Raw genomic sequence first — 56,536 nt, forward strand, 5'->3', positions numbered from 1 at the left:
CAGCGTGCGTTTCGGCGACGCCACGGCCATCCCGGTGGTCGACGGCCTCGACCTGTCCGTGGAAAAGGGCGAAGTGCTGGCGATTGTCGGTGAATCCGGCTCGGGCAAATCGGTGACCATGATGGCGCTGATGGGGCTGATCGACGCGCCCGGCATCGTCAGTGCCGACGGCCTGCAATTCGATGGCACCGACATGCTGAGGCTTAAAGGCCGCCAGCGCCGGCATATCGTCGGCAAGGACCTGTCGATGGTCTTTCAGGACCCGATGACCGCCCTCAACCCGAGCTTTACCGTGGGTTTCCAGATTGAGGAAGTGCTGCGCCAGCACCTGAATCTCAAAGGCCAGGCCGCGCGGCAACGCGCGCTGCAACTGCTGGAGCGGGTGGAAATCCCTGCCGCCGCCAGCCGCCTGAATGCCTACCCGCACCAGCTGTCTGGCGGCATGAGCCAACGGGTGGCGATTGCCATGGCGATTGCCGCCGAGCCCAAACTGCTGATCGCCGACGAGCCGACCACGGCGCTGGATGTGACCATTCAGGCGCAGATCATGGACCTGCTGGTGGGCCTGCAACGCGAGCAGAACATGGGCCTGGTGCTGATCACCCACGACCTGGCCGTGGTCGCCGAAACCGCACAACGGGTTTGCGTGATGTATGCCGGGCAAGCGGTGGAGATCGGCAGCGTGCCGCAGTTGTTCGACGCGCCAACGCACCCCTATACCGAAGCACTGCTCAAGGCGATCCCGGAGCACAGCCAGGGCCAGCGCCGCCTGGCCACCCTGCCCGGTATCGTACCGGGCCGGTATGACCGTCCGGTAGGCTGCCTGCTGTCGCCACGCTGCCCCTACGCCCAGGCCCATTGCCGTGAACAACGGCCAAGCCTGGATGCCCATGACCGCGGCGCGGTGCGCTGCTTCTACCCGCTCAATCTGACTGCGGAGGTGGCCTGATGAGCGCCGTCCTGACTGCTCGCGACCTCACCCGTCACTACGAAATATCCCGAGGCCTGTTTAAACCCAACGCTCAAGTGCAGGCGCTGAATGGCGTGTCCTTTGACTTACAGGCGGGCAAGACCCTGGCGGTGGTCGGCGAGTCCGGCTGCGGTAAATCCACCCTGGCCCGCGCCCTGACCCTGATTGAAGAGCCCAGCTCGGGCTCGCTGCAGATCGCCGGACAGGAAGTGACTGGCGCCAACAAAGCGCAGCGCAAACAGCTGCGCCGTGATGTGCAGATGGTTTTTCAAAACCCCTATGCCTCGCTCAATCCACGGCAGAAGGTCGGTGATCAACTGGGCGAACCGCTGCTGATCAATACCGCGTTGTCACGCCTGGAACGGCGTGAGCGGGTGCAGGCGATGATGCAACAGGTCGGCCTGCGCCCCGAGCATTACCAGCGCTACCCGCATATGTTTTCCGGTGGCCAGCGCCAACGTATCGCCCTAGCGCGGGCGATGATGCTGCAACCCAAAGTGCTGGTGGCCGACGAGCCGACCTCGGCGCTGGACGTGTCGATCCAGGCCCAGGTGCTCAACCTGTTTATGGACCTGCAGGAGCAGTTCAATACCGGCTATGTATTTATCTCGCACAACCTCTCGGTGGTACGCCACGTGGCCGACGACGTGCTGGTGATGTACCTCGGCCGCCCGGTGGAAATAGGCCCTAGCCAGCAAATCTATAGCCGCCCACTGCACCCCTATACCCAGGCGCTGCTGTCGGCGACGCCGACCATTCATCCCGACCCGAGCAAACCAAAGATCAAGATCAGTGGCGAGCTGCCCAACCCGCTATCGCCACCCAGCGGCTGCGCCTTCCATCAACGCTGCCCGCATGCCAGCGAACGCTGCCAGGTTGAACAGCCTCCACTGCGCCTGCTCGATGCCAGGCAAGTGGCTTGCCACCACGCTGAGCAGGTCAATAACTAAATGATGTGGCCCGGCTTAGCGGGGCTTACTCCTGCGCCGAGCCTCGGTAGAACAGCCGATAACCCAGCAGGCCAACGGCCTCGTTAAGCAGCAAACCGTTCTGCCAGACTGCCTTGCTTTCCGGCAGCCAGCCGCCAGCAGGTCGGCCATTGGGCGTACCGAGAAAGCCCATCGGCGCGCTGATTACCTGCAAACCCGCCTGTTCGAAACTCCAGCGCGACCTGGGCATGTGCCAGGCCTGGGTCACCAGCACCACGCGGGTAATTCCCGCCTCCTTCAGCAGCTCTGCGCTATGAGTCGCGTTCTCCCAGGTGGTGCGGCTTAAGCCCTCCTGCCAACGCACCGGCAAGCCGTAATCACGCGCCAGCACGTCAGCCATCAACGCCGCTTCACTGGGCGGTGCGCCAAAGTGCAACCCGCCACTGGTGAGCAGCGGCAAACCCGAGGCCTTGGCCAAGCGTGCGGCAAAACGCACCCGTTCCAACGCCAGCAGGCTGGGCTGATCCGCGCCCCAGCCGGGATCAGCCAATTCACGGCCGCCACCCAGCACGACAATCACATCCGCCTGCTGAGCCAGACCAGACCATTGCCGCTCATTCAATGCCGGCTCGCTTTCCAGCACGCGCGCCGAGTATTCGACCAGTACCGGCAAACTAAACAGCCACATACCGCCCAGCCCGACCACCAGACACCCCGCCGCCACACGCGGAAAACGCCGCCGCAGCCACCAGGCGGCCAGCAGCAAGAGCAGGAACAGGCCTGGCGGTAGAAAGAACTGTTTGAGGATGTAGCGAATCGGCATTGAGCACCTCCCTAGGTGCGCGCAGCCTAGCGATGATTACTCGCCCGAAACAACTGCGAACCACAAGCCTTGCAGGCCTGCACGCCATTGCCGGACTGCCAGCCGGCCACGGTGCCGCACAGTGCGCAACACAGCTGCAAGCGCCGTTTAAGCAGGGGTTTTACCTTGCCAGGCAGCGCTGCCGTGGCTTTGTGGCCGCAGCGGCCGACCTTGCGCGAGCTCGGCAGCTGCTCGATCTGCGCCATTTCCTGCGCTGCCGCATGCCAGCCACGCAGCCAGTCCAGGTCGCGGTTGAGGTAAGCGCGGATCAACTCCATTTCCGCCGCTGTCAGGCCACGCAGCTCAAGTTCCACCGGCGGCTGCGCGGTCAATGCACTGAGATTGTCCGCTTCGTCAAGGGCCATGGCCAGGCGCTGCAGCAGTCGCTCATAGAGCCCGCCAGCCGGTCCGCCACGCCTTAACTCTGCCATCCATCACCTCGCCCAGGAGCACAATGCCGCTCCCTACTGCAAGCTTAGCGTTCGCCCTCTGGCCAGCAGCCCCTCGCGACAAACGGCGAACGCAGGCCAGCCCGTGGCTGGCGGCGGCGCAATCAGGGTTTCCCTGAATAAGCGGGGCTCATGTATGCTACGGCGTTTCCCGCAAGCCCTTATTCCCAGCGCCGGTAGCCATGCAAGAACAGTATTCGCCCCGTGAAATCGAAGCCGCCGCGCAATCCCATTGGGATGCGCAGAAATCCTTTGTAGTGAGTGAACAGCCGGGCAAGGAGACCTTCTATTGCCTGTCGATGTTCCCCTACCCGAGCGGCAAGCTGCACATGGGCCATGTGCGCAACTACACCATCGGTGACGTGATAGCCCGCTACCAGCGCATGCAAGGCAAGAACGTGCTGCAACCGATGGGCTGGGACGCCTTCGGCATGCCGGCGGAAAACGCCGCAATGAAGAACAAGGTCGCACCGGCCAAGTGGACCTACGAGAACATCGAATACATGAAGAGCCAGCTGAAATCGCTGGGTCTGGCAGTGGACTGGACCCGCGAGGTCACCACCTGCAAGCCGGACTACTACCGCTGGGAGCAGTGGCTGTTCACCCGCCTGTTCGAGAAGGGCGTGATTTACCGCAAGAACGGCACCGTCAACTGGGACCCGGTGGACCAGACCGTACTGGCCAACGAACAAGTTATCGACGGCCGTGGCTGGCGTTCGGGCGCGCTGATCGAGAAGCGCGAAATCCCGATGTACTACTTCAAGATCACCGCTTACGCCGAAGAGCTGCTGAGCAGCCTGGATGAGCTGGATGGCTGGCCGGAACAGGTCAAGACCATGCAGCGCAACTGGATCGGCAAGAGCTTCGGTGCTGACATCGTGTTCGACTACGACGTCGCTAGCATCGGTATCGACGGCCAACTGAAGGTCTACTCGACTCGCCCCGACACCCTGATGGGCGCAACCTACGTCGCCGTGGCCGCCGAGCATCCGCTGGCGCAGCGCGCTGCCGAATCCAATCCGGCCATCGCCGCCTTTATCGCCGAGTGCAAGGCCGGCTCCGTGGCCGAGGCCGATATGGCCACCATGGAGAAGAAGGGCGTGGCCACCGGCCAGTTCGTCATCCATCCGCTGACCGGCGACAAGCTGCCGGTATTCGTCGCCAACTACGTGCTGTGGGGCTACGGCGAAGGCGCGGTGATGGCCGTGCCGGCACATGACGAGCGTGACTTCGAATTTGCCAACAAGTACGACTTGCCGATCAAGCAGGTCTACTTCGATGAAGGCAAGGACTACGACGCCAGCCAATGGCAGGACTGGTACGGCGACAAGGCCGGCCTGACCACCATCAACTCCGGCAAGTACGACGGCCTGGACTTCACCGCCGCCTTCGACGCCATCGTCGCCGACCTGGAAGCCAGCGCCCACGGCGCGCGCAAGACCCAGTTCCGCCTGCGCGACTGGGGCATCAGCCGCCAGCGCTACTGGGGCTGCCCGATCCCGATCATCCACTGCGACGCCTGCGGCGACGTGCCGGTGCCGGAAGACCAGTTGCCGGTGGTGCTGCCCGAAGACGTGGTGCCGGACGGTGCCGGTTCGCCGCTGGCCAAGATGCCCGAGTTCTACGAGTGCAGCTGCCCGAAATGCGGCGCACCGGCCAAGCGCGAAACCGACACCATGGACACCTTTGTCGAGTCGTCCTGGTATTACGCGCGCTACGCCTCACCGCATTACACCGGCGGCATGGTCGATCCGGAAGCGGCCAACCACTGGCTGCCGGTTGATCAGTACATTGGCGGTATTGAACACGCCATCCTGCACCTCTTGTACGCGCGCTTCTTCCATAAGCTGATGCGTGACGAGGGGCTGGTGTCCTCCAACGAGCCATTCAAGAATCTGCTGACCCAGGGCATGGTGGTGGCCGACACCTACTACCGCACCCTGGAAAACGGCGGCAAGGACTGGTTCAACCCGGCGGACGTTGTGCTGGAGCGCGACAGCAAGGCCAAGGTCATTAGCGCCAAACTGAAAGCCGACGGCCTGCCGGTGGAAATCGGCGGCACCGAGAAGATGTCCAAGTCGAAAAACAACGGCGTCGACCCACAGTCGATGATCGATCAGTTCGGCGCTGACACCTGCCGCTTGTTCATGATGTTCGCCTCGCCGCCCGACATGAGCTGCGAATGGTCGGACGCTGGCGTTGAAGGCGCCAACCGCTTCCTGCGCCGCGTCTGGCGTCTGGCGCAACAGCACGTCAATCTGGGCGTTGCCGGTGCGCTGGATGTCACCAGCCTGGATGACGAGCAGAAAGCCGTGCGCCGCGCGATTCACCTGGCGATCAAACAGTCGAGTTTCGATATTGGCCAGCACCACAAATTCAACACCGCCATCGCCCAGGTGATGACCCTGATGAATGTGCTGGAGAAGGCCGCACACGCCACCGCGCAAGATCGTGCCCTGCTCCAGGAAGGCCTGGAAGCGGTAGCCCTGCTGCTGGCGCCAATCACTCCGCATATCAGCCACCAGCTGTGGCAGGAACTGGGCCATGAAGAAGCGATCATCGACGCTGCCTGGCCACAGGTGGATGAGAGCGCTCTGGTGCAGGACAGTCTAACCCTGGTTATTCAGGTCAACGGCAAGCTGCGCGGCGAAATCATCGTTGCCGCCAGTGCCAGCCGCGAAGAGGTCGAGGCGGCGGCCCGCGCCAACGAGAACGTGCAACGCTTCACCGAAGGCGTGACCATCCGCAAGGTCATCGTGGTACCGGGCAAGCTGGTCAACATCGTCGCCAACTGATTAAGCTCGGCGCCATGCCTGCATGGCGCCGTGACTCTCCAAGGGGATACAAGAGAATGATGAAACGGAATCTGATGGTAATCGGCCTGGCTGTACTACTCAGCGCATGCGGCTTCCAGCTGCGTGGCACGGGTGACGTGCAGTTTGCGCTCAAGGAACTCGACGTCAGCGCACGCAACGCCTATGGCGAAACCGTCAAAGATGTACGCAAAGCCCTAGAGTACAATGATGTACGCGTATATCCCGGCGCGCCCTATCGCCTGATATTGACGGATGAACGTGAGGAACGTCGTAGCGCTAGCTTCACAAGCTCGGCACGAACGGCTGAGTATGAGCTGACCATTAGCCTCGACTACGAGATTCGCGGTAGTAAAGACCTGCTGCTGATGCGCAATAAGCTAGAGACTCAAGGGTATTACAACCAAGATGGCAACAACCTGATCGGCGGCGACCAAGAAGCCGTGCAAATACGCAAGGAAATGCGTCGCGAACTGATCCAGCAACTGGTTCAGCGCCTGCAACAGGTCAGCCCGGACCAACTCGACCAGCTGCAACAGGCCGCAGAAGCCAAGGCTAAAGCCGAAGCTGACGCTCTGGAAGCCGCTCGCCAACAACAGGCCGCGCAACCGCAGCAATCGCCGATCCAGCTGCCCGTTCCGGCCCAGTAAGCTTGCCGGGCCGCACCTGCGGCCCAGCCCTGCGCCCCATGAAGCTCAATTCCGCACAACTCGGCAAACACCTGCAGGGCAACCTGAGCCCGGTCTACGTAATCAGCGGTGATGAACCGCTGCTCTGCCAGGAAGCCGCCGATGCCATTCGCGCCGCCACCCGCCAACAGGGGTTCAGCGAGCGCCAGGTGTTCAACGCCGACAACAACTTCGACTGGGGAAACCTGCTGCAGGCCGGTGCCAGCCTGTCGCTGTTCGCCGACAAACGCCTGCTGGAACTGCGCCTACCCAACGGCAAGCCCGGCGACAAGGGCGCAGCCGCGCTGCTGGAATACCTCGCCCGCCCCGCCGAAGACACCGTGCTGCTGATCAGCCTGCCCAAGCTCGATGGCAGCGCACAGAAGACCAAATGGGGCAAGGCGCTGATCGAAGGCGCGCAGACGCAGTTCGTCCAAATCTGGCCGGTCGAGGCCAGCCAGCTGCCGCAATGGATTCGCCAGCGCCTGGCGCAATCAGGCCTCAGTGCCAGCGCCGAAGCCGTGGACATGATTGCCGTACGCGTGGAAGGCAACCTGCTCGCCGCCGCCCAGGAAATCGAGAAACTCAAGCTGCTGGCCGAAGGCACGCAGATCGACGTCGACACCGTACACGCCTCGGTCGCCGACAGCGCACGCTTCGATGTATTCGGCCTGATCGACGCGGCCCTCAATGGCGAAGCCGCCCACGCCCTGCGCATGCTCGAAGGCCTGCGCGGCGAAGGCGTCGAGCCACCGGTGATTCTCTGGGCCCTGGCCCGCGAAATCCGCCTGCTGGCAACCATCGCCCAGCAGTACGCCCAGGGCATGCCCCTGGAAAAAGCCTTCAGCTCGGCCCGCCCCCCCGTCTGGGACAAGCGCCGTCCGCTAGTCAGCAAAGCCCTGCAACGCCTGTCCGCCTCACGCTGGGCAGCCTTGCTGCAGGACGCTCAACAGATCGACGCACAGATCAAGGGGCAAGCGCCAGGCGATGCCTGGAGCGGCCTGGGCCTGCTGACTTTGAACATCTGCGGCCAGCGCCTGGGCCTGAACCGCTAGACTTCGGCATCTGGACATTTGCCAGAGTGCGGCGCATGCTGCGCGCGCCTGCAGCGTGCAGGTCACGCCCCGAGGAATGAACATGGCGAAGAACCGCAAACACCGGCCGAACAAGGCCAAATCCCTGATCGCCCAACCGCTGTTTCGCTCACGCCAGGAAACACCCGGCAAAGGCAAAGGCAGCTACCGCCGCGAAGCCTCCCAGCAAAACTGGGAGGCTTCATACGTTCTGGCCGCCTGAAAAGCCCGCCGCAGCCCGCATCATGCCCCAATCATGCTAAGGTTACGGCCTGCGAAACGTGCCGAGACCACCATGCCTTACCTGTTTCTTCGTGGCCTGTCCCATAGCGCCACCGCCTGCATCCTGCTGCTCCTGACTGCCTGCGCAGAAGCACCTGCACAGCCACTCGCCGCCGCAGTGAGCACGCCGCCGTCAGCAACCGTCAGCCAACCTGCGCCTGCTGCTATTAGCGCCACACCACTGCTCAGTTTTGATGAGTGGCGCATACTCCTGCGCAGTGATGCGATTGCTGCTGGGATTGATGCCGATCTGTTTGATCGCACCTTCACTGGCATCACCCTGGACCCCAAGGTTATCGCCGCAGACAACAGCCAACCGGAATTCACCCGCCCGGTCTGGGAATACATCGATGGCGCCGTCTCGGTCTCGCGCATCGCCCAGGGCCGCCTGCTCAAGGCGCAACACCGCCCAACCCTGAAAGCCATCCGCAGCACCTACGCCGTAGACCATGAAGTGCTGATCGCCATCTGGGGCATGGAAAGCAACTACGGCAGTAACATCGGCAGTCATAACGTTATCCGCTCGCTGGCCACCCTGGCCTACGACGGCCGCCGCCAAGTGTTCTGGCGCAGCCAGTTGCTGGCCGCGCTGCAGATCCTGCAAGCCGGGGATGGCCCGCAGCAGGGCCTGATCGGCTCGTGGGCCGGCGCCATGGGGCAAACCCAGTTCATGCCCACCACCTTCAATCAGCACGCCGTGGACTTCGACGGTGACGGCCACCGCGACCTGTGGCGTTCAGCACCCGATGCGCTGGCCTCGGCCGCGCACTACCTGCAAGCATCCGGCTGGCAGAACGGACAGCCCTGGGGCTTTGAAGTCAGTCTCCCGCAGGGCTTTGATTACGCCCAGGCCGACCCGGAAGTACGCCTCAGCCTGGCGCAATGGCGCGCACAAGGGGTCAACCCGCTGCGTACAGTGGATGCCAACGAACAGAGCCCAGCCTCGCTGTTTCTTCCCGCCGGCCACCGTGGCCCGGCATTTCTGGTGCTGAACAACTTCCGCAGCATTCTCAAGTACAACAACTCCACCGCCTACGCCCTGGCCATCGGCCTGCTCAGCGATGCCCTGGATGGCAACCCCGGCGTACAGGCCACCTGGCCGCGCAACGACCGCCAACTGGGACGCAGCGAGCGCATCGAACTGCAGGAATTGCTGAGCAGCAAGGGCTATGAGCCAGGCCCGGCTGACGGCATCATCGGGGCAAACACGCGCAAGGCCGTACGCGCCTTTCAGCAGAGTCTGGGCCTGCCCGCTGACGGCTACCCCAGCCACGAGTTATTGCAAAAGCTGCGGTAAGAAACGGACGCAACCTGGGCAAAAGCGCAAGATCGCCAAGCACGAACGGGCAGAACCGCACGGCGCACAACGGACTGAACAGTCAGCTTCTGTGATAGACTGCGCGGCGGCCACAAGCCGCCTCGTCCACGGAGCCCGATAGCCGATGTCCGATACTCCCTCGCCCAAAACCGTTGCCAGCGGCGACAAATTCCGCACTGCTCAAGGCATCACCGCGATCAAGGACGGACAAAAGCGCCGCGCCTCCAGCGAACCTCAGGTATTCGAACCCAAGCCGAAGTGGCTGCGGGTCAAAGCCCCCGGCGGCAGCCGCTTCGAAGCGGTCAAACGCAACGTCAGCGAACATCGCCTGAGCACCGTATGCCAAGAATCCCACTGCCCGAATATGGGCGAATGCTGGTCCAACGGCACCGCTACCATCATGCTGATGGGCTCGGTGTGCACCCGCGCCTGCCGCTTCTGCGCAGTTGACACCGGCAACCCCAATGGCTGGCTGGACCTGGAAGAGCCGCAGAACACCGCCAAATCGGTGGAGCTAATGGCCCTGCGCTATATCGTGCTGACCTCGGTGGACCGCGACGATCTGGATGATGGCGGTGCCAGTCACTACGCGGCCTGTGTACGAGCGATCAAGAACAACACCCCACAGGTGGTGGTAGAAGCCCTGACCCCGGACTTCGACGGCGACCTAGCGGCCATCAAACGGGTAGTGGATTCCGGCCTCGAAGTGTTCGCGCAGAACGTCGAGACGGTCAAACGCCTCACTCACGTGGTACGTGATCCACGCGCTGGCTATGAAAAGACCCTGAATGTGCTGGCCCACGCCAAGAAGCATCGTCCGGACGTGCTGACCAAGACCAGCCTGATGCTGGGGCTGGGCGAGACCGATGAAGAGATCATCCAGACCATGGATGACTTGCGTGCTATCAACGTCGACATCCTCACCCTCGGCCAGTACCTGCAACCCACGCGCAATCACCTGAAGGTGCAGCGCTGGGTCAGCCCGGAAGAGTTCAATCGTTTCCGCGAGATCGGTCTGGAAAAAGGCTTTATGGAAGTTGCCGCCGGCCCGCTAGTGCGCTCCAGCTACCGCGCCGACAAGGTGTTCGAGAAGAACAACCTGGGTCTGGCCGCGCCAGTGCCCGTACCGGGTCAAGAACTCGACAGCAGCCTGATTCCTGCCCTCAATCTGAACTGATTGAGCCACGCAGCGCCTGACCTGGGGCTTTGCCTGAGGTCAGGCGTTTGTGTATCCGCCCAACCCCGCTTAACAGTCGATTGCGCCCGCCAGACTCTGCTGCTGCGCGTAGTCGAGATGCTTGACCAGCTGCTCACGCAGTCGCGCGCTGACATCGGAAATATCAACCGGCTCAGCCACCTGATCAGCGAGCTGAGTCATGGCCATGCCGGCATAACCGCAAGGGTTGATGCGCTGGAACGGCTGCAGGTCCATATCCACATTCAGCGCCAGACCATGGAAGCTGCGCCCGTTGCGAATACGCAGACCGAGCGAGGCGATCTTTGCGCCATCCACATACACACCCGGCGCATCCGGCTTGGCGTTGGCGCTGACGCCATAACTGGCCAGCAGGTCGATCAGGCTACGCTCGATACGACTCACCAGTTCACGCACACCAATACCACTGCGACGCACGTCCAACAGCAGGTAGGCGACCAGTTGACCCGGCCCGTGGTAAGTCACCTGACCACCGCGATCGACCTGCACCACCGGAATATCCCCTGGAAACAGCACATGCTCGGCTTTGCCGGCCTGGCCCTGGGTAAATACAGGGGAATGCTCAAGCAGCCAGATTTCGTCAGGCGTATCCACGCCGCGCGTATCGGTGAAGCGCTGCATCGCATGCCAGGTAGGTTGATAGTCGACCTGGCCCAGCTCACGAAAGCCGAGCGGCAGGTCCATCACAGCACCATGTGCACGATACCGGTCGCACGCAGGGCGCTGTTGATATCGCGTAGCTGATCTTCGCTGGTGGCTTCGATATGCAGCTGCACGGTGGTGTACTTGCCGTTGCTGCTCTGGCGTTCGGCCAGGGTGCTGAGATCGACCTTGGCGTGCTGGCTAAGGATCTCGATCACCGTACTCTTGTAGTTGGCGCCACTGTCACCGACCACCTTGATCGGGTAGTCCGCGCAGGGGAATTCGATTTTGTGCGATTTGACGTCGGTCATGGCAGTAACGGCCTCGTAAGCCGTGGCAACAACAGCGCCCCTGCAGGTCGGCAAGGGCGCGCTGGTCACGCTATCAGTTGAACAATCCAAAGAAGAACAGGCTGATGCTATCCCACAGGCGACGGAAGAAGCTGCCTTCCTCAACGGCCTCAAGAGCAATCAGATCGGCGCTGTGCACCACTTCTTCACCCAGTTTTACCTCGACCTTGCCGATCACATCGCCTTGGGCAATGGGCGCGGTGAGCTGCGGGTTGAGGGTCATGCCGGCCTGCAGTTTATCCAGCTGGCCTTTCGGCAGAGTCAGGCTCAGGTCAGTGGCCAGACCGGCCTTGACCTGACGTACAGTGCCCTTCCACACCTGTGCCTGAGCCAGCTCTTGGCCTTTCTTGTAGAAGGTCCGGGTTTCGAAGAAGCGGAAACCATAGGTCAGCAGCTTCTGAGTTTCGGCGGCGCGGGCAGACTCGCTGACAGTGCCAAACACCGAAGTGATCATGCGCGCGCCATCGCGCACAGCCGAGGCGACCAGGCAATAGCCGGCTTCCTGGGTGTGGCCGGTTTTCAGACCATCCACGGTCTTGTCACGCCACAGCAACAGGTTACGGTTGCCCTGCTTGATGTTGTTCCAGAGGAACTCTTTCTGCGCGTAGATGGCGTAGTGTTCCTGGTCTTCATTGATGATTGCACGGGCCAGAATGGCCATATCGTGGGCACTGGAGTAGTGCTCCGGGTGCGGCAGGCCGGTGGCATTCATGAAGTGGCTATTGGTCATGCCCAGACGTGCAGCGGTCTCGTTCATCATGTCGGCGAAGGCATCTTCGCTGCCGGCAATGTATTCGGCCAGGGCGATACTGGCGTCGTTGCCCGACTGGATGATCACACCGTGCAGCAGGTCATCGACTTTCACCTGACTGTTCAAGGGCAGGAACATGGTCGAACCGCCGGATGCAGCACCACCGGTACGCCAGGCGTGCTCGCTGATCGGCACCAGGTCCTGCTCGCCGATCTTGCCCTTGCGAATTTCCAGGGTAGCGATGTAGGCCGTCATCAGCTTGGTCAGGCTAGCCGGCGGCAAACGCTGGTCGCCATTGTTCTCCACCAGCACCTTGCCGCTGGCGGCATCGAGCAGCACATAGGATTTTGCTGCGAGCTGTGGGGCAGAAGGAATCACTTGCTGATTAGCCCAGACAGTCGGTGCGCTGAGCAGGAACAGTGACAGGAAAACGCGTTGCGCAAAGCTGGTGATATTCATCCGTCTCTCTAGATTGCTGATGGTGGAACAGCCCCGCAGGGCATAGTCAGTACCGCACCTGATCAGTCGTAACCGAGCAGGGTGGTTGTTTAGTCCCGCGGGAAAACAATAAGTGCCGTGTCAATCCGCCTTGACCAGGGCTGGCTCGCCAAGGTTGGCCAGGCGCACGCTGCTTTGCAGCTGCTCAGCCTCGCTTTGACTGCTCACCGGCCCCAGGCGCACGCGGTGCAAGATCTGCTGGTTGCGCACCACTGAGCTGACGAACACCGGCGCAGCCACCGTCTCGCTCAGCTTCGCCCGGAGTAGCTCCGCAGCGTCCGGATTGGCGAAGGCGGCCACTTGGAGATACAGGCCAGAGGCTCCGACTGAAGCGTTTTTTTTTGCGTCAATCTGCACGGGGAGCACCGCGGCGGCATGCTGCTGCGGCGGTGGCGAATACTGTTCAACCGGCTGTGCGACAGGCTGTGCAATCGGTTGAGCCTTTGCCACTTGCTGCGGTGCAGCCAGCACCATCGGCACCGGACGGCCCTGTTGAGCCCACCATTCGTGCGGATCGATGCCTTCGACCTTGACCCGCGCGGTGCCGCTTTCGGCGTAACCGAGCTTCTTCGCTGCTGCAAAGGACAGGTCGATGATACGGTCGGAATAGAACGGGCCACGGTCATTGACCCGCAGGATCGCCGACTTGCCGTTCTCCAGATTGGTCACCCGCACGTAGCTCGGCAGCGGCAGGGTCTTGTGCGCGGCGGTCATGCCGTACAGGTCGTAGGTTTCACCATTGGCAGTGGCTTGGCCATGGAATTTGGTGCCATACCAGGACGCCGGACCGACTGCCTGATAACGGCGGGCATCGGGAATCGGGTAATACTGTTTGCCGAATACGGTGTAAGGGCTGGCCTTGACCGGGCCGTAATGCGGCATGGGCACGGCATCAGGAATCCGCGAGACATCGACATCCCACCAGGGCGCGCCATCCTTGTGCGGACGGTTGAAGTCCCCCGGGCCGGAAATCGCCCCGCCCGAGTGTATCGGCGCCACAGGCTGCGGCGCACGGGTGGACGAGCAACTGGCCAGAGCCAGCGCGAGGCTGCCATACAACGCCAATTTGAAAGGCAAACGCGACATCAGTTCTTACCCCGTGCATCAACCAGCAACTCGGCCAGCTGATTGACCGCCATGGCATACATAACACTGCGATTGTAGCGGGTGATCACAAAGAAGTTAGGCAAGCCTAGCCAGTACTCGTCGCCCTCAGCACCTTCCAGACGGAAGGCCGTCACCGGCAGGTCGTCGCTCAGTGCGTCGGCACTCGACCAGCCCAGCGCACGCAACTCGCCGACATTTTTCACCGGGTCCAGGCCCACAGTCAGGCCTTGTTCGGCCTGTGCGCCTTTGACTCGAGCAACGCTGGCAACAGGCTGGCCGGGCTGCCAACCATGGCGTTTGAAGTAGCTGGCTACACTGCCGATGGCATCGGCCGGGTTGTTCCAGATATTGATATGGCCGTCGCCATCAAAATCCACCGCATAGGCGCGGAAGCTGCTCGGCATAAATTGCGGCAGGCCCATGGCACCAGCGTAGGAGCCGGTCATGCTCAGCGGCTCGACCTGTTCTTCACGGGTCAGCAGGAGAAACTCGCGCAGTTCCTTACGGAAGAATGGCGCACGCGGCGGGTAGTCAAAGGCCAGGGTCGACAGCGCGTCCATCACCCGCCAGCTACCGGTATTGCCACCGTAGAAGGTTTCCACGCCGATGATCGCGACGATCACCTGCGCCGGCACTCCGTATTCGGCTTCGGCACGGGCCAGGGTCGCCTCATGCTGTTTCCAGAACTCGACACCCTTACTGATGCGCTTGTCGGTGATAAAGATCGGCCGGTAGTCCTTCCACGGCTTGGCCTTTTCAGCAGGGCGCGAAATGGCATCGAGAATCGCCTGCTTACGCTCGACCTGAGCAAACAGCTCGACCAGTTGCTCGCCGGCAAAGCCGTAGTCACGGGTCATTTCGGCAACAAATTCGGCCACCTGAGGTGACTGCTGATAATCGCCGGCAACAGCCGTCTGGGCTACCCCGAACACCCCAGCCAGAGCTAGCCAAGGTGCAGTTCGTACCATCCAGCCACGCGCGTTTTGCATTGAATTCATAATCCCAATCAAGCCTGCGTCATCCACTTACGATGGGTGTGGATCGACATCAAAATTCCAAATCCTGCCAACAGGGTGATCAGCGAGGTGCCGCCATAGCTGATGAAGGGCAACGGCACCCCCACCACTGGCAACAGGCCGCTGACCATCCCGATATTGACGAAGACATACACGAAGAAAGTCATGGTCAGCGCGCCGGCGAGCAGCTTACCGAACAGCGTCTGCGCTTGCACGGTAATCACCAGGCCGCGCGCGATCAACAGCAAGTACACCAGCAGTAACAAACACACCCCGACCAGGCCGAATTCCTCAGCCAGCACCGCGATGATGAAGTCGGTGTGACTTTCCGGGAGAAAATCCAGGTGCGACTGGGTGCCCTGCAACCAGCCCTTGCCGAGCACGCCGCCGGAGCCGATGGCGGCCTTGGACTGGATGATGTTCCAGCCGCTGCCCAGCGGATCGCTTTCCGGGTTGAGGAAGGTCAGCACCCGCTGCTTCTGGTACTGGTGCATGACAAAGAACCACATGCCGACGGCGATCGGCACCACTGCTGCCACTGCGCTGATCACCCAACGCCATTGCAGCCCGGCGATAAACAGCACGAAGCCACCCGAAGCGAGGATCAGCAGCGAGGTGCCCAGGTCAGGCTGCATCAGAATCAACACGAAAGGCACGATGATCATCGCCAGGCTGATGCAGATGTGTTTCAGACGTGGCGGCAGGCTGCGATTGGACAGATACCAGGCGATGCTGGCCGGCATGATGATCTTCATGAACTCAGACGGCTGGAAGCGGATCACCCCGGGAATATTGATCCAGCGCGTAGCGCCCATGGCGTTGTGGCCCATGACATCCACCACCACCAGCAGGGCCACACCGCCCACGTAGGCCAGCGGCACCCAGCGCTCCATAAAGCGCGGTTCGAACTGGGCGATGATGAACATGCCGACCATACCGAGGCCAAAGGAACTGGCCTGCTTCATCAACAGATCGACGTTCTTGCCACTGGCGGAATAGAGAATCATCAGGCTACCGCAGGCCAGCACCAGCAAGAGCAGCAACAGAATGCCGTCGATATGCAGGCGCTGCAGCAGCGTCGCCCGACGGCGCAGCAGGTCTTCGGTGGACAGGTTACGGTCGAAACTACTGTTCATGGTGCAGCGACCTCGGCCGCCACAGGCGGAGCAAATTCGGCTTTCAACTGACCGTTCTCATCCAGCAACCAGGCGTCCATCACCTGCTTGACCACTGGCGCAGCCACACCAGAGCCGGACTCACCATTCTCGACCATCACCGACACGGCGATCTGCGGGTTGTCCGCCGGCGCGAAGGCGACGAACAGTGCATGGTCGCGGTGACGCTCCTGAACCTTGCTGCGGTCGTACTTCTCGCCCTGCTTGATCGCCACCACCTGGGCGGTACCGCTCTTGCCGGCAATCCGGTAGACCGACGTGTCGCCCACCTTGCGCGCCGTACCGCGCGCGCCGTGCATGACCTGCTCCATGCCGTGGCGGCCGTTATCCCAGAACTTGGGATCACGCAGCACGATATCCGGCAGCGGATTGGGGTCCACCGGCACACGGCCCTGAATGGTCTTGGCCAGATGCGGGCGAATCCACTTGCCGCGCGTGGCCATCAGCGCCGTGGCCTGGGCCAGCTGCAGCGGTGTGGTCTGCATATAGCCCTGACCGATCCCGAGAATCAGGGTTTCACCCGGATACCAGGCCTGGCGATAGCGCGCCCGCTTCCACTCCCGCGACGGCATCAAGCCGGCGGTTTCTTCGAACATGTCCAGCGCCACACGCTGACCCAAGCCGAAACGGGTCATGTAGTCATGCATGCGGTCGATGCCCATCTTGTGCGCCAGCGAATAGAAGTAGGTGTCGTTGGAGCGGGCAATGGCCAGGTCCATATCCACCCAACCGTCACCGGTGCGGTTCCAGTTGCGGTATTTATGGCTATGCCCCTGCAGCTGATAGAAGCCCGGATCATGCACCCGCGTTTGCGGGGTCACCACGCCAGCATCCAGCCCGGCCACTGCGACCATCGGTTTGATCGTCGAGCCCGGCGGGTAGAGGCCACGCAGCACCCGGTTATACAGCGGCCGATCAATCGAATCGCGCAAATCGGCATAGGCTTTAAAGCCAATACCCGTGACAAAGGGGTTGGGGTCGAAACTCGGCTGGCTGACCATCGCCAGCACTTCACCGGTTTGTGGCTGGATCGCCACAATGGCCCCGCGACGGCCAGCCAGAGCGGCTTCAGCAGCCTCCTGCAGGCGCACATCGAGGCTCAGGACGATGTCCTTACCGGGCGTCGGATCGGTGCGCTTGAGCACCCGCAATACGCGCCCCCGGGCGTTGGTTTCGACCTCTTCGTAACCCACGTCACCATGCAGCTCGTCTTCATAGAAGCGCTCGATACCGGTCTTGCCGATATGGTGCGTGCCGCTGTAAGCCACCGGATCAAGCTCTTTCAGCTCTTTCTCGTTGATCCGTCCGACATAGCCCACCGAGTGGGCAAAGTGTTCGCCCAGCGGATAGTGCCGCACCAGCTGCGCCGCCACTTCAACCCCCGGCAGGCGGAACTGGTTGATGGCGATAAGGGCAATCTGCTCCTCACTCAGCTCAAACAACACCGGCACCGGCTCGAATGGCCGCCGCCCCTGACGCACCCGGCGCTCGAATAGCGCGCGTTCATCCGGCCCCAGCTTCAGCACTTCGACAATCACATCGAGCACCTGCGGCCAATCGCCGGCGCGCTCGCGGGTCAGAGTCAGGCTGAAACTTGGCCGGTTATCCGCGATGATCACCCCGTTGCGGTCGAAGATCAGCCCACGGTTCGGCGGAATCGGCTGTACATGGATGCGGTTATTTTCCGCCAGGGTGGTGTGGTACTCGTACTGCACCACCTGCAGGTAGTAAAGGCGCACAAGCAACACCGAGGTCAGCAGCAACACCACCACAGCCCCCACCACCGCGCGCTTGCGGATCAGGCGACTGTCTTTTTCGTGGTCTTTGAGGCGTATGGGCTGCGGCATCGGTGGCGGCTGGCTACTGGCTGATTATTTGTGATACGGATGACCGGACAACACGGTCCAGGCTCGGTACATCTGTTCGCCGATCAGAATGCGCACCAGCGGATGCGGCAGGGTCAACGGCGACAGCGACCAGCGCTGTTCACTGCGTGCCTGCACCTCAGGCGCCAGCCCTTCCGGGCCGCCGACCATAAGGTTGACCGTGCGGGCATCCAGGCGCCATTTATCCAGTTCAACCGCCAGTTGTTCGGTGCTCCAGGGTCGCCCTTCGACTTCCAGGGTGACGATGCGTTCCCCAGGTTGCACCTTGCTCAGCATGGCCTCGCCCTCCTGGCGGATCATGCGCGCCACATCGGCATTTTTGCCGCGGGTGGTCAGCGGAATCTCCACCAGTTCCAGCGACAGTTCGCTGGGCATCCGTTTGGCATATTCCTGCCAACCGTCTTCAACCCAGCGCGGCATGCGCGACCCCACGGCGATCAACTTGATGCGCACAGCTTGGCGTCCTTATTCCTGCTCAGAACCCGGCTCAGCACTGAACTGCGCACGTGTCTGCTCGGCACCCTGCCACAGGCGCTCAAGGTCGTAGAACTGGCGAGCCGTCGGCAGCATCACGTGCACCACGATGTCGCCGAGGTCGAGCAGTGCCCACTCACCACTGTCCAGGCCTTCGCTGCCCAGCGGACGCACGCCCTGCTCCTTGGCTTTCTCCAGCACGTTGTCGACCAGCGACTTGACGTGACGGCTGGAGGTGCCGCTGGCGATCAGCATGAAGTCAGTGATGCTGGTCTTGCCACGCACATCGATGGTGGTGATGTCCTGGGCCTTGATCTCTTCCAGGGCGGCGACGGCCAGCTTGACCAGCGCTTCGCTCTGCATTTTTGCATTTGTCATAAATAACTCGTTTGCCTCATGTTCAATTCGCGCCACGGTACAGTCCGTGGGCATGGATATAGGCCAGTACCGCGTCGGGCACCAGAAAACGTGCCGACTTTCCGCTCGCCAGCAGCGCGCGGACCTGGGTAGCCGACACCGCCAGGGGTGTCTGCCAGATAAAAGCAATCTGCCCACTCGGCCCGTCCAGCGCCGAAGGGTCACTCACACTGCGTGCCGCCAGCAGATCGCGCAGCGCCTCGGGCGCTTCGCTGTCGGCATCCGGCCGCTGCAACACCAGAATATGGCAGTGCTGCAACAGCTCATCCCAGCGCTGCCAACTGGGCAAACCGCAGAAGGCATCCCAGCCCAACAGCAGAAACAGCTGATCATGCGCTGCCAACTCGCTGCGCAACGACTCCAGCGTGTCGATGCTGTAGGACGGCTTGTCGCGTTGCAGTTCGCGATCATCCACCTGCAGCACATCAGCGTCCGCCACCGCCAGCCGCACCATGGCCAGGCGATCCTCGGCACTGACCTCTGGCGCACTGCGATGCGGCGGCCGCGCACTGGGAATCAGGCGCAGCTCATCGAGTTGCAGCGCCTCGGCGACTTCCACGGCACTGCGCAGATGGCCGATATGCACCGGGTTAAAGGTGCCACCCAGTATCCCGATGCGCCGGGCGCCGGTGTGTCGGTCCATCAGGTGCGGATGTGTCCGTCGCCGAACACCACATACTTCTCGCTGGTCAGGCCTTCCAGACCAACCGGGCCACGGGCGTGCAGCTTATCGGTGGAAATGCCGATTTCCGCGCCCAGGCCGTACTCGAAACCGTCAGCAAAACGGGTCGAGGCATTGACCATCACCGAAGCGGAATCCACCTCGGTGAGGAAGCGCCGCGCATCCGTGAAGTTCTCGGTGATGAGCGCGTCGGTGTGCTTGGAGCCGTACTGATTGATGTGCTCAATGGCGGCATCCAGCGACTCGACAATGCGAATTGCCAGAATCGGCGCGTTGTACTCGGCGTACCAGTCGTCTTCGCTGGCTTCCAGTACGTCGCTGCCGAGCAGCTTACGGGTCGCAGCATCACCACGCAGCTCAACACCTTTGTCACGGTAGATCGCAGCCAGCGGCGGCAGCACCTTGCCCGCCACGGCAGCGTGCACCAGCAGGGTTTCCATGGCGTTGCACGGCGAATAACGCTGGGTCTTGGCGTTGTCGGCAACGCGAATCGCCTTGTCCAGATCAGCGGCGACGTCGATATAGACGTGGCAAACGCCATCCAGGTGCTTGATCACCGGCACCTTGGCATCGCGACTGATGCGTTCGATCAGGCCCTTGCCGCCGCGCGGCACAATCACATCGACGAACTCGGGCATGGTGATCAGCGCACCAACGGCGGCGCGATCAGTAGTTTCCACCACTTGCACGGCACTGGCCGGCAAATCGGCCTCGGCCAACCCCTGCTGGATGCAGCGAGCAATCGCCTGGTTGGAATGGATCGCTTCGGAGCCGCCACGCAAAATGGTCGCGTTGCCGGACTTCAGACACAGGCTGGCGGCGTCGATGGTCACGTTCGGGCGCGACTCGTAGATGATGCCGATCACGCCCAGCGGCACGCGCATCTTGCCAACCTGAATACCCGACGGCAGGTAACGCATGTCACGGATCTCGCCAATCGGATCAGGCAGCGTAGCAACTTGACGCAGGCCTTCGATCATCGAATCGATCACTACCGGGGTCAGCGCCAGACGGTCGACCATGGCTGGCTCCAGGCCGTTGGCGCGGGCGGCGGCCAGGTCCAGCTGGTTGGCGGCGGTCAACTCGGCGCGAGCGGCGTCGAGAGCATTGGCAGCGGCCTGCAAAGCGCGATTCTTCTGCGCGGTGCTGGCGCGGGCGAGCACCCGCGAGGCTTCGCGCGCGGCGCGGCCCAGGCGGGTCATATAGTCGAGCACGGACTCAGTCATGGTCTTGGCAGGTCTGGCGGTTGAAAAAAGTCGCTGAGTATAACGGGCGCGCCGCCTCACGCCCAGCGCTGTGCGGCGGACGGTAAACAGCGCGTTCGCCCCAACCCACGGTAACGCCGCCAGGCCCCAGCCCGCAGGCCACTCTGAGAAACAGTGACACCAGCCCCGCGCTGCCGCCCGAAGGTTAGGTAAACAAAAACCGCCTAAATGTTTACCGTGCACTTGAAAGAAAAACAGGCGGCCGACCGCCGGGGTGGGATCAGCATGCATTACCGTACCGACTACTGCGCTGCACAACTCAACGACGCCCCCCAGGTGCTGCACCTCGGCGAGCTACGCCTGCATTACCAGGCTTACGCCCAGCGCAGCCATGACCCACGCCCGCCGGTACTGATGCTGGGCGGCGCCTTCCAGAGTTTTCGCTCGTTTGCCGCTGAAGTCCGCGAACTGCTCAGCGAACACCCAGTAATCCTGCTCGACCTGCCCAGCCAGGGCAGCAACCTGCAACTGGTGCCCGACCTGAGCCTGGAACAACTGGCCGACCTGATCGCCGACTTTGCCGAGGAACTCGACCTGCCGCCGCTGATGCCCATCGGCCTGTCCTACGGCTCGGCCCTGGCCGCGCTGTTTGCTGCCCGCCACCCGAGCCGCTGTGCCCGCGTGCTGCTGGCCGGGATCACCGCCTTTGGCCGCCCCGGTGCCCGCCTGTTACTGCAAGAAGGCCTGGCGCTGCTGGCTGAAGGGCGCAGCGAAGCCTTTGCTCACGGCGCGCTAACCGGTCTGCTCAACCCACTGCGCCTGGAACAGACTGGAGTCGCGCCGGTATTTCGCAAGGCCTTGCTGCGGCAGATTCAGCGCCTGTCAGCCGCCGACATCGAGCGCTACCGGCAGAACAGTCAGCGTCTGCTGGACTTTCAGGGCTTCCAACAACACCCAAGCTGCCCAACGCTGGTGCTGGCCGGCGAATACGACCACTTCACCCAACCCTGGGAGCATGCTCACTTTGCCGCTGCCTGCGCCCAAGCCAGCTGCGCGCTGATCCACAATGCCGACCACCTGGCCCAGTTCGAACAACGCGACGCCTGCTCCAGTCTGTACAGCCCGTTCCTACGCGGTGAAGCCCTACCAAGCCGCAGCCCGGGCAGCAGCCTGCTGAGCAACCCGCAACTGCTGCAACTGGAAAAACGCCATGAACCACGCCTGCCGCCCAGCCAGCGTCAGGCACGCCTGCAGCATGTCGATGGTGGTGAATGGGTGGTGGACATCAACGAATTGGGCTTCTTCGGCGGACTACTACAAGCCGATCTACCCACCCTTCGCGGTACACGCGGCTGGCAACTGCTGTGCAAGGACCTACCCGCCCAGCCCCTGCTGCCCCTGCGCCAGGACTCAAACGGCTTGGCCTTCGTCTTCCCGCACAGTGATCAGCTTGCCAGCCAGGAACTGGCGACGCAGTTTCAGCTGCAGCCGCTACCGGCAGCCGCCTGCGCTTAAACCCGCGCCTCAATAACCCGCACCAACCCTGCATTGTGAGAGGGCGCCATGCCCAGCGCCTGAGCTGTGCGGCTCGGGTCGAAGACCTCGACCTGGTTAAAACCGCAGCGCTGAAAACCCTGCACAATCGCCTGGTCGTTGCGGTAATGCAGCGGGTAGTTGCCACGGGTCAGCCGGCCAATCAGGCCGACGCCCCAACGCAACTGGCGGTAACGTGGATGCTCACGCAGATCTGGATACAACTCGGTCAGGTAGGTGGCCTGGGGAAACTGGCACAGTTGCTCAGCCAGGCGTGTCCAGAACGACTCGATCAGTTCTAGCTCAAAGTAGTTCACCAGCCCCTCGGTAATCACCACCACGGGCTTGCTGTGATCCAGCTCGGCGAACAGCGCGGCCAGGCTTTTGCCGCCCTCCTCGGCAAGAATATCCACCGCGCGTACCTGATGCTGGCTGCCCAGCCAACCTTCGGCATTGAGCAACAGGCGTTTGCGTGCGGCCATCACCGGCAGATCAGCCTCAACGTAGCGCACATGCGGGTAACGCGAGGTGAAACGACGACCGCGCGGCGACAGACCACAAGCAATTTCCACCACCTGGCACACACCACCCTGCTCAATGGCCGCCGTGAGCTGCGCATCAATCTGCAGGTGGCGCTGCAACAGGAACTGCTCGATATCCAGGCCGAAACCAACCCGCGCGCCCCAGGTAATAGGGCTGAGCAGGCCATGCACAAAACGTCCGAAGCCGGTGGCGAAAGCCGCATCCGCCAGTTGATGGCGATACCAGACATAACCGGTGTAGTGGGCACTGGGGCTGATATGGGCGCTGCTGGCACGGGCACGTTCAGGCATGATTCAGACTCTTATTGTTATGATCACGGCGCCCTCTGTGACACTTGGCTAAGCGTCCAGGACGGCAACAGCCTCAGCCTATGCCCTGCCGAGTAAGCACAACACAGCATGTCAGCCGATCCCAACCTTAGTTTGCCCTGGCCCGAAGGGCGTGCCCTGCCGGCCGGATTCTTCGACCGCGATGCCCGCCAACTGGCTCGCGACCTGCTCGGCAAGGTGATTCGCCATCGCCAGGGCGAGCACTGGCTAAGTGCACGCATTATCGAAACCGAAGCCTATTACCTGAGCGAGAAAGGCAGCCACGCCTCGCTTGGTTATACCCACAAACGCCGGGCGCTGTTTATGGATGGCGGGCACATTTACATGTACTACGCCCGCGGCGGTGACTCGCTGAATTTCAGCGCCCAGGGGCCGGGCAATGCGGTGCTGATCAAGTCTGCCTACCCCTGGCAGGACGCTCGCAGCGGCGCTGCCGCTCTGGCGCAGATGCAACGTAACAACCCGGACGCACAAGGCCGTGCCCGCGCCCTGGACAAGCTGTGCAACGGCCAAACCCAGCTGTGCAAGGCACTGGGCCTGAAAGTGCCGGCCTGGGACGCGCAGCCCTTCGATGAGCAACGCCTGTTTGTCGAAGACCTCGGCGAGCGCCCGCAGCAGATCGTGCAATGCGCGCGCCTGGGCATCCCCCATGGGCGTGACGAGCAGCTGCCGTACCGTTTTGTCGACGCCGCCTTTGCCCGCCACTGCACACGCAACCCATTACGCCGAGGTCAGCAGACCGGCAGCGACTTTCACTTACTTCACCCTGAGGATGACCACCGATGAGTCAGTGGTTCGACAGCTTGACCCTGTGGCTGAGCGCCAACCCCGAATGGCTGGGCCTGGCGATTTTTCTGATCGCCTGTGTCGAATGCCTGGCGATTGCCGGCATCATCGTGCCGGGCACCATTCTGCTGTTTGCCGTGGCTGCACTGGCCGGTAACGGTGCGCTGACATTGTGGGAAACCCTGCTGCTGGCCTACCTCGGTGGTGTACTCGGTGACGCCTTGTCCTATGGCATCGGCCGCTACTTCCACCAGGATATTCGCCGCCTGCCGCTGTTGCGCAGCCATCCACAGTGGTTAAGTTCGGCAGAGGTTTATTTCCAGCGCTATGGCGTCGCCAGCCTGTTGGTCGGTCGTTATATCGGTCCATTGCGGCCGATGCTGCCGATGGTCGCCGGCATGCTGAACATGCCGCTCCCACGCTTTATCGTCGTCAGCCTGCTGGCAGCCGCTGGCTGGGCCATCGCTTATATGCTGCCGGGCTGGGCCACCGGTGCCGCCTTGCGCCTGCCATTGCCGGATGGCTTCTGGCCACAGGCCGGCGCCGTGGCAGCTGGCGTAGCCATCGTGGTTGGCCTGAGCATTCAAGGCAGCATGCGCGGGCAACGGCACGCCAGCCTGCTGGCGGCTGGGGCCTGTCTGGCACTGCTGGTCGGTTTGATGATTAGCTGGCCACAGCTCAGCCAACTGGACCAGGGGCTGCTGACCCTGATACAGGAGCAACGCAGCGCCAGTCTCGACACCCTGATGGTGCTGATCACCCGCCTCGGCGACATGCACACCCAGGTGGCCGCCGCCACTTTGCTGTGCCTGATTCTGCTGATCACCCGGCAATGGCGCACGCTGTGTCTGGCCATCGGTGCCACACTCGGCACGGCGCTGGCCAATGGCACCCTGAAAGCCCTGTTCGCCCGCAGCCGTCCGGATGTGCTGCTGGAGCCGCTGGGCAGTTTCAGCTTCCCCAGCGGCCACAGTTCGGCAGCCTTTGCCTTTTTCCTGCTGCTCGGCCTGCTTGCCGGCCGTGGTCAGCCGCCACGTATGCGCCTGACCTGGCTGTTACTGGCCAGTCTGCCGGCTGCGGCCATTGCCATCTCGCGGGTGTACCTGGGCGTGCACTGGCCCAGCGACATCATTGCCGGGGCCATGCTGGCGGGCTGTTTCTGCGCCCTGAGCCTGGCACTGGTGCAATGGCGCACGCCGCTGCCAGCCCTGTCGGCAAGAGTCTGGTGGTTGTTGCTGCCGGCGATTCTGGCGCTACTGGGCGGCATCGCCACCTGGCAGTTGTCCGCAGGCCTGCTGCTGTACCGCTATTGATGGCCGCCTTGTAGCAGTTCCAGCAACTGCTGCAGCAACTCAAGACGCAGCTCGGCACTTGGCGTGTCGAGTAGTTGCAGCTTCTGCTCACTGTCCAGCGGCAGCAGGTAGGCCAGCTGATTGGCCAACGCCTCCTGGCCTGCCGGCTCGCTTGGCATGCCCAGGGCAGCAACCATCGGGTGAGCACTCAACGCGCCCAGCAGCGCGGCAAGATCGGCATGTTCGTCACGCAAAGGCTGCTCAGAAGCCTCCTCAAACCATTCAACCTCGGCCAGGGTCAGCTGATCAGGCAAGACCTGCGCACGCTGCACGCGAAAACGCCGGCCACCCTCAACCCGAATACCCAGCAAGCCGTTGGGCAGCTGCTGGAAATCACGAATCAGCGCCTCGCAGCCAATCGCCGCAAACAGCCCGGCGGCCGCACCGACTTCCGTGCCTTCAAGGATGCAAACCACGCCAAAACCTTCGCCCTGCTTCATGCAGCGGCTGATCATGTCCAGGTAGCGTGCCTCGAAAATCTGCAAATCCAGCATGCAACCGGGGAACAACACGGTATTGAGCGGAAACAAGGGCAAGGTCACGGTCAACTCCTCACAGCCAGAGCAGGATGGCCAATGGCAACAGCACGGCGGTGAATACCCCCATCAGGCTCATCGCCAGGGCAGAAAACGCACCGCACTCCTCACCTTCCTGCAACGCCCGCGCGGTGCCCACCGCATGCGCCGTCATGCCCAGAGCCATACCCAGCGCAGCGGGGTGCTGTACGCCAAAACGCTTGAGCAACGATGGTCCGACAATCGCGCCGATGATCCCGGTGATCATCACAAATACCGCCGCCAGGGCAGAAATCCCGCCAATCTGATTAGCCACCAGCATGGCAATCGGCGAAGTCACCGATTTCGGCGCCATGCTCATCAGCATGATCTGCTCGGCACCAAAGGCCCAGGCCAGGCTAATACCTAGCACCGTAGCGACCACACCAGCCACCAGCAGGGTAATCAGGGTCGGCCAGAACAGCTGGCGGATGCGTCGCAGATTGAGGAACAACGGCACCGCCAGCGCCACCGTAGTCGGCCCGAGGAACAGCGTCAGCGCCGCCGCGCTGTCGCGGTATTCCGCAAAGGTCAGGCCGCAGGCCAGGAGAATGCCGATTACCGCGAGCATCGACACCAGCACCGGCTGCAAAAATACCCAGCGGGTTTTCTCGTAGGCGGCAATCGCCAGTTGATAGGCCCCAAGGGTGATGCCCACGCCAAACAACGGGTGATGAATCAGCGCTTGCCAGGCGGCGTGCCATTCCAGATTCATGCACCCTCCCGGCGTTGCTGGCGGTCGATCAGCTTCTGCATCAGCCAGCCGGCAAACACGATCGAAATCAGCAGCGACAACAGCAGCGCACCGGCAATCGCCCAGAAATCGGCAAAGATATCCTCGGCATAGGCCATCACTCCTACCGCAGGCGGTACCAGCAGCAACGGCAGGTATTTCAGCAGGCTGCCAGAGGCTTGCTGCAACGGCTCGCCCACCTCACCACGCAACAGCAGAAAGCCGAACAACAGCAACATGCCGATGATCGGGCCCGGCAGAATCGGGATCAGCAGGACGTTCAGCGCAGTGCCGAGCAACTGGCACAGCACCAGCCAGGAAAGGCCGCGTAGCAGCATGATGGGTAATCTCCGAATCGTATGATCCCAGTCGCAATGCTGCGCATTATAAGCAGAAGCGCCCGGCAACGGCCGGTTTACAGCGGTTGCGCCAGGATTGCGGCGACAGCAACAGCCGGCCATCAAGCACTTGACCCTGCGGCAAACCCATGATGATCTTAGGGCAGAAGGATTTACGCCCGAAAAAAAACAACACTTGCGTCTTCAAGGAGAAACCATGACATCAGTACCCGCCGCCGAATTGTCCAGCTACGTCGGTAAGGAACTCGGCCGTTCCGACTGGCTGACCATCGACCAGGAACGCATCAACCAGTTCGCTGAGTGCACCGGCGACCACCAGTTCATCCACGTCGACCCGGAAAAAGCCAAACTTACCCCGTTTGGCAGCACCATCGCCCACGGTTTCCTCTCGCTGTCGCTGGTGCCCAAGCTGATGGAAGGCATCATGATCATGCCCAAGGGCTTGAAGATGGCCGTCAACTATGGCCTGGACAGCGTGCGTTTTATCCAGCCGGTGAAAGTCAACTCCAAGGTGCGCCTGGTCGTCACCCTGACCGATGCCACCGAAAAAAACCCTGGCCAGTGGCTGCTCAAGGCCAAGGTCGTACTGGAAATCGAAGGCTCGGAAAAACCGGCCTACATCGCTGAACCGCTGACGCTCTGCTTCGTCTGATCGCAGCCCGCAGTCCGAGGCGCACAGGTGCAGGCTTGTGCGCCTTTTTTATGGCGCGTTCAGCGCGCTCTATCACGGCATGCCAGGCAGTTTAAGGCATACTCGGCAACGTCCTTCCGGTGTGGATTTTCTGCATGCATCCTCTGATCCGTCTGGCTCCACTGAGCCTCGCCCTGTTGCTGGTCGCCTGTGGCGATGGCGAACCCTTGCTGCCAGCCAATGCCGTATTGCCTGACGGCGGGCGCTACCGCGGCGAGGTGGTAGACGGCCTGCTGCAAGGCCCTGGCCGCCTGGATTACAGCGACGGCAGCTACTACGCCGGGCAGTTCAAAGACGGGCAGTTCAATGGCTCCGGTGAATGGCACAGCAAACACGGTGAAACCTATACCGGCGAATTCCAGAACGGCGACTTCCATGGTCAAGGCAGCCTGAGCTACAGCGATGGCAGCCGCTACGAAGGCGGTTTTGCCAATGGCACGCCCAACGGCGAAGGCCACCTGCAGAGCCAGGATATGGAATACCGAGGCGAATTCAAAAAAGGCCAATATCACGGTCTGGGCAAACTGCAATGGCGCGACGGCAGCAGCTTTCAGGGGCAGTTCCGCAAGGGCGAGCCGCACGGCCAGGGCGTGATGATCGACGGCGAAGGCAACGAGTACGTCGGTACCTTCAAGGACAGCCAACTGAATGGCCAGGGCAGTTTCAAGAATGCCGACGGCGACCTCTACAGCGGCCAATTCCGCGACAACCAATTCCACGGCAAGGGCCGCTACCAAAGTGCCGACGGCGAAGTCTGGAGCGGGCGCTTCGAGGACGGCAACCTGACCGGCAAAGGCGAGTTCAAGGGCAGCGACGGCAGCCATTACCTCGGCCAGTTCAGTGACTGGCGCTACCACGGCGAAGGCCGTCTGAGCCTCACCGACGGCAGCGTCTATCAAGGCCACTTTGCCTATGGCCAATACCACGGCAACGGCAGCCTGACCCTGACCGATGGCAGCCAACAAAGTGGCACCTGGCAACGCGGCCGGCTGATTCGCGATGCCCAGGGCAAGGCCATCCCCGACAGCCTGGCTAGCGGGCTGCTGGAACAAGGCCGCCTGCTCGATGCGGCGATTGCCAAACTACCCGCCTCGACCCCGGCCATCGAACTCTACGCCCTGACCCTGGCCGGTGATGGCAAGCAGAGCGTATTTATGCGCGAGGCCGACTACGTCGGCGACCTGTTGCAGGAACGCTTTGCCGCCCACGGCCGCATCACCCTGGTCAACCACCGCGACCACCTGGCGGACCGCCCGCTGGCCACCAGCGCCAGCCTGGGCCGCAGCATTCAGGCCCTGGCCGAACGCAGCGGCAAGGAAGACCTGATCTTTATCTACCTGACCAGCCACGGTTCCGCCCAGCACGAACTGAACCTCGACCAGCCGCGCCTGCAACTCGACGACCTGCCCGCCGACGAACTCGCCGCACTGCTCGCCCCACTCAAGGATCGCCACAAGGTGCTGGTGATCTCGGCTTGCTACTCCGGCGGTTTTATCCCCAAGCTGAAGGACGAGAAAACCCTGGTGATCACCGCTGCACGGGCGGATCGGGTGTCCTTTGGTTGTTCCGAGGAAAACGATTTCACCTACTTCGGCCGCGCGCTGTTTGCCGAGGCCCTGCAACAAACCGACGACCTCCAGCGAGCCTTCGACCTGGCCAAGGCCAGCGTTGCCGCACGCGAAGAGACCGACGGTTTCGAGCCTTCCGAACCGCAGATCTGGCCTGCCAAGGCGGTGCTCGCCCAGTGGCGCAAGCTGCGCGAACAGCAGGCCGAGCGTGCGCTGAACAATGCACTTGAGGCGCAACCCGTGGTCAACCCCTAACAACCCTGCGCGCACTCAACCGCCTGTTAAGCTGATAGATATCAGCGGAGAACCTCAAACCATGTATTTGACGCCCCAGCACATCCTTCTCGCAGGCGCCACCGGACTGACCGGCGAACACCTGCTGGACCGCCTGCTGAACGAGCCAACGGTCGCTCGCGTACTGGCACCCAGCCGCCGCCCGCTGGCCACCCACGCGCACCTGGAAAACCCGCAAGGCGAACTGCTGGCCCTGCTGCCGCAACTGAGCGGCAAGGTCGACACGGCCTTCTGCTGCCTGGGCAGCACAATCAAACAAGCCGGCTCGCAGGAAGCCTTTCGTGCCATTGATCATGATCTGGTGCTGGCTTTTGCCGAACGCGCCCGTGCCCTCGGCGCACGCCACCTGCTGGTGATCAGCGCCCTCGGTGCAGATGCCAACTCCACGGTGTTCTACAACAAGGTCAAAGGCGAAATGGAGCAGGCCCTGCGCGCGCAGGGTTGGCCGCAGCTAACCATCGTGCGACCATCGCTGCTGCTGGGCTCACGCCAGGAGTTCCGCCTGGGCGAACGCCTGGCCGCCCCGTTCATGCGCTGGCTGCCAGGTAAATACCGTGGCATCGAAGCCACCGTGCTGGCCCGCGCCCTGTGGCGCCTGGCCCTGGAAGAAGACGCCGGCACCCGGGTCATCGAATCCGATCAATTGCGCCGTCTTGGCCGCTAACCACTGAGGCCATAGCCCATGAGCAGCACCCCGCACGACCTGATCAGCGCCCTGAGCGGCGCCGACATGCTGGAAATCGACGACCTGCATGCCTGGCAATTTCACCTCGATGGTGAGCAACTGGCCCAGCACCAGGCCGGCAGCGCCCCCACTGGCGACGCCCCCCTGCTGAGCATCGAATGCATGGACGGTCGTGCCCTGCGCAAATGGCATTTCAGCCTGGCTCAGGTGTTGGCTGCGCGCTTTGATGGCGAAGCCGATGCCTGGCGCATCAGCGGCCCTACCGACACGCATCTGATCAAGTGTTTTGCCGCGATCAGCGGTGACAACAGTGATCTGCCGGACGACGCCGAATAACCCTGCCGAGGGCACCCTGTGGGCCTGTATGACCGCTACCTGCTGCCACATCTGATCGACTTCGCCTGCGGCATGGGCGCGGTGATGAAAGCCCGCTCACAGCTGGTGCCCCAGGCCCATGGCCGGGTGCTGGAAATCGGCATTGGCAGCGGCCTCAACCTGGCGTTTTACGATGCCAGTAAAGTCAGCACCATTGTCGGCGTAGACCCCAGTGCCGATATGCAGAAACTGGCCAAACAGCGCGCGGCCGCCATCAGCATTCCCGTGCAGATGATTGCCCTGGAACTGGGCCAGATCCAGGCTGAGGACGCCAGTTTCGACAGCATTGTCTGCACCTTTACCCTGTGCACCATTCCTGACGCCGTTGCAGCACTGAAAGAGATGCGTCGCGTACTCAAGCCCGGCGGGCGTTTGCTGTTCTGCGAACATGGCCTGGCACCGGAGCTACCCGTGCTGCGCTGGCAGAACCGCCTGACCCCACTGTGGAAGCCACTGGCCGGCGGCTGCCACCTCAACCGCGACATTCGCGCCCTGATCGAAGCCGGCGGCTTTCACATTGGCGAGCTGCACAACCGCTACCTCAAAGGCCCTCGGCCGATGACCTATATCTACCAAGGCTGGGCCAACTGACGCAGCCAACTGCCAGCACCTGCCGCAGATTCTGACTATTGTTAGGACACCCCCGCAGAGAATCAGCCCGCCCATGCAGCGACTGTTATTGCGCCACCTTGCCCCTCTGTTGCTGACCGGGCTGATCACCTGTTCGGTAGTCGAGGCTCAGCCACGCCAGGTGACTGTTGGTGTCTACGCCAACGAGCCGAAAATCCTCCTGGGCCAGGATGGCAAGCTGTCGGGGATATTCGGTGAACTGCTCAACGAGATCGCCCGCCAGGAGGACTGGCAGCTGCTGCCGCAACCCTGCGAATGGCAGCAGTGCCTGGAGCGCACGCAGCGTGGCGAGATCGACCTGCTGCCGGATGTCGCCTACAACGACAGCCGCGCTCAGGTGCTGGACTTCCACAAGCAACCGGCACTGTTCAGCTGGTCGCAGCTGTACAGCAGTGAAAACCTCCACCTCAAATCGATCCTCGACCTACACGGCATGCGCATAGCCGTGTTGCAGGGCTCGGTGCAGGAGCAGTATCTGCAGAGCCTGCTCGACAGTTTCGGCCTGAAAGCCGAGTTGCTCGGTGTGCAAAGCCTGCCGCAGGGCTTCGAGCTGGTGGCCTCAGGGCAGGCCGATGCGGCAGTGGCCAACCAGCGTTTTGGCGACTTCCATGCCCCGCACTACCACCTGAAAAGCTCCTCGATCATGTTCCAGCCGGCGCAGTTGTTCTTCGCCACCCGCAAGGGCCAGAACGCCGATTTGCTGAGCACCATAGACCGCTATCTCAAGGCCTGGCAGAACTCGCCATCGTCGGTCTACTACCAGAGCCTGCAACGCTGGGGGGGCGAGCGACCCAAGGTGCTGATCCCCACAGCCGTCTGGTGGGGCCTGGCCACTCTGGCCCTGCTGCTGGCCATTGCCCTTGGCGGAGCACTGCTGCTACGCCGCCAGGTACGTGAGAAGACCCAGCACCTGCAAGCCAGCGAACAACGCCTGAACACCATCCTCGACAGTGTCGAAGCCTACATTTACATCAAGGATGCGCAGTTGCGTTACCAGTACGCCAACCGCAAAGTCTGCGAGCTGTTCGGCCTACCCCTTGAGCAGGTCATCGGCAAAACCGACGACCAGTTCTTCGACCTCGACACCGCGACCAACCTGCATGAAAACGACCGCCGCGTGCTCAAACTCGGCGAGCGAGTACAGACCGAAGAAATAAATCGCAGCCTGACCGGTGAAACCGATCTGGCCTTCCTCTCGACCAAGCTGCCGCTGCGCGACAGTCGTGGCGAAATCTACGCCCTGTGTGGCATTTCCACCGACATCAGCGAGCACAAGAAGAACCTGGAGAAGATCAACCAGCTGGCCTTCTACGACCCGCTGACCGGCCTGCCCAACCGGCGCCTGCTGCTCGATCGCCTGCAACAGGCCCTGGCCAAGCATGCACGCGGCCTGCAACAGGGTGCGCTGCTGTTTATCGACCTGGACAACTTCAAGGACCTCAACGACACCCTCGGCCACGACATGGGCGACCAGTTGCTGCAACAGGTCGCCCAGCGCCTGAGCAGCCATGTACGCGCCCAGGACACCCTGGCCCGCCTGGGCGGCGATGAATTCGTGTTGATGCTCGAAGGTCTGAGCCTGCACCCGGCACAGGCCGTCAGCCAGGTCGAGCATGTCGGCAACAAGATCGTCGCCGCTCTTTCGGCGCCCTACAGCCTGCTTGAGCGTAACCACAGCAGCACCGCCAGTGTCGGCATCGCCCTGTTCCCCAACGACCGCAGCACAGTGGACGAAGTGCTCAAGCGGGCGGATATGGCCATGTATCAGGCCAAGGCGGCCGGGCGTAATGCCATGCGTTTCTTCGACCCGCAGATGCAGGCCGAAGTCAGCGCCCGCGCCAGCCTGGAATTCGACCTGCGCCAGAGCTTGGCCGAGCGCCGGTTTATCCTGCATTACCAGCCACAGATGGACGCCCAGGGACAGTTGATCGGCGCCGAAGCCCTAGTGCGCTGGCAACACCCAACGCGCGGCATGGTGCCACCGGCAGAGTTCATCCCCCTGGCGGAAAGCAGCGGACTGATTCTGCACCTCGGCCGGCTGATTTTGTACAGCGCTTGCGAGCAGCTGGTGATCTGGGCTCAGGATCCGCAATTGCAGCAACTGACCCTGGCAGTCAACGTCAGCGCGCGGCAGTTCCACCACCCCGATTTTGTTGCCGACGTTTGCGCGGCCCTGGCCGAAAGCGGCGCCGACCCACGCCGCCTGGAACTGGAGCTGACGGAAAGCCAGCTGGTGGAGGATGTGGAAAACCTGATCAGCAAGATGAGCCAGCTCAAGGCTCAAGGCATTCAACTGGCGCTGGACGACTTCGGCGCCGGCTACTCGTCACTGAACTACCTCAAGCGCCTGCCGCTGGACCAGCTGAAAATCGACCAGTCTTTCGTCCGCGACCTGCTCGAACACCCCAGCGACGCCGCCATCGTGCGCACCATCCTGGCCCTGGGCGACAACCTCGGCCTGAGTGTCACCGCCGAAGGGGTGGAAACCCAGGCGCAGTATGAAGCACTGCAACGCATGGGCTGCCGGCGCTTTCAGGGCTACCTGTTCGCCAAGCCGGGACCGGCCTCGGCCCTGACACAGTGGCAGGCCAAGGGCTGATGCTCAGCGGCTGGTTGAGTTGGCCTTAACGTCTTGAGCCGTAATCACGCCCCACACCAAGCACCGTAGTGTTCCGTAAACAGCTCCTTATCGGTGCAGGCCAGGGTATAGCTCTGGCCATCTAACGCTGAAACAATCGTCACCTTAAAGTAAGACGGATCGCGCCTCAGCGATCCACCAAGCCACACCCGGCGGGTATCAACAACCTCACCAGCCCTTCGTCCAATGGCCTGATTCACCCGTATGGATCAGGCTTGATCGATCACCGTGCGATCCCCGACAAGAACCAGAGAATCCCCATGCGAACCCTGACCACCCTGACCGGCAACAGCCAAAAACTCGATGGCGGCGCGATGTTTGGCAACGCGCCCAAAGCCCTCTGGCAACGCTGGATGACGCCGGATGAGCTGAACCGTATCGACCTCGGTTGCCGCGCCCTGCTGGTGCAAGAAGAGACGCGCAACATCCTCATCGAAACCGGCATCGGTGCCTTCTTCAGCCCTGATCTGAAAGAGCGCTTCGGCGTGCAGGAAGACCGCCACGTGCTGCTCGACAGCCTGGCCGCTGTGGGTCTGAGTGATGCCGACATCGACATCGTGGTGCTCACCCACCTGCACTTTGACCACGCCGGCGGCTTGCTCGCCGCGTGGGAGGAAGGCCAGCCGGCGCGCTTGCTGTTCCCCAACGCGCAGTTCATCACTGGTCGCCGTCAGTGGCAGCGCGCCTGCCAGCCGCACGCCCGCGACCGCGCTTCCTACATCCCTGAGCTGATGACGTTGCTGGAAGGCAGTGGCCGCCTGCAGCTGATCGACGAAACCGAGCACTGCGAGCTGCTTGGCGCGGACTGGCGTTTGCATTGGAGCGATGGTCATACGCCTGGCCAACTGCTGCCGGAAGTGGCCATGCCAGAGGGGCCGGTGGTGTTCCCCGGCGACCTGATCCCTGGCGCGCCCTGGGTGCACCTGCCCATCACCATGGGCTACGACCGTTTCCCTGAAGGCCTGATCGAAGAGAAAGAAGCCCTGCTCGCCGACCTCTTCAACCGCAACGGCCGCCTGGTGTTCACCCACGACCCCGCCACCGCCATGGGCCGCATCAGCCGTGATGAGAAAGGTCGCTATAGCTTGCAGCAGGCCGCCGAGCAGGTGTGCCGACTGGCCGGTTAGGACTACAACCCGCCGCTGACGCCCAGATTAAGGCCGATGGCAGTGGCCAGGGACAGTGGCAGCAACAGGGTATCGAGCAACGCGCTGACCGGCAGATCGGCCGCCGGGTAGGCCGGTGCCTCGGCGCCGAAACGGTCAGTGGCGCAGCAACCGCCTTGCAGCGCATACAGGTTCAGCCGCGTACCTGCATACACCACCGGAGCCTCTGGCTTGGCGGCATCCAGGGTGCGCACCGTGGCGCAGCCGCTGAGGGTCAGGCTCAGCAGCAGGCAGACGACCGCGCGGGCCAGTAGCTTATTCATCCGGGGTGATCTGGTGGTGCTCACCCCAGCGCGGCAGCATGTCCTGCGGGATGTTTAGGCAGTTGAGGATGCGCGCCACGACGAAATCGATCAGGTCATCGATGGTTTGCGGCTGGTGATAAAAGCCTGGAGCGGCCGGCAGGATGGTTGCGCCCATGTTCGACAGCTTGAGCATGTTCTCCAGATGGATGCTGGAGAATGGTGCCTCGCGCGGCACCAGAATCAGCTGACGGCGCTCCTTCAAGGCCACATCGGCGGCGCGCTCGATCAGGTTGTTGCAGGCCCCGGTGGCAATCGCTGACAACGTACCAGTGCTGCACGGCACCACCACCATCGCCGAAGGCGCACCGGAGCCGGAGGCCACCGGCGCCATCCAGTCTTCCTTGCCGTACACGCGAATCTGCCCCGGCGCGGCGCCGGTGTACTCGCTCAGGAACGCCTGCATGGCCTGCGGCTTGCTCGGCAGGCTGACATCGGTTTCCGTGGCCATCACCAGATGCGCGGCCTTGGAAATCAGAAAGTGCACCTCACGGTCTTCCCGCACCAGGCAGTCGAGCAGGCGCAGGCCATACTGCGCACCGGATGCGCCGGTCATAGCCAGAGTGACGCGTTCAGGTCCGGACATTTAACCCTCCAGGGCCGCCGCCAGCTTGCCGTGCAAACCGCCGAAGCCGCCGTTGCTCATTACTACCACCTGGGTGCCGGGTGCGGCTTCGGCCTTTACCCCAGCGATGATCGCTTCCAGGGAATCGCAGACCTGAGTCGGCACAGTCGAGGTGGCCACGGTGCCGGCCAGATCCCAACCGAGATTCGGCGGCGCGTACCAGTACACCGAGTCCGCCTGCACCACGGATTCCGGCAGACCATCACGGTGCGCGCCAAGCTTCATCGAGTTGGAGCGCGGCTCGACGATGGCGATCAGCTTGGCGTCGCCGATGCGTTTGCGCAGGCCATCAAGGGTGGTGGCAATCGCCGTCGGGTGGTGGGCGAAATCATCGAAGATGGTCACGCCGTTGACTTCGGCAACCTTCTCCATACGCCGCTTGGCGTTGATAAAGCCGCACAGCGCAGCGATACCCAGCTCTGGCACCACGCCGACATGCCGCGCCGCCGCCAGCACGGCCAAGGCGTTGGCGACGTTGTGTTGGCCGGTCAGTTGCCAGTCCACTGTGCCGGCAACCTTGCCGTCGAAACTCACCTCGAAGCGCGAACCGTCAGCGCTGAGCAGGCGCGCCTGCCATTGGCCGCCTTCGCCGGTGGTCTGTACCGGAGTCCAGCAACCCATCTCGATTACCCGCTTAAGCGCAGGCTCGGTGGTCGGATGAATGATCAGGCCATCACCCGGAATGGTGCGTACCAGATGGTGGAACTGCCGCTCGATGGCCGCCAGATCCGGGAAGATGTCCGCGTGATCGAACTCCAGGTTATTCAGAATCGCGGTGCGCGGGCGGTAGTGCACGAACTTGCTGCGCTTGTCGAAGAAGGCGCTGTCGTACTCGTCGGCTTCCACCACAAAGAACGGCGTACCGCCCAAACGCGCGGAAATGCCGAAGTTCTGCGGCACGCCGCCAATCAGAAAGCCCGGGCTCATACCGGCATGCTCAAGCACCCAGGCGAGCATGCTGGAGCTGCTGGTCTTGCCGTGGGTGCCGGCCACGGCCATGACCCAGCGGCCCTGCAACACATGATCGGCCAGCCACTGCGGGCCGCTCACGTAAGGCAGCCCCTTGTTCAGAACATATTCCACCGCCGGATTGCCGCGCGACAGGGCGTTGCCGACCACCACCAAGTCCGGTGCAGGGTCGAGTTGGGCGGCGTCATAGCCCTGAGTCAGTTCGATACCCTGAGCTTCCAACTGGGTGCTCATAGGCGGGTAAACGTTGGCGTCGGAGCCGGTCACGCGGTGGCCGAGTTCCTTGGCCAGCACGGCCAGCGAGCCCATAAAAGTGCCGCAGATGCCGAGAATATGGATATGCATGATTTACCTTGAGGCGTCCTGAACAAACGGTGAAGAGGCGCGATAAAAACTGGCCGCAGATTAGCACAGCGCCGCCGCGCAACAGAGGCTGGCCGACACTTCTGGAGCACGCTGACACCTCAGCGCCGACAACCATAACCGACATCGACCTGTCACCGTGCGTCACAGGTCTAGACCAGCCGCATGATTGGCACAGCGGTTGCTGACCACCTGGGTAGTTTCCTCCCTCATCCACCTACATACCTGACCGGGCTTGGGCTGCGACCAGTATGTTGATAAGGAATTCCCATGGCAGCAGAACAAATCAGTGCGGTAGGTCTACCGCAAGGCACCGATTTAGAGCAGGTCGATGCCGATTACTTCCAAAGCAGGCAATTGAAGAAGGGCGCAGCAGGCTGGGTATTGCTGGTCGGCCTGGGCGTGGCCTACGTGATTTCCGGTGACTATGCCGGCTGGAACTTCGGTCTAGCCCAGGGCGGCTGGGGCGGCATGTTTCTCGCCACCCTGCTGATGGCGCTGATGTACCTGTGCATGTGCTTTTCCCTGGCTGAACTGTCCTCGATGATCCCCACCGCCGGTGGCGGTTATGGCTTTGCCCGCAGCGCCTTTGGCCCCCTGGGCGGTTTTCTTACCGGCACGGCGATCCTTATCGAATACGCCATTGCCCCAGCGGCGATTGCGGTGTTTATCGGCGCCTACTGCGAGTCGCTGTTCGGCATTGGCGGCTGGGCGATCTACCTGGCCTTCTATGTGCTGTTTATCGGCATCCATATCTTCGGCGTCGGTGAAGCGCTGAAGCTGATGTTTATCATCACCGCCGTGGCGGCAATTGCCCTCGGCGTGTTTATCGTCGCGATGGTGCCGCACTTCTCGGTGGCCAACCTGCTCGATATCCCGGTGACTGAAGCCGCAGGCGCCAGCAGCTTCCTGCCGTTCGGCTATGTCGGCGTGTGGGCGGCGATCCCCTATGCGATCTGGTTCTTCCTCGCAGTCGAAGGCGTGCCGCTGGCCGCTGAAGAAACCCGCAACCCGCAGCGCGATATGCCACGCGGGCTAATCGGCGCCATGCTGGTACTGCTGGCCTTTGCCCTGCTGATTCTGCTGATTGGCCCAGGCGGCGCCGGTGCCAAGGCGCTGATGGCCTCCGGCAACCCGCTGGTGGAAGCCCTGACCATTGCCTACGGCGAATCCACCTGGATGAGCAGCTTCGTCAACCTGATCGGCCTGGCCGGTTTGATTGCCAGCTTTTTCTCGATCATTTACGCCTACTCCCGGCAGATTTTCGCCCTGTCGCGCGCCGGCTACCTGCCACGTTCGCTGTCGCTGACCAACAAGAACAAGGCCCCGGTGCTGGCGCTGATCGTGCCCGGCCTAATCGGCTTTGCCCTGTCACTGTCCGGCCAGGGTGACCTGCTGATTCTGGTGGCGGTATTCGGCGCCACCCTCTCCTACGTGCTGATGATGGCCGCGCACATCACCCTGCGCGTGCGCCGCCCGGAAATGCATCGCCCGTATCGCACCCCAGGCGGCATCGTCACCTCGGGCATCGCCCTGGTGCTGGCCTGCGTGGCCGTGGTGGCCGGTTTCCTGGTCGACCCACGGGTGGTGATTGGCGCTGCGGTTATCTACGCCGTGCTGATCGCTTACTTCGCCCTGTACAGCCGCCATCACCTGGTGGCCGGTACGCCGGAAGAAGAATTCGTTGCCATCGGTAAAGCCGAGGCCGCGCTCAAGTAATACCCGTCGCGCTGGCGCAGCTGCGCCAGCGCGACGTTTGGGAGACACGCAATGTCCAGTTTTCAGCATACGGTAGGCGGTGAAACCTACCGTTTCGACAGCCTCGCCGAGGTGATGGCCAAGGCCAGCCCGGCGCGCTCCGGCGACTATCTCGCCGGTGTAGCGGCGAGCAATGCCGGTGAGCGCGTGGCGGCGCAAATGACGCTGGCCGATATTCCGCTCAAGCAGTTCCTCACCGAGGCGCTGATTCCCTATGAAGCGGATGAAGTCACCCGGTTGATCATCGACAGCCATGACCTCGCGGCCTTCGCCCCGGTCAGCCATCTGACGGTCGGCGGCTTTCGCGACTGGCTGCTCGGCGATAGCGCCGATGAGGCCAGCCTGCGCGCCCTCGCGCCAGGCCTGACGCCCGAAATGGCGGCGGCGGTAGCGAAGATCATGCGCGTGCAGGATCTGGTGCTGGTGGCGCAGAAAATCCGTGTGGTCAGCCGTTTTCGCAACACCGTCGGCCTGCGCGGGCGCATGTCCACTCGCCTGCAACCGAATCACCCGACCGACGAACCGGCCGGCATCGCCGCGAGCATTCTCGACGGCCTGCTGTATGGCAACGGCGACGCCATGATCGGCATCAATCCGGCCACCGACAGCATCAGTTCGATCTGCGAGATGCTGAAGATGCTCGACGGCATCATTCAACGTTATGCAATCCCTACCCAGGCCTGCGTGCTGACCCACGTCACCACTTCGATCGAGGCGATCAACCGTGGCGTGCCGCTGGACCTGGTGTTCCAGTCGATTGCCGGTACCGAGGCGGCCAACGCCAGCTTTGGCGTCAGCCTGAACATATTGCAGGAAGGCTACGACGCCGGCCTATCGCTAAACCGCGGCACCCTGGGCAACAACCTGATGTATTTCGAAACTGGCCAGGGCAGCGCGCTGTCCGCTGGCTCGCACCATGGTCTCGACCAACAGACCTGCGAGACCCGCGCCTATGCAGTGGCGCGGCACTTCAAACCATTTCTGGTGAATACCGTGGTCGGTTTTATCGGCCCGGAGTACCTGTACAACGGCAAGCAGATCATCCGCGCCGGCCTGGAAGACCACTTCTGCGGCAAGCTCTTGGACCTGCCGATGGGCTGCGACATCTGCTACACCAACCACGCCGAAGCCGATCAGGACGACATGGACGTGCTGTTGACCCTGCTCGGTGTGGCCGGGATCAACTTCATCATGGGCATCCCCGGCTCAGACGACGTGATGCTCAACTACCAGACCACCTCCTTCCATGATGCGCTGTATGCCCGGCAGAGCCTGGGGCTGAAACCGGCCCCTGAGTTCGAAGCCTGGCTGCAGCGCATGGGCATCTTCACCCAGGCCGACGGCCGCCCGCGTATGGCGGGCAGCCTGCCGCCAGCGTTTCGTCAGGCCCTGGCGCAGCTGGGTTAATCAAGGAGCCGCTTATGTACGATGACAGCCCACTCAGCAGCGCCAGCGAAAATCCCTGGCAGCAACTGCGCAACCTCACCCCAGCGCGCATTGCGCTGGGTCGTGCTGGCACCAGCATGCCGACCCGCGCGCAGCTGGACTTTCAGTATGCCCATGCCCAGGCCCGCGATGCCGTGCACCTGCCGTTTGATCACGCCGCGCTGGCCGCTGGCCTGGCTCACCAGCATCGACAGAGCTTGCTGCTGCACAGCGCCGCCAAGGACCGCGACACCTACCTGCAACGCCCGGATCTGGGCCGGCGTTTGAGTCACGAATCCGCCGAGCTGCTCGGTCAGCACCGCGAAAACAATCCGGATGGCTACGACCTGGCCATCGTCATCGCCGACGGCCTCTCTGCCCTGGCCGTGCACCGTAACGCACTGCCCATGGTGGCGCATATCGAGGAACAGACCGCTGCCGAAGGCTGGAGCGTGTCGCCCGTGGCTCTGGTGACCCAGGGCCGCGTGGCGGTGGCCGATGAAGTGGCCGAACTGCTCGGCGCGCGCATGGTGGTAATCCTGATCGGCGAGCGCCCGGGCCTGAGTTCACCGGACAGCCTGGGGCTGTACTTCACCTACGCGCCCAAGGTCGGCCTGACCGACGCCTACCGCAATTGCATCTCCAACGTACGCCAGGAGGGCCTGAGCTACGCCATGGCCAGCCATCGCCTGTTGTACCTGATGCGCGAGGCCTGCCGCCGCCAGCTCTCCGGGGTCAACCTGAAGGATGAAGCGGAGGTCCCACTGCTGGTCAGCGGCGGGCAAAACCACAATTTCCTCCTCAGCTAGCGCCGGGAAAAACGTGAAACTGGCCGCATCAGGTCCAGCAGAGATAAGCGGACATCCCAGCCCCGGCTGGGGTTAGCGGCCAAACAACTGTTTGGATTGCACTTTCCAAATGCTTTAGGCAGCATCGGGAACATTCATTGGCAGCGCCATCCTGTTGCCGACGCCATCCACATGACTGAAGTCGAGGCTCACCATGCGCATTGTCCAAGCGACCCTGGAGCATCTGGATCAACTCACGCCGCTGTTCGTCAACTACCGCGAACACTTCGGCCAGCTGCCCTACCCTGACTCCTCGCGCAAGTTTCTGGAAAAGCGCATCAGCCGCAAGGAATCGGTGATCTACCTGGCCATGGCCGACGATGAAGACAAGATCCTCGGCTTCTGTCAGCTCTATTCGAGCTTCTCCTCGCTGTCGCTCAAACGCGTGTGGATCCTCAACGACATCTACGTCTGCCAGGATGCACGCCGCCAACTGGTCGCTGATCGGCTGATCCAGACCGCCAAGCAAATGGCCAAAGAGACCAACGCCGTGCGCCTGCGCGTGGCGTCCAGTGTCGACAACGAGGTCGCGCACAAGCTCTACGAATCCATCGGTTTCAAGGAAGACACCGAGTTCAAGAGCTTTGTCCTGCCGATCAGCGAAGACTTCACCGCGCCGTAACCGCCCGCAGGCCTGCGACGTACCAAGCGTCGCAGGTCAGCCGTTCAGGCTCAGCCACAGGCCGATTCCCAGCTGCATCAACAGCAAACCCAGCAATGCCAGGTGCCAGGGCGAGCGGTAACGCCGTGTACGCAACCTTGGAGCCGGGTGCTGCAGCAACGGCTGGCGCAACGCCTGTTCAAACTCCGAGAGCGCCTCGAAACGCGCCTCAGGCCTGGGTGCCAGAGCCCGCGCCAGCACACCATCCCAGCCCATGGGCACTTGCCCACTGAACTGCGCCAGCGGCCTATAGCGGCTGTTGCCATCGGCATCCGCCTGCGCCACCTCCGGCCAACGCCCGCAGAACAACCAGTAGGCCAGCGCTGCCAGGGCAAACTGATCAGCTCGACCATCCAGGGCCTGCCCGGCACGAGCCTCCGGCGCCAGCGGTACGGCCTGAGCCGGCAGCGCCTGCTGCACAACACCGGGGATCAGCGCGGCATGTTCGGGTAACAGCAACACACGGCCGCCGTCACTTACCAGGATATTGCGCGGATCCAGCCACAGCCCCTGCATGCCACGGCGCTGCAACCCGCGCACCGCCGCGACCAGTTGCTCAAGCAGGGCCAGCAGCGTCAGGCCATCCACCGGACCATGCGCCGCCACCCAATCAATCAGGCTGCGCATGCCCTTGGCAGGCGGTTCCAGCAGCAGAAAGGCATGTTCACGCGGCTGATGTGACGACAGCACCTGCGGCAAGCTGCTCACCGGGCTGCGCCGCAGCGCCCATTCGCGTTGCCAGAAGACTTCATCAGCCGCCTGCTCGGCCAGCCATAGCAGCGCCTCCCGGCCACGCGGATCGGTGGCGCGAAACAGCCGACCTGGCGGCCCATATGGGCATGCCGACAGCAGCACCCAGCCATCCAGCTGCACACCCGGCTGCGCATGCGGCACCGCAGGCCAGGGTGCACGCACGGTCAACGCCGATGCCTGCTCAAGCACACCCGGCTGCAGCAACACCGCCGCCCCAGGTGCCTGCAACAAGGGCGTAAGCAGCGTCTGCAGGGCCTGCGTATCGAGCTCCGCATCAAGCCCACGCCAGCCTTGCAGATCGGCTACATCCAGCAACGGCTGCGGGGCCATCAGCAACAACTCATCCGCATTCAGGTACAGGTGGTGCTGCACCAGCGCCAACTCAGCCTGCGCGCCCAGTTGCAAGCCATCACGGCCGATCAGGCAGGTTGCCGCAGCGCCTTGATAGCGCTGCAAACCGATGGCCCCGGCCTGGAGAAACTGCGCCTCGCCGTTCTGCAGCAGCAACAAGCCGGCATCCAGTTGCGCGATGCTGCGCCCCGCCTGACGCTGGCGAAACAGCTGCTGATTCAACCCCGCCAGTACCTGGCGCGCTGCCTGTGCTTCGCTCCAGCCCGCCGGGGTGCTGCAAAAATCTGCCAGCAGCCCATCAAGATAGGCCTCCAGCATACGCACCACATTAGTGCAATCACGCGCCCAGAGCAGCGCGACCAGTAACAGCGGCGAACGTCCTTCACGCCCAGGCAGCCTGATCGCGCGGGCCCGGGCGGCCTGGCTGGACAGGTCAAGACCGTTGCCGCAGAGCAGCTTGATGGTGGGATGATGCAGACGCTCGATCGACATTGGCAGCCCTCCCAGGTCGTATACCCCCAGGCTGTTGCAGCCTTTGTGCCGACTTGCCCAGCGCATCCCCCCGGCTTAAGGTGGGTGCTCCCTAGCGTCCGAGCAGAGTCCATGTGGTCGTTCCGCGCCTGGCGTCGCCAGCGCATCCTTGCCCGTCACCCCATCAGCCCTGCGCAATGGCAGGCCGTGCTGCAGCAGCTACCAATCCTCGACGGCTTGAATGAAGCCGAACAGCAGCGCCTGCGTGAACGTGCCGTGCTGTTTTTGCACCACAAACACCTCAGCCCCCTACCCGGCGTTGAGCTGGACAGCCACGCACACCTGCTGCTGGCGGTGCAGGCCGAGCTGCCACTGCTGCACCTGGCCGACCTCAACTGGTACCAGGGCTTTCATGAAATCGTCCTGTATCCGGATGATTTCGTCAGCCCGCAGCGCCACCGCGACCCGAGCGGCGTGGTGCATGAATGGGACGCCGAACACAGCGGCGAGGCCTGGCTGCAAGGCCCGGTAATCCTCGCCTGGCCTGGAGTATTAGCCAGCGGCCAGTGGGACGGTTACAACCTGGTGATCCACGAACTGACGCACAAGCTGGACATGCTCAATGGCGACGCCAACGGCTTGCCGCCCCTGCACAGCAACATGGCCATTCAGGACTGGGCCGAGGCCATGCAGAGCGCCTTTGACCAGATGAACGCCGAACTGGATGCCAATCCCGAGGCCGACACCGCCATCGACCCTTATGCGGCGGAAAACCCGGCAGAATTTTTTGCCGTGACCAGCGAATACTTCTTCAGCGCTCCGGACCTGCTCGCCGGGGCCTTCCCGGCGGTGTACGCGCAGCTGGCGCTGTTCTATCGGCAGGACCCACTGGCCCGCCTGCAGCAGTTGCAAGCGAGCAACCCGGACTATCAGGTCAGAACCGAAGACAGTGAGTTCGCGACCAATGGCTAGGCATCCCGGCGTAGCAACGCCTGGGGAATATGCCTATAATCGCGCCACTTTTTTGGCCCACCCCTCGGGAGTCGCCCCATGAGCTACAGCAAGATCCCGGCTGGCAAAGACCTGCCGAACGACATCTACGTCGCCATCGAGATCCCGGCTAACCACGCGCCGATCAAATACGAAATCGACCACGACAGCGATTGCCTGATGGTCGACCGTTTCATGGCCACCCCGATGTTCTACCCGGCCAACTACGGTTTTATCCCGCACACCCTGGCTGACGACGGTGACCCCCTCGACGTGCTGGTCGTGACCCCGTACCCAGTGGCGCCAGGCTCGGTTATCCGCGCCCGTCCGGTTGGCGTGCTGCACATGAGCGACGAAGCCGGCGGCGACGCCAAGCTGGTTGCCGTACCGCACGACAAACTCACCGTGCTGTACAAAGACGTCCAGGAATACACCGACCTGCCGGCCCTGCTGATCGAGCAGATCAAGCACTTCTTCGAGAACTACAAGGATCTCGAGAAAGGCAAATGGGTCAAGGTTGAAGGCTGGGGCGGCGCTGAAGAAGCCCGCGGTCTGATTCTCAAGGCGGTCGCGGCTTACCAAAAATAAGTCGGGACTACCCCCTAAAAGCCGGCCACAAGCCGGCTTTTTTATTGCCCGAAAATCGCCGCCGGCATTCCCCTCCCCCCCAAGATTTGCCAGCGCCTCAGTGCCGATGGCTCTTGCCCACATGCGAGTGGCCGTCATCCGGCAGCGCGCTGACCCCGCCGCTGCTGTTCAACTGCTGGAGAATGCCGCAGGCCTCCACGCCCTGTTCCGAAGCACAGCGGTGACGCAGGTCGAGCAGTTGTTGTTGCAGTGCCAGCAGGCTGGTAACCCGCGCCTGAACATGACGAATGTGCTCATCCACCAGGCTGTTGACGCCTTCACAGTTCTGCGCGGGGCTGTCCATCAGGGCCAGCATGCGGCGGATTTCATCCAGGGTCATGTCCAGCGTGCGGCAATTGCGGATAAAGGTCAGCCGTTCCAGGTGCTCGCTGCTATACAGCCGGTAATTGCCCTCCGTGCGGGCCGGAGCAGGCAGCAGCCCTTCACGCTCGTAGTAGCGCACCGTTTCAACCGGGCAATCGGCCTGTTTGGCCAGTACTCCAATCTTCATGACAACCTCGCGCAAAGGTGCTTGACCCTGTAGTGGCTTCAGGGTGTTCACTCTACTCCATCGTGTAGCGAGGATAGTCTGATGAATGATTGCTGCGGCCACGGCCACCATCACCCACCGAAAGCGGACGCCATGGCCACTGCACCGACGGGCGAAGGAGCCCTGGACGGTGCGCTGTTCAGCCAGTTTCGCATCGAGCAGATGGACTGCCCGACGGAGCAGACGCTGATCGAAGAGCGCCTGTGCAAGCTCGCAGGCATCGAGCGCCTGGAGTTCAACCTGATCAACCGCGTGCTCGGGGTCTGGCATCGCCTGCCGTCCACCACGCCGATTGAGGCAGCCATCGGCGCGCTCGGCATGCAGGCCGAGCCGCTGACGGGCGAAGCGAAACCCGCCCCGGAGCCACGCAAGAAAGCCTGGTGGCCATTGGCGCTGTCCGGGGTGGCGGCGCTGAGCGCAGAAGTTCTGCACTTCGCCGCGCTGGCACCGGAGTGGCTGGTCGCTGGCGTGGCGCTGCTGGCCATTCTGTTGTGCGGCCTGGGCACCTACAAAAAGGGCTGGATCGCCCTGAAAAATCGCAACCTGAATATCAATGCACTGATGAGTATTGCCGTAACCGGCGCCGTACTGATCGGCCAATGGCCGGAGGCGGCCATGGTCATGTTCCTGTTTGCCGTGGCCGAGCTGATCGAAGCCAAGTCACTGGATCGTGCGCGCAATGCCATTCGCAGCCTGATGGACCTGACGCCCGAGCGCGCCACAGTGCAGCAGGCCGACGGCAGCTGGTTGGACGTAGCGATAACGAGCGTTGCAGTCGGCGCCCTGGTAAGGGTGCGCCCAGGCGAACGCATCGGCCTGGATGGCGAAGTGATCAGCGGCCACTCGACGATCAACCAGGCCCCCATTACCGGCGAAAGCCTGCCCGTGGAAAAGACCATTGGCGATCTGGTCTTTGCCGGCACCATCAACCAGGCCGGCGCACTGGAATACCGCGTATTGGCCGCTGCAAGCAACACCACGCTGGCGCGGATCATCCACGCGGTTGAACAGGCGCAGGGCTCGCGCGCGCCGACCCAGCGCTTTGTCGACCAGTTCGCCAAGGTCTACACCCCACTGGTGTTTCTCCTGGCCCTGGCGGTTGCGCTGCTACCGCCACTGCTGCTGGCCGAACCCTGGTATGACTGGATTTACCGCGCCCTGGTGCTGCTGGTGGTGGCGTGCCCCTGCGCCCTGGTGATCTCGACCCCGGTGACCATCGTCAGCGGCCTGGCCGCCGCCGCACGCAAAGGCATTCTGGTCAAGGGTGGGGTCTACCTGGAAAGCGCTGCCAAGCTGGGCTTCCTGGCGCTCGACAAGACCGGCACCCTCACCCACGGCAAGCCGGTGCAAACAGACTACCTACCCCTGCTGGAACAGGATGCCGAACACTATCGCAGCCACGCCGCGAGCCTGGCCGATCGCTCCGACCACCCGGTGTCCCAGGCGATTGCCAAGCAGGCGCGTGAGCAGAACCTGCTCATCCGTGCAGTCGAGAATTTTGCCGCCCTGCCCGGTCGTGGCGTGCAGGGAAATATCGACGGCGCCGTGTTCTACCTGGGCAATCATCGCCTGGTGGAAGAACGCGGCTTGTGCTCGGCCGAACTGGAAGCCACCCTCGAAGGCCTGGAACGCCAGGGCAAAAGCGTGGTGGTGCTGTGCGACAACAGTCGTGCGCTGGCGCTGTTTGCCGTGGCCGATACAGTCAAAGAATCCAGTCGCGAAGCCATCGCCCAGCTGCATGCGCTGGGGGTGAAGACCTGCATGCTGACTGGCGACAACCCGCACACCGCGGCAGCCATCGCGACCCAGGTAGGCATCGACGAAGCACGCGGCAACCTGTTGCCAGAAGACAAGCTGCAAGCCATCGAAGCCTTACAGGCACGCGGGTTTGTCGTCGGCATGGTCGGTGACGGGATCAACGATGCTCCAGCGCTGGCCAAAGCGCAGATCGGTTTCGCCATGGCGGCGGCCGGCACCGACACAGCCATCGATACCGCCGACGTGGCCCTGATGGACGACGACCTGCGCAAGATTCCAGCCTTTATCCGCCTGTCGCAGCAGACCGCAGTCATTCTGAAGCAGAACATCATCCTGGCGTTGGGGGTCAAGGCGCTGTTTCTCGCCATCAGCCTGAGCGGCCAGGCCACCCTGTGGATGGCGGTGTTTGCCGATATGGGCGTCAGCCTGCTGGTGGTATTCAACGGCCTGCGCCTGCTGAAGAAATAGGAGCACAGCAACATGCATACACCGCTACAACAGGCGATTAGCGAAGCCTTCCACCAAGCCGACCTGGCCAGGCATGCCCACGACAATAAGGCCGCTTTCGCCTGGCTGGAACGCGCGCATATCCTCAGCCAACGCCAGCCTCTGCTGCATGCCAAAAGCCATTGGCTGATGCTCACGCTCGGCTGGCAGCAGCGCGATTACCGCGAAGTGGCCGGCCAACTGCCGCGGGTTGTCGCGGCCCTGCTGTTCTCACGCATCTGGGTGCCCGTTGGCAATACCGGACGAGCGCGGGTCAGCGCCTTCCGGCCGATGCCAGTGGCAGAGGAGTTGCACAGGCTGCTGCGCCACGAGACGCGCGCCTCTCGGCACCGCGCCGAAGGGGGCCGTTAGCGCCGGCGCGGCGGTGCGCTGGCGAGTTACGCGCTATAACTGGTTGGCTGGCCGCTGGCTGACCAGTAGCATGGCCGCAACAGCGCGAGCATCGCAGCCACGCCCTTGCGGCTGGCAGTTCGCCCATCACCACGCACGACTAGCAGCTTCAACAGCAGCTGAAGGATCACGGGATGAAGTTAACCGTTCGCAACCGCATCATTGCCAGTTTCACTGTCCTTATCGCCATTCTGCTGCTGCTCGCTGGAGCCTCCTACCTGCGTATGTCGGCCATCAAGGATGCAACGGAAAGCATGCTGACCGACTCGGTGCCCGGCGCCTATTACGTCAGCAAGATGCAGGAAGCCTGGGCTCAGCACATGCTCGACACCCGGCGCATGCTCCTGCGCCTTGTCGATGAAGAGCCGCAGGCCGTGCTTGATCACTACCAAGAGCAGTTCAAACTCAACGAAACGGCGCTCAAAGACCTGCAAACACGCTATCAGAGCGCTGTCGCAACCGAGCGCGAACATGCGCTCGCAGCGGCGTTCAAGCGGCAACACAAGCAATACCTGAAAATGCATGAGCAGCTGCTCAATACCGTGCGTGAAACGCCGGGAGCCCAGGCACGCGCCTTCAGTGCCGGGCAGGTTTTCCCGGAATGGGAAAAAGGCCAGCAGACACTGAGCGACCTGACAGAGCTGAACAAATCACTCTCCGACAGCGCCTCTACGGAAATCCGCAACGCCGTGCGCACGCTGGAAATCGGCCTGCTGCTGGCCATCCTGCTGACCATTGCCGCCGCGGCCACCAGTGGCTGGCTGCTGCTGCAATCGATCACCCGGCCGGTCAACAGCATCGTCAGCACGCTCAAGCAACTCGAAAGCGGCGACCTTTCGGTGCGCCTGGACATGCAGCGTCAGGATGAATTCCACGCTATCGAAACCGGCTTCAACAGCATGGTTGGCGAGCTCAAGACTCTGGTCGGCCATGCCCAGCGCTCGGCTGTGCAGATGACCACCTCGGTCACCGAAATCGCTGCCACCTCGCGCCAGCAGCAGGCCACCGCCACCGAAACGGCCGCCACCACCACGGAAATCGGTGCCACCTCGCGCGAGATTGCCGCCACCTCCCGTGACCTGGTACGCACCATGGGCGAGGTGTCCGACAACGCCGAACAGACCTCGGTACTCGCCGGCACCGGGCAACTGGGGCTGACCCGCATGGAAGAGATCATGCGCCACGTCATGGGCGCTGCCGACGTGGTCAACGGCAAGCTGTCGATCCTCAACGAGAAGGCCGGCAACATCAATCACGTGGTCACCACCATTGTCAAAGTGGCGGACCAGACCAACCTGCTCTCTCTCAACGCGGCCATCGAGGCGGAGAAAGCCGGCGAGTACGGCAAAGGCTTTGCCGTGGTCGCCGTCGAAGTACGTCGCCTGGCCGACCAGACCGCCGTAGCCACCTACGACATCGAGCAGATGGTGCGCGAAATCCAGTCGGCGGTATCGGCCGGGGTCATGGGCATGGACAAGTTCTCCGAAGAAGTGCGCCGCGGCATTGGCGAAATGGCGCAGATGGGCGACCAGCTGGCGCAGATCATTCAGCAGGTGCAGGCCCTTGCACCGCGTATCCAGATGGTCAACGAAGGCATGCAGGCACAATCGACCGGTGCCGAACAGATCAACCAGGCCCTGGTGCAACTGAGCGAAGCCAGCAGCCAGACCGTCGACTCCCTGCGCCAGGCAGGCGCGGCGATTGACGAGTTGAACCAGGTGGCCAACAACCTGCGGGTTGGCGTAAGCAGCTTCAAGGTCTGACCATGCACAAGGCCGTGACTGCCAACGCCCGCGAGGGTGAACTGCACCTGCTGTTCCACCTCGGCGAGGATCGCTACGCCATCAGCGCTCGCGAAGTGGCTGAGGTGCTACCGTTGCGCCAGCTCAAGCAGGTTCCGGAAACCCCGGCGTGGGTGGCTGGAATCTTCCAGCACCGCGGGCGGATGATTCCCGTGCTCGACCTCAACCAGCGCGTACTCAACCGCGCTGCGCGAATACGCAGCAGCACGCGCCTGGTGCTGGTGTACTTCGACGGCCAACGCGGCGAGCAGGCCAATATCCTCGGACTGATTCTGGAGCAGGCCACCGACACCCAACGCCTGCCGGCCAACGCCTTTGTGGCCAGCGGTCTGGAGGCCGGACAAGCGGACTATCTCGGGCCGACACAGGCAGACGCACGCGGCCTGATCCAGCGTATCGAAGTAGCCGGGCTGCTCGATGAGACGCTGCGTAGCCTGCTGTTCAAGGCCACGCCAGCGGCCGAGGACGAGCACGCATGATCGAGCACATCGAGCGCCTGCTGAAGTCGCGTATCGGCCTTGATGCCGAGTCAGTCGGCCGCAGCGTGATCGAGCGTGCCGTGCGTCAGCGCATGCAGGCCCAGCACAAGAGCACCCTGGAGGACTACTGGATCACCCTCAACGGCTCGCCCAAGGAACAACAGGCGCTGGTTGAAGCCGTGGTGGTGCCGGAAACCTGGTTCTTCCGCTACCCCGAATCCTTCAAGGCCCTCGCCACCCTGGCCCTGGAGCGCTGTACGCAGCTCAACACCACGCGGCCGCTGCGCATCATCAGCCTGCCCTGCTCCAGCGGCGAGGAACCTTACTCGATCGCCATGACCCTGCTCGATGCCGGTCTCGCCCCCGAGCAGTTCCAGATTGAAGCCCTGGATGTCAGCGACAAGGTGCTGGCCCTGGCCAGCCGTGGCATCTACGGCCGCAACTCGTTTCGCGGTGAGGCGCTGGCGTTTCGCGAGCGCTTCTTTCGTCCGCAGGATGACAGCTTCGTGCTCGATGAGCGGGTCAAAAGCCGCGTACAACTGCGCTGTGGCAACCTGCTCGACGGCAACCTGTTCAGCACCACGCCGGCCTACGATTTCATCTTCTGCCGCAACCTGCTGATCTACTTCGACCGGGCCACTCAGGTGCGCGTGCTGGATCTGCTCAAACGTCAGCTGCAACCAGAAGGCGTGCTGTTTATCGGCCCGGCCGAGGCCAGCCTGGCCACTCAAAATGGGATGCAGGCGCTGGGCCGGCAACAGACCTTTGCCTTCCGCTTTGCCGCCAGTGACGCCGCCCGCCCGCTCAACCTGAAGCCACCCAGCCGCCCACTGCCACCCATGCCGCGCCAGCCGGCACCAGCACCAGCACCAGCACCAGCACCACGGCTACGCAGCGCGCCGATTGTTGCCGCACCCGCTGCCGCCCCTGTAGCACAACCAACCCGCTCACTCTGGGACAGCGTTGCCGAGCTGGCCAACACCGGGCACTGTGAGCAGGCGCGCAGCCTCTGCGAACAGCACCTGCTGACTGAAGGCCCCAGCGCTCAGGCTTTCTATTGGCTGGGGCTGCTTAGCGATGTGCAACAGCACAGTGACCAAGCCTGTGGCTACTACCGCAAGGCCATCTATCTTGATCCGCGGCACCGCGAAGCACTGACCCACCTGGCCGCCCACCTGGAAAACCAGGGCGACCAGAGCGGAGCCCAACGCCTGTACCGGCGCGCCCAGGAGGGAGGTAAATCAACGTGATGGACACGGACCCGCTACTGCCGCAACAGGCCCCGATCGACGATTGCTGGAACCGCATCGGCGTGTTCGGCGACCAGAGCTGCGCGCGCCTGGACGCCCATATCCACTGTCGCAATTGCGAGGTTTACAGTGCTGCCGCGATCGCCCTGCTCGACCGCTATGGCACCCAGCTGGAACCGGACAGCAACGCCTATGGCCAGGCCGAGGCCAACGCCGAGCTGGGCGAACAGCGCTCGCTGCTGATCTTTCGCCTGGGCGAAGAGTGGCTGGCGCTGGCCACCCGACGCATGGCCGAAGTGATGCCACTTTCACCGATTCACACCCTGCCCCACCAGAAGGCCGGCAGCCTGCTGGGCGTCACCAACGTACGCGGCACCCTGGTCGCCTGCCTCGATCTGGGCGGCGTACTGGGCCTGGAGCACAGCGACAGCAAAGCGGAAAAACGCAGCATCCCGCGCATGCTGATCCTTGAAACCAGCGCCGGGCCATTGGTCAGCCCGGTGGATGAAGTGGCCGGCATTCAGCGCATTCCCCTGGCGCTGATCGGTGCTTCAGTGCAGGAAGACAAGCGCACCATCAGCCGCTTCAGCGCCGGTGTACTGCAGTGGGGTGGCAGGAGCATCACCCTGCTTGACGATGAACAGCTGCTCGCCGCCATGAGCAGGAGCCTGACATGACCCCGGACCAGATGCGCGATGCCTCGCTGCTTGAGCTGTTCCGCATGGAAGCGGAGGCGCAGAAGCAGGTGCTGGATACCGGCCTGCTGATCCTTGAACGCGACCCGCTCAACGCCGGGCAGCTGGAAGCCTGCATGCGCGCGGCGCACTCGCTCAAGGGTGCTTCGCGGATTGTTGGCCTGGACAGCGGCGTACAGGTGGCCCATGCCATGGAAGACCTGCTGGTGGCCGCCCAGGAAGGCTTGCTGCGCCTACTGCCGGATCATATTGATGCCCTGTTGCAAGGCTCCGACCTGCTGCTGCGCATCGGCCAGGCACAGTCCGACAGCGCACTTGAAACCCAGGTCAAACAGCTCACCTCACGCCTGCAGACACTGCTCGGGGCCGCCGTACCGGCCCTGCGAGAGCCACCCATTCCCCAGCAAACACAGCCCCAGACACAAACGCCGGAACCTGCGTCCAGCGCCCAGCCCGCGCCCCCTATGCCGCCCGCAGAACCGACAAGCGAAGAGCACAGCCGGGTGCTGCGCGTATCCGCCGAACGCTTCGATCACCTGATCGACCTGTCGGGCAAATCGCTGGTGGAATTCCAGCGCATGAAACCGCTGAGCGACTCGCTGCACCGCCTCAAGCGCCAACAGGCCGCCGCGCGACGCACCTACGAAAGCCTGCGCGAGCAGCTGCTCGGCCTGCCGATCAGTCCCGCTATTGAAACCCTGCTCAACGACGGCCGTCATCTACTGATGGAGTGCCAGCAGCAGCTGCAAAGTCATCAGGAACTGTTCGATGACTTCGTCTGGCATGGCGGCCAGCGCACCCAAAAACTCTATGACCTGGCCCTGGCCTCACGCATGCGGCCGTTTGCCGACGTGCTGACCGGCCAGGCGCGCATGCTGCGCGACCTGGGACGTTCGCTGGGCAAGCAGGTGCACCTGGAAGTCGAAGGCGAACACACTCAGGTCGACCGCGACATTCTCGAACGCCTGGAAGCACCGCTGACCCACCTGCTGCGCAATGCCGTCGACCACGGCATCGAGCCGCCGGCGCTGCGGCTACGCAAAGGCAAGCCCGAAGAAGGCACGGTACAACTCAAAGCCCGTCATCACGCCAACATGCTGATCCTCGAAGTCAGCGATGACGGCGGCGGCGTTGACCTGGAGCGGGTTCGCCAGGCCATCATCGAGCGCCGCTTCACCTCCGCCGAACAGGTGGCGCAGATGAGCGAGGAAGAGCTGCTGACCTTCCTCTTCCTGCCCGGTTTCAGCATGAGCCAGCAGGTCACCGAAGTGTCCGGACGGGGCGTCGGCCTGGACGTGGTGCAGCACGAAATCCGCCGCATGCGCGGCAACGTGCGCCTGCAACAGCGTCAGGGCGAAGGCAGCCTGTTCCACATCGAACTGCCACTGACCCTGTCAGTGGTCCGCGCGCTGGTGGTGAGCATCGGCGGCGAGGCGTATGCCTTCCCCCTGGCGCAGATCGAACGCATGCTGCGCCTGCAACGTGAGGCGATTGTGCACCTCGAAGGGCGCCAGCACTTCTGGCTCGAAAACGAGCACATCGGCCTGCTCTCCGCCGCCCAGTTGCTGCAACGCGCCGAGCAGAAGAGCGAAGAAACCGACATCCCGATTGTGATGATCCGTGACCGCGAGCGCTGTCACGGCCTGGCGGTCGAACGCTTTATTGGTGAATACACCCTGGTGCTGATGCCGCTGGACCCGCGCCTGGGCAAGATCCGCGATGTGGCAGCCGGGGCCCTATTGCACGACGGCACACCGGTGCTGATTCTGGATGTCGATGACCTGCTCAATTCAGTGGCCAAGCTGCTCGGCGGCGGCCATCTGGAACGGGTCGACCACAGCGGCAGCATTCGCCAGGCGGCCAGCAAGCGCGTGCTGGTGGTGGATGACTCGCTCACCGTACGCGAGCTGGAACGCAAGCTGCTGCTCAGTCGCGGCTATCAGGTCGAGGTGGCCGTCGATGGCATGGACGGCTGGAACGCCCTGCGCGCAGGCAGCTTCGACCTGCTGATCACCGATATCGACATGCCGCGCATGGACGGCATCGAACTGGTCACCCTGGTGCGCCAGGACCCTCGCCTGCGCGCCCTGCCGGTGATGGTGGTGTCCTACAAGGACCGCGAAGAAGACCGCCGCAAAGGCCTGGAGGCCGGGGCGGACTACTACCTGGCCAAGGCCAGTTTCCATGACGAAGCGCTGCTGGATGCAGTACAGACCCTGATTGGAGAGTCTCGCGAATGAGGATTGCAATCGCCAACGACATGCCACTGGCTGTCGAAAGCCTGCGTCGGGCACTGGCTGCCGAGCCGCAGTATGAGTTGATCTGGGTTGCCAGCAATGGCGAAGAAGCGGTGCGCCGCTGCCGCGAGGATCACCCCGACCTGCTGCTGATGGACATGCTGATGCCCGGCATGAACGGTGTCGAAGCTACCCGGCGGATCATGCTCGACACCCCCTGCGCGATCCTGGTCGTCACCGCAGATGTCGAGCGCAACATGGCCCAGGTGTTCGACGCCATGGGCGCCGGAGCGCTGGACGTTGTGGCCGTCCCGTCACTCGGGCCGCAGCAGTTGCTCGATGGCGCGGCGATCCGCCGCAAGATCCACAACATCGCCTGGATGATCGGGCACAAGGCCTCACGCAGCGTCAGCCTGATCCCGGCCAAGGCCAGCGATCAGCGCAGCAAACGCCTGGTGGCCATTGGCGCCTCGGCCGGCGGCCCGGCCTCGCTGGTTGAATTGCTGCAGCAGATCCCGGCGAACTTTCCCGCCAGCATCGTCCTGGTGCAACACGTCGACGAAGTGTTTGCCGCCGGCATGGCGCAGTGGCTGGCCAGCGAATCGCACATGCCGGTGCGCCTGGCCCAGGAAGGCGAGCTGCTGCAACCGGGGGAAGTGCTGCTAGCCGGCACCAACAACCATCTGTACCTAAATGCCGAAGAGCGGCTGATCTACCGTCGCGAGCCGGCCGATCAGGTTTACCGCCCGTCTATCGATGTATTCTTCAACAGCGTGGCCAGCCACTGGCGCGGCGACGCCATCGGCGTGCTGCTGACCGGCATGGGCCGCGACGGCGCACGCGGGCTCAAGCAGATGCGTGAGCGCGGTTTTCACACCATCGCCCAGGATCAGGCCAGCAGCGCGGTCTATGGTATGCCTAAGGCCGCGGCAGCCCTGGATGCTGCCGTGGAGATTCTGCCGCTGGACAAGATTGCCCCGCGCCTGATCCAACGCTTGAGTTGATGCACCCACCGCTAGCACTTTGCCGGCACCAGATGAAGTAAATGATGGAGTACTGCCATGCCACGGCCTAATGAGCATCCCCCGCTTCCTCAAGGGCTACCTGATAACTCGATGATGGTGCTGCTGGTCGATGACCAGGCCATGATCGGCGAGGCCGTGCGCCGGGCACTCAGCGAGGAAAGCGACATCGACTTTCATTTCTGCTCGGACCCGCACCAGGCCCTGAATGTGGCTCAACAGATCAAGCCCACGGTGATCCTGCAGGACCTGATCATGCCCGGTATCGATGGCCTCGACCTGCTCGGCCAGTACCGCAGCGCCCCGGGGCTGCGCGATGTGCCGGTCATCGTGCTGTCGACCAAGGAAGACCCCAAGATCAAGAGCGCCGCCTTCACCGCCGGGGCCAACGACTACCTGGTGAAATTGCCGGATGTGATCGAACTGCTGGCGCGTATCCGCTACCACTCGCGCTCCTACCTCACCCTGCAACAGCGTGATGAGGCCTACCGTGCCCTGCGCGAAAGTCAGCAGCAACTGCTCGACACCAACCTGGTTCTGCAACGGCTGATCAAATCCGACGGCCTCACCGGCCTGGCTAACCGCCGCTACCTGGACGAGTACATCGAAGTCGAGTGGCACCGTGCCCAGCGCGACAACAGTGAACTGTCACTGCTGATGATCGATGTCGATTACTTCAAAGCG

55 protein-coding genes (2 of these 55 running past the window's edge) are annotated in these 56,536 nt (G+C 62.8%); 33 read left to right on the forward strand and 22 right to left on the reverse strand.

Annotated features, from left to right (window positions below; all coding sequences use genetic code 11):
* Together IOD17_RS15220 and IOD17_RS15225 are read left to right on the forward strand one after the other, a co-directional pair.
* Positions 1–949 carry the 3' portion of an ABC transporter ATP-binding protein gene (locus tag IOD17_RS15220; RefSeq protein WP_233685905.1) on the forward strand. 26 nt of this gene lie to the left of the window's left edge, so only the last 949 of its 975 coding nucleotides appear in the window; its start codon lies beyond the left edge, outside the window; its stop codon occupies positions 947–949.
* Positions 949–1,920, forward strand: a complete 972-nt coding sequence (locus tag IOD17_RS15225) for a peptide ABC transporter ATP-binding protein (protein WP_233685906.1) — start codon at positions 949–951, stop codon at positions 1,918–1,920. The genes IOD17_RS15220 and IOD17_RS15225 overlap by 1 nt, the downstream gene beginning before the upstream one ends.
* Before the next feature lie 25 nt (positions 1,921–1,945).
* Here IOD17_RS15225 and IOD17_RS15230 read toward each other — a convergent pair whose 3' ends face one another.
* The gene (locus IOD17_RS15230; RefSeq protein ID WP_233685907.1) at positions 1,946–2,722 is read right to left on the reverse strand and encodes a YdcF family protein; all 777 of its coding nucleotides are present in this window, start codon (positions 2,720–2,722) and stop codon (positions 1,946–1,948) included.
* Between the two features lie 26 nt (positions 2,723–2,748).
* Positions 2,749–3,192, reverse strand: coding sequence for a hypothetical protein (locus IOD17_RS15235; protein WP_233685908.1), 444 nt, complete (start codon positions 3,190–3,192; stop codon positions 2,749–2,751).
* Between the two features lie 200 nt (positions 3,193–3,392).
* On the opposite strand from IOD17_RS15235, the gene leuS reads away from it, so the two are divergent.
* The 6 genes from leuS (at position 3,393) to lipA (ending at position 10,541) form a co-directional block, all read left to right on the forward strand.
* Positions 3,393–6,005 carry a leucine--tRNA ligase gene (gene leuS / locus IOD17_RS15240; protein WP_233685909.1) on the forward strand — a complete coding sequence of 871 codons (2,613 nt, stop codon included), beginning with the start codon at positions 3,393–3,395 and terminating at the stop codon, positions 6,003–6,005.
* 56 nt (positions 6,006–6,061) lie between these two features.
* Positions 6,062–6,673, forward strand: coding sequence for an LPS assembly lipoprotein LptE (lptE, locus tag IOD17_RS15245; protein WP_233685910.1), 612 nt, complete (start codon positions 6,062–6,064; stop codon positions 6,671–6,673).
* Positions 6,674–6,711: 38 nt separating this feature from the next.
* The gene (holA, locus tag IOD17_RS15250; protein WP_233685911.1) at positions 6,712–7,746 is read left to right on the forward strand and encodes a DNA polymerase III subunit delta; all 1,035 of its coding nucleotides are present in this window, start codon (positions 6,712–6,714) and stop codon (positions 7,744–7,746) included.
* Positions 7,747–7,828: 82 nt separating this feature from the next.
* A complete protein-coding gene (gene arfA / locus IOD17_RS15255) occupies positions 7,829–7,987 on the forward strand; it encodes an alternative ribosome rescue factor ArfA (protein ID WP_233685912.1) in 159 nt (52 codons plus the stop codon).
* Positions 7,988–8,059: 72 nt separating this feature from the next.
* The gene (locus IOD17_RS15260) at positions 8,060–9,343 is read left to right on the forward strand and encodes a lytic murein transglycosylase (RefSeq protein WP_233685913.1); all 1,284 of its coding nucleotides are present in this window, start codon (positions 8,060–8,062) and stop codon (positions 9,341–9,343) included.
* A 145-nt stretch (positions 9,344–9,488) separates the two neighbouring features.
* Positions 9,489–10,541 carry a lipoyl synthase gene (lipA, locus tag IOD17_RS15265; protein WP_233685914.1) on the forward strand — a complete coding sequence of 351 codons (1,053 nt, stop codon included), beginning with the start codon at positions 9,489–9,491 and terminating at the stop codon, positions 10,539–10,541.
* A 69-nt stretch (positions 10,542–10,610) separates the two neighbouring features.
* On the opposite strand, the gene lipB is transcribed toward lipA, so the two are convergent.
* The 11 genes from lipB to IOD17_RS15320 form a co-directional block, all read right to left on the reverse strand.
* Complete coding sequence (gene lipB, locus IOD17_RS15270; protein WP_233685915.1) at positions 10,611–11,264, reverse strand: lipoyl(octanoyl) transferase LipB; 654 nt, start codon at positions 11,262–11,264, stop codon at positions 10,611–10,613.
* On the reverse strand, positions 11,264–11,533 hold the full coding sequence (locus tag IOD17_RS15275; RefSeq protein ID WP_233685916.1) for a DUF493 domain-containing protein: 270 nt from the start codon (positions 11,531–11,533) through the stop codon (positions 11,264–11,266). The genes lipB and IOD17_RS15275 overlap by 1 nt, the downstream gene beginning before the upstream one ends.
* A gap of 73 nt (positions 11,534–11,606) precedes the next feature.
* Positions 11,607–12,782, reverse strand: coding sequence for a D-alanyl-D-alanine carboxypeptidase family protein (locus IOD17_RS15280; RefSeq protein ID WP_233685917.1), 1,176 nt, complete (start codon positions 12,780–12,782; stop codon positions 11,607–11,609).
* 120 nt (positions 12,783–12,902) lie between these two features.
* Positions 12,903–13,907, reverse strand: a complete 1,005-nt coding sequence (locus IOD17_RS15285; RefSeq protein ID WP_233685918.1) for a septal ring lytic transglycosylase RlpA family protein — start codon at positions 13,905–13,907, stop codon at positions 12,903–12,905.
* On the reverse strand, positions 13,907–14,917 hold the full coding sequence (mltB, locus tag IOD17_RS15290) for a lytic murein transglycosylase B (RefSeq protein ID WP_233686025.1): 1,011 nt from the start codon (positions 14,915–14,917) through the stop codon (positions 13,907–13,909). The genes IOD17_RS15285 and mltB overlap by 1 nt, the downstream gene beginning before the upstream one ends.
* Before the next feature lie 17 nt (positions 14,918–14,934).
* Positions 14,935–16,038 carry a rod shape-determining protein RodA gene (gene rodA, locus IOD17_RS15295; protein WP_233686026.1) on the reverse strand — a complete coding sequence of 368 codons (1,104 nt, stop codon included), beginning with the start codon at positions 16,036–16,038 and terminating at the stop codon, positions 14,935–14,937.
* A gap of 38 nt (positions 16,039–16,076) precedes the next feature.
* Entirely contained in the window at positions 16,077–17,966 is a 1,890-nt protein-coding gene (gene mrdA / locus IOD17_RS15300; RefSeq protein ID WP_233685919.1) for a penicillin-binding protein 2, read from the reverse strand.
* Between the two features lie 24 nt (positions 17,967–17,990).
* Entirely contained in the window at positions 17,991–18,458 is a 468-nt protein-coding gene (gene rlmH, locus IOD17_RS15305; protein WP_108489361.1) for a 23S rRNA (pseudouridine(1915)-N(3))-methyltransferase RlmH, read from the reverse strand.
* A 12-nt stretch (positions 18,459–18,470) separates the two neighbouring features.
* Entirely contained in the window at positions 18,471–18,842 is a 372-nt protein-coding gene (gene rsfS, locus IOD17_RS15310; RefSeq protein ID WP_233686027.1) for a ribosome silencing factor, read from the reverse strand.
* Between the two features lie 37 nt (positions 18,843–18,879).
* The gene (gene nadD, locus IOD17_RS15315) at positions 18,880–19,539 is read right to left on the reverse strand and encodes a nicotinate-nucleotide adenylyltransferase (RefSeq protein ID WP_233685920.1); all 660 of its coding nucleotides are present in this window, start codon (positions 19,537–19,539) and stop codon (positions 18,880–18,882) included.
* Positions 19,539–20,804: a glutamate-5-semialdehyde dehydrogenase gene (locus IOD17_RS15320; protein ID WP_233685921.1), complete on the reverse strand. Its 1,266-nt coding sequence runs from the start codon at positions 20,802–20,804 to the stop codon at positions 19,539–19,541. The genes nadD and IOD17_RS15320 overlap by 1 nt, the downstream gene beginning before the upstream one ends.
* 264 nt (positions 20,805–21,068) lie before the next feature.
* Between IOD17_RS15320 and IOD17_RS15325 the strand changes: the two genes are divergently transcribed.
* The gene (locus tag IOD17_RS15325; RefSeq protein WP_233685922.1) at positions 21,069–22,298 is read left to right on the forward strand and encodes an alpha/beta fold hydrolase; all 1,230 of its coding nucleotides are present in this window, start codon (positions 21,069–21,071) and stop codon (positions 22,296–22,298) included.
* Here the strand turns inward: IOD17_RS15325 and IOD17_RS15330 are convergent.
* Complete coding sequence (locus IOD17_RS15330) at positions 22,295–23,149, reverse strand: class I SAM-dependent methyltransferase (RefSeq protein ID WP_233685923.1); 855 nt, start codon at positions 23,147–23,149, stop codon at positions 22,295–22,297. The two genes, IOD17_RS15325 and IOD17_RS15330, sit on opposite strands and share 4 nt — an antisense overlap.
* Positions 23,150–23,257: 108 nt before the next feature.
* Here IOD17_RS15330 and IOD17_RS15335 point away from each other — a divergent pair, with 108 nt between their 5' ends.
* Entirely contained in the window at positions 23,258–23,974 is a 717-nt protein-coding gene (locus IOD17_RS15335) for a DNA-3-methyladenine glycosylase (protein ID WP_233685924.1), read from the forward strand.
* Complete coding sequence (locus IOD17_RS15340) at positions 23,971–25,287, forward strand: bifunctional DedA family/phosphatase PAP2 family protein (protein ID WP_233685925.1); 1,317 nt, start codon at positions 23,971–23,973, stop codon at positions 25,285–25,287. The genes IOD17_RS15335 and IOD17_RS15340 overlap by 4 nt, the downstream gene beginning before the upstream one ends.
* Here IOD17_RS15340 and IOD17_RS15345 read toward each other — a convergent pair.
* Genes IOD17_RS15345 through IOD17_RS15355 form a run of 3 tightly spaced genes read right to left on the reverse strand, consistent with a single transcriptional unit; the run spans position 25,281 to position 26,951 of the window.
* Positions 25,281–25,868: an LON peptidase substrate-binding domain-containing protein gene (locus IOD17_RS15345; protein ID WP_233685926.1), complete on the reverse strand. Its 588-nt coding sequence runs from the start codon at positions 25,866–25,868 to the stop codon at positions 25,281–25,283. The genes IOD17_RS15340 and IOD17_RS15345 overlap by 7 nt on opposite strands.
* 10 nt (positions 25,869–25,878) lie before the next feature.
* Positions 25,879–26,589: an LrgB family protein gene (locus tag IOD17_RS15350; protein ID WP_233686028.1), complete on the reverse strand. Its 711-nt coding sequence runs from the start codon at positions 26,587–26,589 to the stop codon at positions 25,879–25,881.
* Between the two features lie 2 nt (positions 26,590–26,591).
* Positions 26,592–26,951 (reverse strand): CidA/LrgA family protein, encoded by a 360-nt coding sequence (locus tag IOD17_RS15355; RefSeq protein ID WP_233685927.1) that lies wholly within the window; start codon positions 26,949–26,951, stop codon positions 26,592–26,594.
* Positions 26,952–27,168: 217 nt separating this feature from the next.
* On the opposite strand from IOD17_RS15355, the gene IOD17_RS15360 reads away from it, so the two are divergent.
* The 7 genes from IOD17_RS15360 to IOD17_RS15390 all read left to right on the forward strand — a co-directional run bounded on the left by IOD17_RS15360 (position 27,169) and on the right by IOD17_RS15390 (position 34,980).
* A complete protein-coding gene (locus IOD17_RS15360; RefSeq protein WP_233685928.1) occupies positions 27,169–27,624 on the forward strand; it encodes a MaoC family dehydratase in 456 nt (151 codons plus the stop codon).
* Between the two features lie 134 nt (positions 27,625–27,758).
* Positions 27,759–29,486 carry a C13 family peptidase gene (locus tag IOD17_RS15365; RefSeq protein WP_233685929.1) on the forward strand — a complete coding sequence of 576 codons (1,728 nt, stop codon included), beginning with the start codon at positions 27,759–27,761 and terminating at the stop codon, positions 29,484–29,486.
* A gap of 61 nt (positions 29,487–29,547) precedes the next feature.
* Complete coding sequence (locus IOD17_RS15370) at positions 29,548–30,189, forward strand: oxidoreductase (protein ID WP_233685930.1); 642 nt, start codon at positions 29,548–29,550, stop codon at positions 30,187–30,189.
* 18 nt (positions 30,190–30,207) lie between these two features.
* Entirely contained in the window at positions 30,208–30,546 is a 339-nt protein-coding gene (locus tag IOD17_RS15375; protein ID WP_233685931.1) for a DUF5629 family protein, read from the forward strand.
* Between the two features lie 18 nt (positions 30,547–30,564).
* Entirely contained in the window at positions 30,565–31,176 is a 612-nt protein-coding gene (locus IOD17_RS15380; RefSeq protein WP_233685932.1) for a class I SAM-dependent methyltransferase, read from the forward strand.
* Between the two features lie 73 nt (positions 31,177–31,249).
* Positions 31,250–33,814 carry an EAL domain-containing protein gene (locus IOD17_RS15385; RefSeq protein WP_233685933.1) on the forward strand — a complete coding sequence of 855 codons (2,565 nt, stop codon included), beginning with the start codon at positions 31,250–31,252 and terminating at the stop codon, positions 33,812–33,814.
* A 299-nt stretch (positions 33,815–34,113) separates the two neighbouring features.
* Entirely contained in the window at positions 34,114–34,980 is an 867-nt protein-coding gene (locus IOD17_RS15390; protein WP_233685934.1) for an MBL fold metallo-hydrolase, read from the forward strand.
* A 2-nt stretch (positions 34,981–34,982) separates the two neighbouring features.
* Here IOD17_RS15390 and IOD17_RS15395 read toward each other — a convergent pair whose 3' ends face one another.
* The 3 genes from IOD17_RS15395 to mpl are packed head-to-tail and all read right to left on the reverse strand — an operon-like array spanning position 34,983 to position 37,260.
* Positions 34,983–35,282, reverse strand: coding sequence for a YceK/YidQ family lipoprotein (locus IOD17_RS15395; protein ID WP_233685935.1), 300 nt, complete (start codon positions 35,280–35,282; stop codon positions 34,983–34,985).
* Positions 35,275–35,907, reverse strand: coding sequence for a flavin prenyltransferase UbiX (gene ubiX, locus IOD17_RS15400; RefSeq protein ID WP_233685936.1), 633 nt, complete (start codon positions 35,905–35,907; stop codon positions 35,275–35,277). The genes IOD17_RS15395 and ubiX overlap by 8 nt, the downstream gene beginning before the upstream one ends.
* Positions 35,908–37,260 (reverse strand): UDP-N-acetylmuramate:L-alanyl-gamma-D-glutamyl-meso-diaminopimelate ligase, encoded by a 1,353-nt coding sequence (gene mpl / locus IOD17_RS15405; protein WP_233685937.1) that lies wholly within the window; start codon positions 37,258–37,260, stop codon positions 35,908–35,910.
* Between the two features lie 288 nt (positions 37,261–37,548).
* Between mpl and eat the strand changes: the two genes are divergently transcribed.
* The 4 genes from eat to IOD17_RS15425 all read left to right on the forward strand — a co-directional run bounded on the left by eat (position 37,549) and on the right by IOD17_RS15425 (position 41,931).
* Complete coding sequence (gene eat, locus IOD17_RS15410) at positions 37,549–38,997, forward strand: ethanolamine permease (RefSeq protein WP_233685938.1); 1,449 nt, start codon at positions 37,549–37,551, stop codon at positions 38,995–38,997.
* A 51-nt stretch (positions 38,998–39,048) separates the two neighbouring features.
* The gene (locus IOD17_RS15415; protein ID WP_233685939.1) at positions 39,049–40,443 is read left to right on the forward strand and encodes an ethanolamine ammonia-lyase subunit EutB; all 1,395 of its coding nucleotides are present in this window, start codon (positions 39,049–39,051) and stop codon (positions 40,441–40,443) included.
* Positions 40,444–40,457: 14 nt separating this feature from the next.
* Positions 40,458–41,270 carry an ethanolamine ammonia-lyase subunit EutC gene (gene eutC / locus IOD17_RS15420; protein ID WP_233685940.1) on the forward strand — a complete coding sequence of 271 codons (813 nt, stop codon included), beginning with the start codon at positions 40,458–40,460 and terminating at the stop codon, positions 41,268–41,270.
* Between the two features lie 193 nt (positions 41,271–41,463).
* Positions 41,464–41,931, forward strand: a complete 468-nt coding sequence (locus IOD17_RS15425) for a GNAT family N-acetyltransferase (RefSeq protein ID WP_233685941.1) — start codon at positions 41,464–41,466, stop codon at positions 41,929–41,931.
* 36 nt (positions 41,932–41,967) lie between these two features.
* Here IOD17_RS15425 and IOD17_RS15430 read toward each other — a convergent pair whose 3' ends face one another.
* Entirely contained in the window at positions 41,968–43,566 is a 1,599-nt protein-coding gene (locus tag IOD17_RS15430) for a protein kinase (RefSeq protein WP_233685942.1), read from the reverse strand.
* 111 nt (positions 43,567–43,677) lie between these two features.
* Here IOD17_RS15430 and IOD17_RS15435 point away from each other — a divergent pair, with 111 nt between their 5' ends.
* Positions 43,678–44,517, forward strand: coding sequence for a zinc-dependent peptidase (locus tag IOD17_RS15435; RefSeq protein ID WP_233685943.1), 840 nt, complete (start codon positions 43,678–43,680; stop codon positions 44,515–44,517).
* Positions 44,518–44,595: 78 nt separating this feature from the next.
* On the forward strand, positions 44,596–45,123 hold the full coding sequence (gene ppa / locus IOD17_RS15440; RefSeq protein WP_160347505.1) for an inorganic diphosphatase: 528 nt from the start codon (positions 44,596–44,598) through the stop codon (positions 45,121–45,123).
* A gap of 97 nt (positions 45,124–45,220) precedes the next feature.
* Here the strand turns inward: ppa and cadR are convergent, their stop codons facing one another.
* Positions 45,221–45,673 (reverse strand): Cd(II)/Pb(II)-responsive transcriptional regulator, encoded by a 453-nt coding sequence (gene cadR, locus IOD17_RS15445; RefSeq protein WP_233685944.1) that lies wholly within the window; start codon positions 45,671–45,673, stop codon positions 45,221–45,223.
* A 132-nt stretch (positions 45,674–45,805) separates the two neighbouring features.
* On the opposite strand from cadR, the gene IOD17_RS15450 reads away from it, so the two are divergent.
* From IOD17_RS15450 to IOD17_RS15490, 9 genes are all read left to right on the forward strand, one after another.
* Entirely contained in the window at positions 45,806–47,938 is a 2,133-nt protein-coding gene (locus IOD17_RS15450) for a heavy metal translocating P-type ATPase (protein ID WP_418904278.1), read from the forward strand.
* A 12-nt stretch (positions 47,939–47,950) separates the two neighbouring features.
* Positions 47,951–48,328 carry a DUF3703 domain-containing protein gene (locus tag IOD17_RS15455; protein ID WP_233685945.1) on the forward strand — a complete coding sequence of 126 codons (378 nt, stop codon included), beginning with the start codon at positions 47,951–47,953 and terminating at the stop codon, positions 48,326–48,328.
* Between the two features lie 173 nt (positions 48,329–48,501).
* Positions 48,502–50,130, forward strand: coding sequence for a methyl-accepting chemotaxis protein (locus IOD17_RS15460; RefSeq protein WP_233685946.1), 1,629 nt, complete (start codon positions 48,502–48,504; stop codon positions 50,128–50,130).
* 2 nt (positions 50,131–50,132) lie between these two features.
* Positions 50,133–50,648, forward strand: coding sequence for a chemotaxis protein CheW (locus tag IOD17_RS15465; protein WP_233685947.1), 516 nt, complete (start codon positions 50,133–50,135; stop codon positions 50,646–50,648).
* A complete protein-coding gene (locus IOD17_RS15470) occupies positions 50,645–51,898 on the forward strand; it encodes a CheR family methyltransferase (RefSeq protein ID WP_233685948.1) in 1,254 nt (417 codons plus the stop codon). The genes IOD17_RS15465 and IOD17_RS15470 overlap by 4 nt, the downstream gene beginning before the upstream one ends.
* The gene (locus IOD17_RS15475; protein WP_233686030.1) at positions 51,898–52,575 is read left to right on the forward strand and encodes a chemotaxis protein CheW; all 678 of its coding nucleotides are present in this window, start codon (positions 51,898–51,900) and stop codon (positions 52,573–52,575) included. The genes IOD17_RS15470 and IOD17_RS15475 overlap by 1 nt, the downstream gene beginning before the upstream one ends.
* Complete coding sequence (locus IOD17_RS15480) at positions 52,572–54,833, forward strand: hybrid sensor histidine kinase/response regulator (RefSeq protein ID WP_233685949.1); 2,262 nt, start codon at positions 52,572–52,574, stop codon at positions 54,831–54,833. The genes IOD17_RS15475 and IOD17_RS15480 overlap by 4 nt, the downstream gene beginning before the upstream one ends.
* Complete coding sequence (locus tag IOD17_RS15485; RefSeq protein ID WP_233685950.1) at positions 54,830–55,834, forward strand: chemotaxis response regulator protein-glutamate methylesterase; 1,005 nt, start codon at positions 54,830–54,832, stop codon at positions 55,832–55,834. Before IOD17_RS15480 ends, IOD17_RS15485 begins: the two co-directional genes overlap by 4 nt.
* 57 nt (positions 55,835–55,891) lie before the next feature.
* Positions 55,892–56,536 carry the 5' portion of a diguanylate cyclase gene (locus IOD17_RS15490; RefSeq protein WP_233685951.1) on the forward strand. The gene runs 378 nt beyond the window's last position, so 645 of the gene's 1,023 nt are visible here — the first part of the coding sequence; its start codon is at positions 55,892–55,894; its stop codon lies beyond the right edge, outside the window.

This window comes from Pseudomonas anguilliseptica (genome assembly GCF_021375795.1).
Taxonomy (GTDB): Bacteria; Pseudomonadota; Gammaproteobacteria; order Pseudomonadales; family Pseudomonadaceae; genus Aquipseudomonas; species Aquipseudomonas anguilliseptica_A.

Coding starts and splice junctions, on each gene's coding strand:
- IOD17_RS15225 (WP_233685906.1), top strand. CDS start 949: ATGAGCGCCGTCCTGACTGCTCGCGACCTCACCCGTCACTACGAAATA.
- IOD17_RS15230 (WP_233685907.1), bottom strand. CDS start 2,722: ATGCCGATTCGCTACATCCTCAAACAGTTCTTTCTACCGCCAGGCCTG.
- IOD17_RS15235 (WP_233685908.1), bottom strand. CDS start 3,192: ATGGCAGAGTTAAGGCGTGGCGGACCGGCTGGCGGGCTCTATGAGCGA.
- leuS (WP_233685909.1), top strand. CDS start 3,393: ATGCAAGAACAGTATTCGCCCCGTGAAATCGAAGCCGCCGCGCAATCC.
- lptE (WP_233685910.1), top strand. CDS start 6,062: ATGATGAAACGGAATCTGATGGTAATCGGCCTGGCTGTACTACTCAGC.
- holA (WP_233685911.1), top strand. CDS start 6,712: ATGAAGCTCAATTCCGCACAACTCGGCAAACACCTGCAGGGCAACCTG.
- arfA (WP_233685912.1), top strand. CDS start 7,829: ATGGCGAAGAACCGCAAACACCGGCCGAACAAGGCCAAATCCCTGATC.
- IOD17_RS15260 (WP_233685913.1), top strand. CDS start 8,060: ATGCCTTACCTGTTTCTTCGTGGCCTGTCCCATAGCGCCACCGCCTGC.
- lipA (WP_233685914.1), top strand. CDS start 9,489: ATGTCCGATACTCCCTCGCCCAAAACCGTTGCCAGCGGCGACAAATTC.
- lipB (WP_233685915.1), bottom strand. CDS start 11,264: ATGGACCTGCCGCTCGGCTTTCGTGAGCTGGGCCAGGTCGACTATCAA.
- IOD17_RS15275 (WP_233685916.1), bottom strand. CDS start 11,533: ATGACCGACGTCAAATCGCACAAAATCGAATTCCCCTGCGCGGACTAC.
- IOD17_RS15280 (WP_233685917.1), bottom strand. CDS start 12,782: ATGAATATCACCAGCTTTGCGCAACGCGTTTTCCTGTCACTGTTCCTG.
- IOD17_RS15285 (WP_233685918.1), bottom strand. CDS start 13,907: ATGTCGCGTTTGCCTTTCAAATTGGCGTTGTATGGCAGCCTCGCGCTG.
- mltB (WP_233686025.1), bottom strand. CDS start 14,917: ATGCAAAACGCGCGTGGCTGGATGGTACGAACTGCACCTTGGCTAGCT.
- mrdA (WP_233685919.1), bottom strand. CDS start 17,966: ATGCCGCAGCCCATACGCCTCAAAGACCACGAAAAAGACAGTCGCCTG.
- rsfS (WP_233686027.1), bottom strand. CDS start 18,842: ATGCAGAGCGAAGCGCTGGTCAAGCTGGCCGTCGCCGCCCTGGAAGAG.
- nadD (WP_233685920.1), bottom strand. CDS start 19,539: ATGGACCGACACACCGGCGCCCGGCGCATCGGGATACTGGGTGGCACC.
- IOD17_RS15320 (WP_233685921.1), bottom strand. CDS start 20,804: ATGACTGAGTCCGTGCTCGACTATATGACCCGCCTGGGCCGCGCCGCG.
- IOD17_RS15325 (WP_233685922.1), top strand. CDS start 21,069: ATGCATTACCGTACCGACTACTGCGCTGCACAACTCAACGACGCCCCC.
- IOD17_RS15330 (WP_233685923.1), bottom strand. CDS start 23,149: ATGCCTGAACGTGCCCGTGCCAGCAGCGCCCATATCAGCCCCAGTGCC.
- IOD17_RS15335 (WP_233685924.1), top strand. CDS start 23,258: ATGTCAGCCGATCCCAACCTTAGTTTGCCCTGGCCCGAAGGGCGTGCC.
- IOD17_RS15340 (WP_233685925.1), top strand. CDS start 23,971: ATGAGTCAGTGGTTCGACAGCTTGACCCTGTGGCTGAGCGCCAACCCC.
- IOD17_RS15355 (WP_233685927.1), bottom strand. CDS start 26,951: ATGCTGCTACGCGGCCTTTCCTGGCTGGTGCTGTGCCAGTTGCTCGGC.
- IOD17_RS15360 (WP_233685928.1), top strand. CDS start 27,169: ATGACATCAGTACCCGCCGCCGAATTGTCCAGCTACGTCGGTAAGGAA.
- IOD17_RS15365 (WP_233685929.1), top strand. CDS start 27,759: ATGCATCCTCTGATCCGTCTGGCTCCACTGAGCCTCGCCCTGTTGCTG.
- IOD17_RS15370 (WP_233685930.1), top strand. CDS start 29,548: ATGTATTTGACGCCCCAGCACATCCTTCTCGCAGGCGCCACCGGACTG.
- IOD17_RS15375 (WP_233685931.1), top strand. CDS start 30,208: ATGAGCAGCACCCCGCACGACCTGATCAGCGCCCTGAGCGGCGCCGAC.
- IOD17_RS15385 (WP_233685933.1), top strand. CDS start 31,250: ATGCAGCGACTGTTATTGCGCCACCTTGCCCCTCTGTTGCTGACCGGG.
- IOD17_RS15390 (WP_233685934.1), top strand. CDS start 34,114: ATGCGAACCCTGACCACCCTGACCGGCAACAGCCAAAAACTCGATGGC.
- IOD17_RS15395 (WP_233685935.1), bottom strand. CDS start 35,282: ATGAATAAGCTACTGGCCCGCGCGGTCGTCTGCCTGCTGCTGAGCCTG.
- ubiX (WP_233685936.1), bottom strand. CDS start 35,907: ATGTCCGGACCTGAACGCGTCACTCTGGCTATGACCGGCGCATCCGGT.
- mpl (WP_233685937.1), bottom strand. CDS start 37,260: ATGCATATCCATATTCTCGGCATCTGCGGCACTTTTATGGGCTCGCTG.
- eat (WP_233685938.1), top strand. CDS start 37,549: ATGGCAGCAGAACAAATCAGTGCGGTAGGTCTACCGCAAGGCACCGAT.
- IOD17_RS15415 (WP_233685939.1), top strand. CDS start 39,049: ATGTCCAGTTTTCAGCATACGGTAGGCGGTGAAACCTACCGTTTCGAC.
- eutC (WP_233685940.1), top strand. CDS start 40,458: ATGTACGATGACAGCCCACTCAGCAGCGCCAGCGAAAATCCCTGGCAG.
- IOD17_RS15425 (WP_233685941.1), top strand. CDS start 41,464: ATGCGCATTGTCCAAGCGACCCTGGAGCATCTGGATCAACTCACGCCG.
- IOD17_RS15430 (WP_233685942.1), bottom strand. CDS start 43,566: ATGTCGATCGAGCGTCTGCATCATCCCACCATCAAGCTGCTCTGCGGC.
- IOD17_RS15435 (WP_233685943.1), top strand. CDS start 43,678: ATGTGGTCGTTCCGCGCCTGGCGTCGCCAGCGCATCCTTGCCCGTCAC.
- ppa (WP_160347505.1), top strand. CDS start 44,596: ATGAGCTACAGCAAGATCCCGGCTGGCAAAGACCTGCCGAACGACATC.
- cadR (WP_233685944.1), bottom strand. CDS start 45,673: ATGAAGATTGGAGTACTGGCCAAACAGGCCGATTGCCCGGTTGAAACG.
- IOD17_RS15450 (WP_418904278.1), top strand. CDS start 45,806: ATGGCCACTGCACCGACGGGCGAAGGAGCCCTGGACGGTGCGCTGTTC.
- IOD17_RS15455 (WP_233685945.1), top strand. CDS start 47,951: ATGCATACACCGCTACAACAGGCGATTAGCGAAGCCTTCCACCAAGCC.
- IOD17_RS15460 (WP_233685946.1), top strand. CDS start 48,502: ATGAAGTTAACCGTTCGCAACCGCATCATTGCCAGTTTCACTGTCCTT.
- IOD17_RS15465 (WP_233685947.1), top strand. CDS start 50,133: ATGCACAAGGCCGTGACTGCCAACGCCCGCGAGGGTGAACTGCACCTG.
- IOD17_RS15470 (WP_233685948.1), top strand. CDS start 50,645: ATGATCGAGCACATCGAGCGCCTGCTGAAGTCGCGTATCGGCCTTGAT.
- IOD17_RS15475 (WP_233686030.1), top strand. CDS start 51,898: ATGGACACGGACCCGCTACTGCCGCAACAGGCCCCGATCGACGATTGC.
- IOD17_RS15480 (WP_233685949.1), top strand. CDS start 52,572: ATGACCCCGGACCAGATGCGCGATGCCTCGCTGCTTGAGCTGTTCCGC.
- IOD17_RS15485 (WP_233685950.1), top strand. CDS start 54,830: ATGAGGATTGCAATCGCCAACGACATGCCACTGGCTGTCGAAAGCCTG.